This is a genomic window from Acinetobacter sp. KAM396 (genome assembly GCF_021602765.1).
Lineage (GTDB): Bacteria > Pseudomonadota > Gammaproteobacteria > Pseudomonadales > Moraxellaceae > Acinetobacter > Acinetobacter towneri_A.
On sequence record NZ_BPPH01000002.1, the window covers coordinates 1 to 55,635 of the forward strand.

The following is a 55,635-nucleotide window of genomic DNA, read 5'->3' on the forward strand; positions in this document are numbered from 1 at the left end:
GGCAGTGTGTGGAGTGCGGTACGCTCCATGATCGGGATGTAAATTCCGCACTGAATATTCTTGCGCTCGGACATGAGCGTCTAGCAGTAGGAATCTCCGTCCTTTAGGTCGAGGAGGATGTCAAAGAGCATGTGCAGATCTGATTATGGATTTTATGACCCTAAGCTTAGCTGAAATTACAGGTTTTTGGTCATGCCAGAATAAGCGAATGAATGCATTTTGTTACCAATTTCAACTATTGTATTCATAATCTGTGATTAAGATAAATATAGATAGATGAATTTGTTAGGTAGATTTTAAGATGAACACACATATTTCGCTAAAACTCACGGCATTGTTACTGACTCTGGCTTTGCCATTTTCTGTCTATGCCTCAGTCAAGCGTAATATTGCCAAAGGTCTGCCTCCTGTATTGAAAAGTCAGTCGATTGAAGTGTTGCAACCCTTTAAAGGTGATTTTCGGATTTTGGGTTCAAAAATCTATCAAGATGATGCCCAAGCCAAATTTTCTCCGATTGATTATGCGGTGAGTTGGGGCTTGTTTGCTGAGCCTGAAATTGCCCGTCATATCACAGTCAATCAATATGACCGCTATTTAAACTGGAAAATAGACCGTTTACCTGTGCCTGCTGAACAAGCCATGCAAATGGTATCTAATATGCACATCATTCCTGCTAACCCAAAAATTGCCAAAGACATTCAAAAAGTAAAACGTGGTGATTTGGTGCGTTTAAAAGGTGAGTTGGTCGAAGTGAAAGATCACGACTTGGTTTGGACGTCCTCTCTTACACCAATCGATACGGGGGATGGTGCTTGTGAAGTATTTCGCGTTAGTTCAATTCAGTGGATTGAAAAAGCAAAAAGCTGAGTGTGATGTTTAGTTTAGAGTTTGAATTGTAGATACATGCCGAAACCGCATCTTAAACACGGTAAATAGCTTCAGTATTGCTCCTCGTGAAACGTACACATCCCTAATAAAAAACCGCATGATTAGGTTTAACTTTCATGCGGTTTTTGCTTGGTTAAAATTGTTTTTATTTGGCGCTAAGGGCTAGCGTTTCAAACTGAATACCATCCCAACCGTGCTGCATAAACTGGCGGATATTTTGATGATCAGTCCCTTCAGGTGTTGCAAGTACCGAAGCATAATGTTCTGCAAATAGGCTGAGGGTCTGCGCCTGATTTAAGCCATTGAGTTTCGCAAATGAAAAGATTTTGGCACTGCCTTGATTTTCATTGGCAGCGTTGAGCTGTTGCCCATTTTTAAAAGCAGTTGGCGTGTGGTTGTAACGTGCTTCAATAAATGTAAGCACATCGGTAAAGTTTGCAGTGCCTGCTTCAAGTTGCGCCAATAATTCCTGAGCCATCCTGTTCTCCATTGTGCCTAAAAATATTATGCAGACTAGCGCAATTTTTATAGCAAAGTCTATGTGTTTTTTGAGTGTAAAATGGCATTTAAAATCATGATTCTTGTATAGTGTGACTAAACTTTAATTGTGCGGTGATGGTTCATTCATCCCACTTTTTTTCATTAGGATTCAAAACACAATGAATTGGCTTTTGGTGGCAATGGGCGGTGCAATTGGCGCAAGTTTACGCTATTCTGCCAGCCTGTATTTATTTAAATCTACCCAGCATTTTCCGTGGGCCACGTGGACAGTGAATTTACTCGGTTGTTTTTTAGCGGGTGTATTTTTTGCATATAGTCAAAAATATCCCGCTTTACAGCAGGAAGCGCGTTTATTACTGATGGTGGGTGTTTTAGGTGGCTTTACTACTTTTTCTAGTTTTGGTTTGGAAACTTGGCAACTATTCAGACATGGACAGCAGGGGATGGCGTTTAGTTATGCGCTTTCTAGTGTGGTTTTAGGCGTGATGTTTTTAGGGTTGGGTTTTTATGTAATTCAACAGTTTTTAAAACATTAAATTAGGGTCTGTACCCGATTAATCGTTATGTAGAAGAAAATTACAAATAAAAAAGAAGCCCAAGCTGGAGGAGAGTGCTTGGGCTTTGAAGATAGAGGATATCGCATCGTTTCGATGAGCAATCTTGCTATGTTTAAAATATAAAACAAAAAGCTTAACTGAATATGAAGTGTTTGTGAGATTTTGCAATAAAACTCAAGCTTTGCGTTTGAAACGTGCAAAGCGTTTGTTGAAGCTCGCAACACGTCCTTCATTGCTGGTTTGACGTTGCTCGCCTGTGTAGAACGGATGCGATGCGCTTGAAATATCTAAAGTTACATAAGGATATACTTTGCCTTCATATTCTTTAGTTTGGCTGCTTTGTAAGGTGCTGCCAATCACAAAATAGGCATTGGCGTTGGTGTCGTGAAATAAAACTTCTCGATATTCAGGGTGGATATTTGGACGCATGAGATTTCTCCAAACTAAGTGTGTGATTATAAATATGTTATAACATAACAATTAATTTGGCAAATAAAACCCAAACAGATTGGGTTTTATTTTCAGCATCCTTTGCTTCGTCCAAAGCTGGGTCTAAGCTCGTGGTGGAACCAGTTCTTCAAAAATATCATTTAAATTATCATGTACTTTTAAATGAGTTAAATTCCAATAATGTCCTGAAACGGTACGATTCACCATTAAGGTATCGGGAGAAGGCTTAAACACATCCCAATATTTCAGGGAACTTTTGACCAACTCAACGCCATCATGATGCGCAGAATTTTCAGCAAAATCATAATGTGTGGTGAGTGGACGCATCAGCACTTCTAACCATTGCAAATATAAATCTTCAGGGAATTTGCCCAATGCAGAAATGGCCTGTAGTGTGTGTAAATGCTGTTCAATTTCGGCAATATCTTGCGCACGTGCAGCATGAATCAGTTGCCTAAAATGATGCACGACATCATTCGACAAAGTTTTGACGCCCCCGTAATCATAAATCACCACAGAACCATCTTGGCGAAACGCAAAGTTGCCCGGATGCGGATCGCAATGAAAGCGTTTTAAATAAAAGATTTCTTGGCCCATGGCACGCAATAAATGTCGTCCCAAAGTATTACGGGTACCCTGTGGCCATGTGCTTGCCGTTTCAATACTTTCACCTTGTTCTAGGCTCAATGTGAGAATATGCCGTGAAGAATAATCTTTAAACACTTTTGGGATAATAATTTTATCATCCAAAGCCGCGTGAAACGTACGCGCTACTTCTAGGTTTTGTGCTTCAATTTGGTAGTTCAGCTCATTATCTAAACTTTCCTGAATTTCCTGAAATAGACGGTCTTGTAATTTGCGGTCTATTTTAAGTACGCCCATTAAACGTAGCGCCAAACGGACTTGTTTCAGGTCACTTTCGCAGGCTTCATCGACCCCAGGATATTGCACTTTGACCACCACTTGCTCGCCATTGGGTAAAATGGCTTTATGCACTTGCCCAATAGATGCGGCTGCAAACGGAGTTTCATCAAAGTGTTTAAAAATTTTGTCGAGCGGTTTACCGAGTTCTTTTTCAACTTGTGCCTTAATTTCAGCAAAAGGCATGGCAGGTGCTTGGCGCTGTAATTTACTGATGGCTTTGGCAACTTCAGGCGGAAAAATATCTTTATATTGCGAGGCAATTTGCCCGACTTTCATCACCGCACCTTTCATTTCGCCTAAGGTATCAGCAATTTGGATACCAATATCCTGAAACAATTGGCTGCGTGCCGCATTTTTTTGTTCTTCATCTGCGGTGAGGTTTTTAATCGAGTTCGATACCGTTTTGGTTGCAATACTTGCTGTCATGCTCGCAAGTTTCATAAAGCGACGACCAGGTGTACGCGCCGTTTTTGCCATGCGATGTTCCTCAAGATCATCTTTACTATCTTTTGATCATAAGTGTTCGTGAGCAAAATGCCTACTTTTAATTGTTAAAGTATTTTTTGATCACAAGACCCACGTGCCAAAACGTATTTTGGCATGTAGGTGAGTAGGCTGAGGTTTATGCTGTAAATTGGCGTTCTAGTCGTCGATTATTGAAATATAAGCGGGTCAGAAGTAACACGCAGGCAATGCTTAAACCGACAATCAGTCCGACCCAAACCCCTGCAGCGCCCATACTGCTGTAACGGGTTAAATACACGCCAATGGGGAAGGCCACAACCCAATAAGCGAGCATGGTAATCCACATTGGGCCTTGCGTGTCTTGCATGCCCCGCAAACAACCTGCCGCGCTAATTTGCCATGCATCCATGAGTTGATAGGCAATCGCAAATAATAATAAAGACATCGTCACTTGCGCCACTTGCGGGTCGCGGGTGTAAATTGAAATGATTTCAGGACGGAAAAACCACATCAGTACCATGGTGGAAAAGGCAAATACAGTTGCAGTTGCAAAGCCCAAGCCTTGTACTTTACGCATGGCGTGAATATTTTGTTCGCCATAATATGTGCCAATACGAATGGTCAGGGCAATTGCTAAAGACATGGGAATCATAAATAACTGAGATGTGACCGACATGGCAATTTGATGTGCTGCCAGTTTGGTTTCTCCCAAAGGGCTAATCACAATAGCGGCAGTACTAAAAATACTCACTTCAAAGAAAATGGCTAAACCAATGGGCAGTCCTAACAGCAAAATACGTTTAATCCAGACCGCATCAATCGCTTCCCATTGGCTAAATACCTGCGTGCTTTGATAGGCGCGACTTTTAAAAATATAAAATGCCAAAGTTATAAACATTAACCATTGCAAAATCGCGGTGGCAAAACCACAACCCGCACTGCCCAGTTCAGGCAGAGGCCCCCAACCATACATAAACATAAAGTTCAGTGGAACCAATAAAGCCAATGCCAACAGACTAATTACGGTCACAGGGCGTGGATAACCCAGTGCTTCTGAATAACCGCGCAAAGCGGCATACATGGTCACGGCAGGCATCCCAAAACCGATGGCATGTAAAAATAAGCCTGCTTTGGGTTGTAAATTTTCAGGCACACCAAATAACGGCAATAGTGCCGGCATGAACTGTAAAATCAGCCCCGCAATCACGCCTAAAATAAATGCAATCCATAAAGATTGACGGGCGATGGTGACAATTTTTTCTGGAGTACGTGCGCCTTTGGCTTCGGCGACTAAGGGTGTGGTGGCAATCATAATGCCACTGAACAGCAGCATAATGGGCATCCATAAACCAACCCCAACAGCAATGGCCGCTAAGTCGGTGGCAGACATGTGACCTGCCATAATGGTATCAATTAGACCTAAACCAGCTTGCGCAAATTGTGTGACCAAAATTGGAATCATCAGTTTAAAAAGCTGTTTTAATTCAAAACGGGTCGTGGTCACAGAATGTATATTTGACACAAAAAATCTCAATGGCTGAGGTGCTTAGCGTTTGGGTATTAGCGTTGTAAAGTGAGAAGCACACCAATAAAAATCACTACGCTACCTAGAAGACGTTGCCAGTTGATAGCAACTTTTTCAGTGCCCAGGAACCCAAAATGATCAATCAGCATTGAGGTGACCATTTGTCCAAAAATAATCACCCCAGACAAAGTAAGCAAACTTAGTTTGGGAGCACTATAAATACTCATGCTGATGGCATAAACCCCTAAACATCCGCCAATCCATAAATACCAAGGAATGTTGAGCAAGGTGCTGAGGTTGGGTTTTTCGACTTGCTGAAAAAATACCAGTACGGCTAAAACTATTGTACCAACCAAAAAAGAGAAAAGGGCAGCTTGTAGCGGAGAATATAAATATTCACGCAATTGGCTGTTGATTGCAGTTTGAAATGCCATTGCAATCCCGATGCCCATCGCCAGTGGCAAAATTAAGAGTAATTGGCTGGATATCTTCATCATTTGCACATTTTTTCTTATTTCATAGACTCTAGTCTAAAGCAAATTCTAGGCAATACATCGGTGTCTTGCTGTAGTCATGTTAAAATCTGTATCACTGTTTTGATTTTGCATTGAGCCTGTCTTTGAACCCACTTCATCCCATTGATATTCCTTTATCTTTATATATTCACATGCCGTGGTGCGTTCGTAAGTGTCCGTATTGTGATTTTAATTCTCATGCTGTGCCTGACGGTAAATTGAGTTTAGATTTAGAGCAAGAATATCTACAGGCTTTGCTGGAAGATTTTAAAACCCAGACCCAGTTTGCGCAGGGTCGAAAAATCCACAGTGTCTTTATTGGCGGTGGTACACCTTCGCTGATTTCAGCACAGGGTTATCAATGGTTATTTACACAGCTGAAAGCCGTGCTTGCTTTTGAGGATGACTGCGAAATTACGTTGGAAGCCAATCCAGGTACAGTGGAGCATGACCCTTTTGCCGATTATTTGGCTGCAGGCATTAACCGGTTGTCGATTGGCGTGCAAAGTTTTAATACTGAGCATTTAACAAAATTAGGGCGTATTCATTCTAATGATGATGCGATTGCCGCAATTGGCTTGGCGCGTGAAGCGGGCTTTCAGCGAATTAATGTCGATTTAATGCATGGCTTGCCTGAACAGACTTTGCAGCAAGCACTGCAGGATTTAAAACTGGCAGTGGAACATGGTGCAACGCATATTTCATGGTATCAATTGACCATTGAGCCTAATACCGTATTTTTCCGCACTCAGCCAATTTTACCTGTAGATGATGTCTTGGAAGAAATTCAAGCGCAGGGTGAAGCCTATTTAACTGCGCAAGGTTTTGTGAATTATGAAGTGTCTGCATGGCGTAAAGAGTTGCCGTCTGCACATAATTTAAATTATTGGCAGTTTGGCGATTATTTGGCGATAGGTGCGGGGGCACATGGCAAAGTGACTTTGCCTGATGGTGTGTATCGCTTCCAAAAAACCCGTTTGCCGAAAGATTACTTAGCCAAAGTACCTGCGGAAAACTTGCAGTTTAAAGCAATTGCAGCCGATGAGTTGCCATTTGAATTTATGATGAATGCACTGCGCCTGAATGATGGGGTTGAAGAAAACTTGTATGCTGCCCGTACAGGTTTAAATTTGGAAGATTTGCAGGATATTTTAAATACATTGCGTCAGCGGCAATTGTTACAGGATGATCCAAAGCGATTGGCATGTACCGCGCAAGGGCATGTGTTTTTAAATTCAGTGTTGGAAGCATTTTTGTGATGCTTTGGGATTAGTCGAAATGGCAGCTGTGAATGATGATTCCAAAAAGATTTTGTAGATGGAAGTTTACAATTCAAAACCAAAAGAGCGCATTACGCGCTCTTTTGGTTTACATCTAATTAGAATATTTTAGTAATCAAAACTAAAATGTTCTGGTGCTAATGCAGTCATGGTTTTAGATGGGTTGATCATAGCTTCTGCATGACCTTGGGTGCGTGGCAATAAACGCTCAAAGTAGAAATCTGCAACTTTGATTTTGGCTTTATAGAACTCAGGCGTTTCTTGACCATTGCCTTCTGCCAATTTGGTCGAAGCTACAGCCGCTTGTTGCGCCCAGAAATAAGCCATCATGACATAACCAGAGAACATTAAGAAATCTACAGAAGCACTGGATACGATGTCACGGTCTTTACGAGCTGCCAACATAATGCGCACGGTTAATGCATTCCATTGAGCACATAGCTTGGTTAAGTCCCATGCAAAACGACGCATGTATTTGTTACGTGCGTGTTGACCACAGAATTTCAAAATTTCAGCGGTGTAGTCACGAATCACTTTACCCTTAGAGCTTAACAACACTTTACGACCAATCAAGTCGAGTGCCTGAACGCCAGTTGTACCTTCATATAGTGTAGAAATACGTGAATCACGTACAATTTGCTCCATGCCCCATTCTTTAATATAGCCATGACCGCCGTACACTTGCATGCCGTGGTTGGCAGCTTCATAACCCAACTCAGTCAAGAAGCCTTTTAAGATTGGGGTATAGAAACCTAAATGGTCATCATGTGCTTCAAAAGCAGCGGTATCACCACGCATTAAAGCGTCGTTCATTTTGTCTGCCAGTTGTGCAGCATGATAAATCATGGCACGACCACCTTCTGCTACGGCTTTTTGTGTTAATAGCATACGACGCACATCGGCATGGTGAATGATTGCATCAGCTACTTTTTCAGGGTCTTTTTTACCTGAAAGTGCACGCATTGACATACGTTCTTTGGCATACGGCAATGCACCTTGGAATGCCAATTCTGCATGGCAAATCCCCTGAATTGCTGTACCAATACGCGCAGTATTCATAAAGGTAAACATGGCATGTAAGCCTTTGTGTGGTTCACCAATCAAATAACCCACGGCATTGTCAAAGTTTAGGACTGCAGTTGCAGACGCGCGAATCCCCATTTTGTGTTCAATTGAGCCACAAGTGACAGGATTGCGTTCGCCCACCGTACCTTCTGCTGTTGGCAAGAATTTCGGTACGATAAATAATGAAATACCTTTCGTGCCTGCAGGTGCATCTGGGAGGCGCGCTAACACAATATGAATGATGTTTTCAGTCAGGTCATGTTCGCCTGCAGAAATAAAGATTTTGGTGCCTGAAATTGCATAGGTGCCATCGGCTTGCGGTTCTGCTTTGGTTTTTACCTGACCTAAGTCGGTGCCGCACTGTGGTTCAGTCAAACACATGGTGCCTGACCAAGTACCTGCAACCAAGTGTGGTAAATAGGTATCTTTTTGCGCGTCTGTACCAAATTGCATAATGGTATTGATACAACCTATGCTTAAACCCGGATACATTTGGAAAGACCAGTTTGCAGTACCCATCATTTCAGATTTAATAAGGTTCAGCGACATTGGCAAGTTTTGACCGCCGTATTGCTCAGGATAAGACAGACCTTGCCAACCACCTTGCACAAATTGATCATAAGCTTCTTTAAAGCCTTTAGGTGTGGTCACATTGCCATTTTCAAAATGACAGCCTTCTTCATCGCCTGATTGATTAAGGGGAGAAAGTACATTTTCACAGAAATCTGCTGCACCTTCCAAAATCATATCGACTGTATCTGCGTCCGCAAGTTCACCGTTAGAAAGATTTTTGTAGTGGGTTGGGTAATCAAGCACTTCGTTCATTAAGAAACGAATATCGTGTAATGGGGCTTTATACGCTGGCATAGTCTTAATCCTAATTTAGAAATAGTTTTGGATTATCTGTATCGATATGTTGATTATTCACACTCATGATTAAAAAACATTGATAAGAATAGCGAATAAAAATGTCAGAAATGCGAATAAATTTTTTAGACAAGGATTAGTTTAGTTTTATCGTGAATCGTGAAGAATAACAAGGTGTATATCTTTGATTTATTTGTATCATGTTGATTAATAATGCAAATATCAATATTAATACTTTGGTATATTGTGTTTTATAAGCTGCAATTTATATGGTTTTAAGGCGATATACGGGTGTCAATTAACCCAATTTTATGCGAAAAGATCATTTAATTTGCACAGGAAGTTTCAAATACTTTGAGCTAAGGAGCAGAAATAATGCCCCTTTGATCGAAAGTCATGGATGCTGCATAAAATTTTAGATGAAATCTTTTAGTTCAGGTTTCACGCCATTCCAGATATAAAAAGATTCTATCGCCTGTCCGACCAGCATGCCAAAACCTTCTGAGGTCGGTACGCCACGCGCTTTGGCTTGCTGTAAAAAGCTTGAAGGTTTGCCATAAGCCATTTCATAAGCAAAATTAAATTGCAAACATTCAGGCAAGGTAAGTGCATCTCCCGATAAACTAGCAGACGTCGCATTAATGGCTAAATCAAAATGACCTGTTAAATCGGTGAGCGCCATGGCTCGTAATTCTGCTTGCGGTACAGCGGCTTGCAAGTCGGCAACTAGTTGTTCAGCACGGGCAAGGGTGCGGTTGGCAATCACAATTTTTTTTGCACCTGCTTGTACCAACGGGTAAATTACGCCACGGGTTGCACCGCCAGCGCCAATAATCAAAATATCGCTATGATCTAAATTCCAGCCCAAAGTACGAATCGCATCAACCAAACCCTGACCATCGGTATTGTCGCCATGCAAAACACCATCTTGCATCCACAAGGTATTGACTGCCTTGGCAATTTGGGCTCGTTCGGTCAAGACGCCACATTCAGCAAATGCTTGTTCTTTAAAAGGTACGGTCACATTCATGCCTACGCCGCCATGGCTAAAAAAGTCTGCAACACTGTCTCTAAAACCATCAAGAGGGGCAAGGCGTTTGCTGTATTGCAGGTCAATGCCTGTTTTTTCTGCAAAGGCATGATGCAGTTCAGGAGAACGTGATTGTTCAATTGGGTTGCCAATCACGGCAAATTGTTTGCGCATTTGCCAAAATCCATGTGCTGAAATGTGCATCAATATACGTCAAATTCAGCGCGGACTAAAGCCTATGGCGGTATAAAACGGTGGGAGTCTTTGGACTTAAGGATTACAAATCTCTAAAACGGTTTCTAATACCAAAATAGTGGCAATCACGAACATGGCAATGCCAGCTAAAATGCTGCTACTAATGGCTAAGCCATCTGAAAGATGACTTTCAAAAATAAAGGTCATGCAAATTGAGCCAAGTAACATGGCAAAGGTTGCCCAAAATAAAAAGATTTTGTGTTTGAACAGCGGGCTAAACATGCGGATCTCCTGACAGATGTGGCGCAGTGTGACATAAGGCTTTGACAGTTTGATGAATTCGCCTTTGACTCATGGTTTGATGTATGGGTAGTTAAATCCTATTTGTGCATGGTCGAATAGGGTGCGCGGTCACATCATCTATTAAAATCCATCCGCACTATCATGACAGTTAATTCATGCTGTGCATATTTATTGATTTGAAAATAAGCAATAAAGTTTGTAAGTAAAAAAGCGATTCGTGGAAGAATCGCTTTTTTGAACCTTGAATGTGATCTTTTTTACACTGCGATGTACGCAAGGTTTCACCAGTCGCGAGCTTTAACTCGTCTTGAGATTTAACCAATCGCGTGGTTTTAAGTAATAGTCGGTGAGTTTTTTCTCTGCGGAATCTTCTGCCCATTCAGGACGGTACGACCATCCCGCCAAGTTCGGTAAGCTGACTAAAATGGACTCAATCCGTCCACCTGTCTGCAAGCCAAATAAAGTGCCGCGGTCGTAAACTAGATTGTATTCCACATAGCGTCCACGACGGTAAAGCTGGAACTCACGTTGTGCTTCGGTATAGGCTTTGTCACGATTACGCTCAAAAATAGGCAGAATTGCAGCCAAATAACCGTTACCCACCGCCTGAATATAGTTGAAACAGGTGTCAAAGTCCCATTGATTCAGATCATCAAAAAATAAACCACCCACGCCACGCTGTTCATCACGGTGCTTTAAATAAAAATAGTCATCACACCATTGTTTATGTTCTGCATAGACTTGATCGCCAAAAGGCGCACATAAGTCATGTGCTGTTTGGTGCCATGCCAACACATCTTCATCATTTGGATAAAATGGTGTCAGGTCAAAACCACCACCAAACCACCAAATTGGCGGTTGTCCTTCAGGTTCAGCGACAAATAAACGCACATTGGCGTGCGAGGTGGGTACATGCGGGTTTTTCGGGTGAATTACCAATGATACACCCATCGCTTGCGCAGGTGCGCCTGCAATATTGGGATGACGCTCAGTTGCAGAAGCAGGCAGTTTGGAAATATTGATATGCGAAAACATCACCCCGCCTTTTTCAATGACTGTACCGTTTTGTAAGACACGGGAACGACCACCGCCACCTTCAGGACGTTGCCAGTCATCAATTTCAAACTGTGCGCTTCCGCCACCTGCCTGTTCTTGTTGTTCTAAAGCCGCACAAATTCGCGCCTGCAAATCGAGAAGAAATTCACGTACACGTTGAATATCCGCGTGAGTAGGATGCGACATGGCCACCTCAGGATAAAAATAAAATGGCTTACATCAAAACATAAAACTGTCTAAAAATTAAGGGGTTTATCCAGTTTGCTGCAAATCGCTCAGGCAATTGCGCAAGGTGCTTTGTATTTCAGCATGTATTCCGAGCAAAAGACTAGGTTGATTTCCATGCCTAAGCTCAGCACAATAGTTTTTACAATCTAAATTTTAGTCAGCAGCAATTAACTGAATGGGGCAGAGTGGATGACACAGCAGGCAAATTCTTTAATTCAAAAATACAATGTGCCTGGACCACGTTATACCAGTTATCCAACCGTACCTTATTGGGATGATGCTACTTTTTCAGCCGAGGCATGGCAGCAGACGCTGAAGCGTTCTTTTGATGAGTCTAATGCCAGCGAAGGCATTAGTCTGTATATTCATTTGCCATTTTGCGAAAGTCTATGCACTTTTTGTGGCTGTCATAAACGTGTCACCAAACGCCATGAAGTTGAACAGCCATACATTCAGGCGTTATTAAAAGAGTGGGACTTATATTGCCAATTGCTCGAAAGCACTCCCATCATTAAAGAAATTCATTTGGGCGGTGGCACACCAACTTTCTTTTCTGTCGAACATTTGACGCAGCTCATTCAAGGCATTCTGGCAAAAGCCAAAGTGGCAGAACAGCACGAATTTAGTTTTGAAGGTCATCCCAATAACACCACCCGCGAACATTTACAGGCCTTATATGACTTGGGTTTTCGTCGGGTCAGTTATGGCGTGCAGGATTATAATGAAAAAGTGCAGCGCGCCATTCATCGGATGCAGCCTTTTGAGCATGTGCAACGTGTGACCGAGTGGGCGCGTGAAATTGGCTATGATTCTATTTCACATGATTTGGTTTTTGGTTTGCCCTTTCAAAATCTAGACGATGTACTGAATACCATTGAGCAGACCCAACGTTTAATGCCAGACCGTTTGGCATTTTACAGTTATGCGCATGTGCCATGGATTAAAGGCAATGGGCAGCGTGGTTTTAAAGATGAAGATGTACCTAAAGATGAATTAAAACGTCAGTGCTATGAAGAAGGCAAACAGCGTCTTTTGGCCTATGGTTATCATGAAATTGGGATGGATCACTTTGCCTTAGAAAGTGATGGTATGTATCAGTCGTTTAAAAATGGTACCTTGCATCGTAATTTTATGGGCTATACCGCATCTAAAACGCAGCTAATGATTGGCTTGGGTGTTTCATCTATTAGCGACAGTTGGTATAGCTTTGCGCAAAATGAAAAAAGCATTGAAGATTATTATGCACGTTTAGCCTGCAATGAAATTCCTGTGTTTAAAGGGCATGTGCTGGATCGGGAAGATTTGGTGATTCGTCAGCATATTTTGAATTTAATGTGCAGCTTTGAAACCTCTTGGGCTAATCCCGAACTGAACTTTGCAGAAATTGAGCAGGTATTACAGCAATTGCAAGAAATGCAAGAAGATGAATTGCTGTCGATTCAAGATCAGCGCATTCAAATTCTGGAAAAAGGCAAACCCTTTGTGCGCAATATTTGTATGGCCTTTGATTTGCGCTTAAAACGCCGTATGCCAAATAACCGTATTTTTTCGATGACGATTTAAGTAAATCAGGTCTAAATTGCGGCATCCCTAATTAAAAAAGGTGACTTAGAAGTCACCTTTATCATACATGTGCGCCATACGCTCATGCTTGGTTTGCAAATACTCCTCATTGAATGGATTCAAACCCACAGTGAGTGGTACGCGGTCTACCACCGTAATCCCTTGTTCTTGCAATGCTTGAATTTTCAACGGGTTATTGGTAATTAGGCGTACAGCCTTGACCTGCAAATGATCTAGCATAATGCTGCACATGTCATAGCGACGTGCATCGGCAGGTAAATTCAGCATCAAATTGGCCTCGACGGTGTCATGTCCTTGATCTTGCAGGGCATAAGCACGAATTTTATTGGTCAAGCCAATGCCGCGGCCTTCTTGGCGTAAATATAAAATCACCCCTTGTCCTGCATCATTAATCAGGCGCTGAGTAGCTTGTAACTGCGGGCCACAATCGCACTTCAAAGACGCGAAAGCATCGCCAGTTAAACATTCTGAGTGGATGCGTACTAAAACAGGTTCGCTAGGTGCGGAGTCTAAACCTTTGGATAATGCCACATGTTCTTCGCCAGTTTCAGGATCTTGAAATACCGTAATCTTGAACTCACCAAATGCGGTCGGTAATCGTGAGGTTGCGACAAACTTAATCGGCACTGTTTAACTCGTGAAATAGTCGATAAATTGTTTAAAGTATAGCGTAATGCCCAGACATTAGTAGAATAGCGAACACGAATTTATACAGAAGATTTTCTTTTTTGTATAAAGCGCACGATAATGGTTGATAAATAGTGAGATTATTCAGGATAATCTACCCACCCAACGTGTGCCCAACTGAAATCACTGCTCAAAACTACATCGCTAGAAATGTGGCTGATTGAAGGTAATACCATTCGGTTATATGATCGAGTAATTCCCATTGACCTCGCTTAGGATTTGCCAGGCTTTAGAAGGCTTTGCCACATATGCTGTATACAGAAATTCCAACTCAACGCCCTGTAACACCATTGCTCGATACGATTGACCATCCGCAGCAATTACGTTTACTCGCGCAAAGCCAGCTTCCACAGGTGGCAGATGAGTTACGTCAATTCATTTTGTATGCCGCAGGTCAAAGTGGAGGACACTTTGGCGCAAACTTAGGCGTGATCGAACTGACTGTTGCGCTGCATTATTGCTTTAATACTCCACAAGACCGCTTAATTTGGGATGTCGGTCATCAGGCTTATCCGCATAAAGCCCTGACAGGACGCCGCGAGCAACTCACCACCATTCGTGCCAAAGATGGCTTGGCTGCATTTCCTGCGCGTGAAGAATCTATTTTTGATACCTTTGGTGTTGGTCACTCCTCAACAGCTATTTCTGCAGGTTTGGGGATGGCATTGGCACGTCGTTATCAGCAAAACCCATGTGAAGTGGTAGCAATTATTGGTGATGGCGCTATGACGGCAGGGATGGCCTTTGAAGCCATGAATGATGCAGTTGCGCATCAGGCCGATATGATGGTGGTGCTGAATGACAACGATATGTCAATTTCATGCAGCACAGGCGGCTTTGCCAAACATCTTGCAGCGATTTGGGAGCGTGGTGAGTCGGTTCATGTCAGTGAAACTGGCGAGGCTTACGTGCAGCCACATCCGAAGTGGACGTATAACTCGCGTTTGCACTGTGCCGCCACTGAAGCTGCAGACAATTTATTTAAAGCCATCGGGTTTGATTATTTCGGCCCTTTCGATGGGCATGATGTTGAACAACTCACACATGTGTTTAATGCGCTGAAAAAACGTAAAGGTCCACGTTTAATTCACGTTTACACCAAAAAAGGCAAAGGTTTTGCGCCTGCAGAAGCCGATCAAATAAAATATCACGCCATTGGTAAAATTCATGCCAAAGCTGGGCCCGTTAGCGCGCCTAAATATTCTGATGTATTTGGGCAGTGGTTATGTGATCAGGCAGAACAAGATTCACGTTTATTGGCCATAACGCCAGCCATGTGCGAAGGTTCAGGCATGGTGCAATTTGCCAAAAAATTTCCAGAACGCTATTTTGATGTCGCGATTGCCGAACAGCATGCCGTGACTTTGGCTGCGGGTATGGCCTGCGAAGGTTTAAAGCCTGTGGTGGCGATTTATTCTACCTTCTTGCAGCGCGGTTATGATCAACTGATTCATGATGTCGCTTTGCAAAATCTGGATGTCACTTTTGGTATCGACCGTGCAGGTTTGGTGGGTGAAGACGGCCCAACCCATGCAGGTGCTTACGACTACGCCTATATGCGTACCGTACCGAATATCGTGATTATGGCGCCAAAAGACGAAAATGAATGTCGTCAAATGCTGCATACGGCTTATTTATATAATGGCCCTGCAGCAGTGCGTTATCCACGCGGGCATGGTTTAGGGGTCGAAATTCAGCAGCAAATGACAGCAATTCCATTAGGACAAGCTGAAATTGTGGCGCAGTTCAATCCACAATATGATGACTATATTTCAGTGCTGGCTTTTGGTAGCCGTGTGCAAGCGGCAGTTGAGGCGGCAGAAGCATTTGCTCAGCAGCATGATGTCGCAGTACGTGTGGTGAATATGCGTTTTGTGAAGCCATTGGATGAAAAACTGTTAGCTGAGATTGCAGACAGCACTGCATTATTCGTCACTGTAGAAGAGCATGCGATTATGGGTGGTGCAGGCAGTGCCGTGAGTGAATACTTGGCGAAGGCCCAGATTGTCAAACCGATTATTCATTTAGGTTTAGAAGATAGCTTTATGCAACAAGCGACACATGGTCAAATGCTGCAACAGGCAGGTTTAGATGCACAAGGCATTGAAAAATCAATGCAAAATGCTTGGCAAATACTGCATCAATCTATATTGAATTAATTTTTAGCAACACTTCTTCCCCAAAAGCCTCAATATTTGCTAAAATATTGGGGCTTTCATGCATTATTCTTTATCAATCTCTTCAAATTTGTAGTGGGTGTTCAATGGAACCTATGGTGGTGATGGCTGCGCGTGCGGCTCAAACAGTTGGTCAAGAGCTTTTAAAAGCGCATCAGAATCGTCATAAACTCGATCTACAAGTCGAAGAAAAAGGCATTGATGGTCCTGTAACGCGCGTAGATCGTTACCTCGAGCAATTGACCATTGATACTTTACGTAAAAGTTATAAAAATCACAGCTTCTTGGGCGAAGAATTTGGTATGCAGGAAGGTAAAGGTCACGATGCCGACTGGTGTTGGGTGATTGATCCTCTAGACGGCACTTTAAACTTTGTTCACGGTTTCCCTCATTTTTGTATTTCCATTGCAGTGCAACACAAAGGTGTGACACAGCACGGTGTTATTTACGATCCTGTAAAAGATGAATTGTTCTCTGCGAGCCGTGGCCGTGGTGCGATGATGAATCAACGTCGTATTCGTGTAAATGTAAAAGACAGTTTAGATAACACTTTCTTGGCAGTGGGTCATGCTTATCGTGCCAAGCGTGATGGCGAAATTGTTTCTTATGCCAAAAACCATTTTGAAAGTTTATTGAATGTGACAGAAGCAGGCGCTCAATACCGCCGTGCAGGTTCTGCTGCATTGGACTTGGCTTATGTGGCTGCAGGTCGTTTAGATGGCTATTTTGAACTTGGCTTAAAACCGTGGGATATTGCTGCGGGTGAGTTAATTGTGAAAGAAGCGGGCGGTACTGTGGTCGATGCACGTGGTGGCAGCGACTCTATGGAAAATGGTCAAGTTTTAGCATGTTCAATGAAAATGTTAAAACCACTCATGCAAGCGGTTGTTCCAGCTTGGGGCGAAGCAGCGAAATAATCAGCTGATCGTATTTATAGTACCTAAATAGGACATTTAGCAAAGCTCTCATCCTGAGGGCTTTTCTTTTAGCTAATGGTCTAAAACTGCCGGTTTTAAATCTGTTGTTGTCGTCTGCATACTGGTCATAAAAGCACAATCTATCACTGTTTACACAAAAAACAGCCAAAGTCGATTAAATGAGGTGACTTTTAAAATAATCCTGCTATAATTCGCGCACGCACTTAATTTCTGTTCATTACCTGAACATTTCTCTTCTAATCATTGTGTATGCGCGTGCGGTCCAAAGAGAGGACGATATCTCGCGCCCCAATCGCTAAAGCGATTCCTTCAGGTTAAGCCGTAATCATGCGTGCGTTATATCACATCGTCGTTACTCGGATCGCCGCTGAATCTTAAATTGTCAGCGATAATTGCTGTACCGCTTTTTGCCGATGTCCATCTGACTTTATTTAATGGAGCACCCATTTTCAGGGTGAAAATCTCTATGAGCAAAACTTTTGCTGATTTTTCTTTACATGAATCTTTACAACAAGCTTTAGAAGGCTTGAACTTTACTACGCCGACTCCTGTTCAAGAACAATCGATCCCAGCGGCACTTGAAGGTAAAGACTTATTGGTATCTAGCCAAACAGGTTCTGGTAAAACTGCTGCATTTTTACTCCCAACTTTAAACGTATTGGCGAGCCAAGACACTTTCGTACCATTTAAAGAGCGTATGAAAGCTATTACTCAGCCTTCAATTTTAGTGCTTTGCCCAACACGTGAATTGGCTCAACAAGTTAGCCAAGATGCGATTGCATTTGTACGTCACATGAAAGGTGTACGTATTGCAGCAATTATGGGTGGTATGCCTTTTGGTAAGCAAATCCAACAATTAAAAGGTGCGCAAGTGGTTGTAGCGACTCCAGGTCGTTTACTTGACTTGGTGAACCGTCGTCAAATCAAACTTGATAAAGTTGATGCCTTAATTGTAGACGAAGCTGACCGTATGCTCGATTTAGGCTTCTCTGAAGACCTAGAAGCGATTAGCGATTTAGCTGCTAACCGTAAGCAAACCTTAATGTTCTCTGCAACTTTTGCAAGCCGTATTATCACACTTGCAGAACGCATGATGAATGAGCCTGTACGTATTGCGATTGAAACAGGTCACTCAACCAACATGGACATCACCCAGACTTTACACTGGACTGATGGTTTCGAGCACAAGAAAAAATTATTGTCACATTGGTTATCTGATGAAGGTGTAGATCAAGCGGTTGTATTTGCATCTACTCAAGAAGATACCGATATGTTGGCTGAAGAATTGGCTGAAGCGGGTCACTCGGTTGTTGCACTACACGGTGCAATGCCACAAACCGTTCGCAACCGTCGTTTACGCAGCATTCGTGAAGGTCGTGCAAAAATCTTGGTTGCAACAGACGTTGCAGCACGTGGTTTAGACGTACCAACTATTTCTCACGTGATTAACTTCGGTTTACCAATGAAAAATGAAGACTATGTACACCGTATTGGTCGTACAGGTCGTGCGGGTCGTACTGGTAACGCGATTACTTTGGCAACTTACCGTGAGCGCGGCAAAATCCGTGCGTTAGAAGATTTCTTAGATGCACGTTTAAGCGTTTCAGAAATTGAAGGTTTAGAGCCATCTCCACCTCCAGCACGTTCTGGTCGTGACGGTGGTCGTGGTCGTCGTGATGGCGGTCGCGGTGGTCGTGGCGGTTTTGGTGGCGGTCGTCGTTTTGAAGGCGAAAGCAACTTTAAACGTCGTGAAGGCGGTGAAGATCGTCCACGTCGCAGCTTTGATGACAAACCACGTGGCGAACGTCCTGCATTTGGTGAGGATCGTCCGCGTCGCGAGTTCAACTCAGATCGTCCACGCCGTGAAGGTGGTTTCGGTGATCGCCCACAACGTTCATTTGAAGATCGTCCGCGTCGTGAGTTCAATTCAGATCGTCCACGCCGTGAAGGTGGTTTCGGTGATCGTCCACAGCGTTCATTTGAAGATCGTCCACGTCGTGAATTTAATTCAGACCGTCCGCGTCGCGAAGGTGGCTTCAACGATAAGCCGCGTTTTGATGCGAATGATGACAACCGCGGCAACCGCGTAGACTACAAACCACGTCGTGAAGGTAGCTTCGGTGATCGTCCAAAACGTGATTTTGGTGATCGTCCTGCACGTCGTGAAGGTGGTTTTGGTGACCGTCAACCACGTTCGTTTGATGATCGTCCTAAGCGTTCTTTTGGTGGCGAAGATCGTCCACGTCGCGAGTTCAATTCAGATCGTCCACGCCGTGAAGGTGGTTTTGATCGTCCACGTCGTAAATTTAACGACTAAGACCGCGATAGCAATTTGTATAAAGAAAAACCAGTGCTCAGCGCTGGTTTTTTATGATAAAAATTTTTGCTTTAGATAAATAAAATGTATAATAGGTCACGTTTTTAACTCTATTTGCTAATTATGAACATCAGTAGCTTACGATTGCTTATGCAGACGAGAGAGGGAATGATGCCGTTTATTGGTTTAGCACTCATTTTATGCAATTTAGTGTATTATATTATTTCTTCTTACTTTTAAATTGTTGCTGTCCTAAAAGTGATTTAAATAACAATAATAAGACTGCTTGAACAATATGCGCACATTTTTTAAAAATTTGCTAGATAACATTTTGCGCTTCAATCCTTTATAGTATGCGTGCTGAAAAAATGCAGGAAAACCCTCAGCTATGAATAATCCAATGCCTCAACATGAGCCGTCATTGATTGAAGTCAATGAACTGAGCTTTAAACGAGGAAAACGTGTCATTTATGAAAATGTCAGTTTAAAGATTCGCCGTGGTCAAATTACTGCCATTATGGGACCTTCAGGTACAGGTAAGACTACATTATTACGGTTGATTGGCGGTCAGTTGACTCCCGATCATGGTGATATTCTTCTAGATGGAAAAAATCTTGCGCAAATGTCGCGCCAGGAGTTGTTTGCTGCGCGCGCACGTATGGGCATGTTATTCCAAAGTGGTGCGCTATTTACTGATATGAGCGTATATGAAAACGTTGCATTTCCATTGCGTGCACATACCCAGTTACCTGAACATTTAATTGCGGAGCTGGTGGCTTTAAAACTCGAAGCAGTCGGTTTGCGTGGTACAGAACAACTCCTGCCTGCAGAACTCTCAGGCGGGATGAACCGTCGTGTGGCACTGGCACGTGCAATTGCGTTAGACCCTGAATTGATCATGTACGATGAACCGTTCGCCGGGCAAGACCCGATTGTAAAAGGCGTGTTGACCCGATTAATCCGTTCGTTGCGTGAAGCGTTAGATTTAACCACCATCATTGTCTCGCATGATGTTGCTGAAACTTTATCCATTGCTGATTATATTTATATTGTTGCGGAAGGCGTGATTCAGGGTGAAGGTACACCTGCAGAATTAAAACAGCATGAATCAGCATTTGTGCGTCAGTTCTTAACAGGCGCTGCCGAAGGGCCAGTCGATTATCAATTTAGCCATCGGGCTTATTTAAGTGATGAGGTGCGTTCATGAATGCTATTGCCGCACTAGGTCAACGCGTCATTGAGCGTGTTCGTGGCATTGGTGTCGCCACCCAAATGTTGTTGCAAATTCTGTTTTCAATGCCAACCCTGCTTGGGGTGAAGTTATTCCTGTACCAAATGTACCGTGTTGGCGTGATGTCATTATTGATTATTGCGGTTTCAGGATTATTTATTGGTCTGGTATTGGGCTTACAAGGCTACTCTATTTTGGTCAATATCGGTTCAGAAGCCATGTTAGGCACCATGGTGTCTTTGACTTTGTTACGTGAGCTTGCGCCTGTAGTGGCTGCACTTCTATTTGCAGGACGTGCAGGTTCTGCATTAACTGCAGAAATTGGTCTGATGAAAGCTACAGAGCAATTGGACAGTATGGAAATGATTGGGGTAGACCCACTCAAACGTATCGTGTCACCACGTTTATGGGCGGGAATTATCAGCCTGCCGATGCTGTCCATTATTTTTGCTGCGGTTGGCATTATGGGCGGTAAAATGGTTGGGGTCGATTTTCTAGGTGTCGATGAAGGTTCTTTCTGGAGTGGTATGCAAAGCAACGTCCAGTTTTATAAAGATATTTTCAACGGTACCATTATTAAAAGTTTTGTTTTTGCATTTATTTGTACTTGGATTGCAGTATATCAAGGATATGCCTGTGTCCCTACATCGGAAGGCATTGCGACATCGACCACACGAACCGTGGTGTATTCTTCATTATGTGTTTTAGGTTTTGATTTTGTGTTGACTGCGGTCATGTTCGGAGGTGTTTAATGAAATCACGTACAAGTGAGCTGGCCGTAGGTGTATTTGTCATTTTGACAGGCATTGCATTATTTTTCTTGGCCATGAAAGTCAGTGGATTGGTGGGTACCAATTTGCGCGACAGTTATAATATGACTGCAACATTCGACAACGTGAATGGTTTAAAACCACGCGCTAAAGTCACCATGAGCGGTGTCACGATTGGGCGTGTTCATGATATTAGCTTAGATCCTGTATCACGTTTGGCGACAGTTGAATTTGAACTCGATGGCAAGTTGACCAGTTTTAATCCTGAACAACTGAAAACAGTGCAAAATTATGCACTTGAAGAGTTGCGCTACAGTGCAGAATACCAAGACGCAAGTCCTCAGCAACAAAAAGAAATGGAACAACAACTGTTAGGCAACATGAAATCCATCACCAGTATTGATGAAGATGCTTATATAATGGTAGCAACAAATGGTCTATTGGGTGAGAAATATCTCAAAGTGGTTCCAGGTGGTGGTTTGAACTTTGTGAAGCGTGGTGAAAGAATTGCCAACACGCAAGGCACCATGGATCTAGAAGATTTAATCAGTAAGTTTATTACTGGCGGTGCAGCGAAAACATCCGGCGCAGCGTCAGACGCAGATAAAGATACAGCGACAGCTGAAACAACAGATGCAGAAGTGTCATTTGTTGAGTAATGAAGGAGATTGTCCGTGAAAACACTTTTAAAGCAAACTCTGGCGGTAAGTGTACTTTCGACCATGTTGGCAGGAACTGCATTTGCTGCACCTGCAGAGGCGCCACCAGCTTTTGTGAAAAAAGTTGCCGATAGCTTGATTGCACGTTTAAAAGCAGATCATGCTAAATTGCAGAACAATCCAGCATTGGTCAAAACGATTGTGCGTCAAAACCTTGATCCGTATGTAGATGCGCAAGCATTTACCCGTATTGTGATGGGTACTTATGCAACCAACCAATACAGTTCAGCAGCACAGCGCGCGCAGTTTGAGAAAAACTTCCGTGAAACTTTAATTGAGAATTATGGCACAGCGTTTGCGAAATTTAGCAACCAAAGCTACACCATGCGTCCTTATAAGGCGACCAACAGTAAGAACCCAGTGGTGACTATTGATTTCTTGCATAATGGTGAAAAAATTCCTGTGTCATTCCAGTTGGCAGATAAAGGTAGCCAATGGAAAATCCGAAACATTAACGTTTCGGGTATTGATTTAGGTTTGCAATTCCGTAACCAGTTCGCGGCAAACGTGAAGCGTAATGGTGGCAATATTGATAAAGCCATTGCAACCTTTAAACCAGATGCAGAAGCTGCGGTTGAAAAGAAAAAATAGGTTAGGTGTGGCGTGATTGAATTATCAAATCAGGAATTATGCGTTTCTGGAAAAATAGATTTCAGTAATGCAGAGCAATATTACCAAAAAGGTCTGCAGTTGATTCGTCAGCAGCAGTTACCTTTAGTGGTCAATTTGGCGCAGCTGCAACAGGGGAGCACTTTAGCTTTGGCTGTTTTGGTACAATGGTTGCGTCAGACACCTGAAGCCAAAGGCTTACAGTTTAAAGCGGTTCCTGAAAAAATGATGAAGATCATTCAAGCCTGTCATTTGCAAGATGATTTACAGCTGCTCGCCTAAACTGAAAAACCACCAAAAAGCACCTTCTTGTAAGGTGCTTTTTTATTGCGTTGAGTTTCTTGCTGTATTCAACAAGTAGGTGGGATTGCAAATCTCTTCTAAAGGAGTGAGCAAGGAATCAAATCCATTTTTTCCATCTAAAATAAATTAATGGGCCAATAAAGAAGCCTAATAAAATAATACTGACTACAATAAAACTGGTGGCCCCTTTGGCAAAAGGCAACACGTCGGTGTTCATGCCATAAACACTAGCAACCAGCATCGGTGGCGCTAACATACTGGGTAAAATCGAGAATCGACGAATGGTGTCGTTCTGTTCAGTGTTAATGAAGCCCGAAGTTGTGTCGAGTAAGAAACGTACTTTCTGGAATAAGAAGGCATCGTGTTCGACCAGTGAGCGTACATCTTCACTGAGTTCTCGAATGTCGGCATCATAAATATGACTGCCCAACGCGCGCGGACGTGCCAAAAAGGTCAGGACGCGACGTAAATCAATCAAACACAGTTGAGCTTTTCCAAGCATGTCTTCTAATTGTGCCAGTCGGGTAATCATGTCATCGAGGTCTAAAATTTGCTCACGATGACGGTTATTCAGAACTTCTGTGGAATATTTTTCTAAGTCCTTGTGGATATCTTCTAAGATATCCGCAAGTTCGTCTAGTTTGGCTTCAAGCAAGCCTAAAAGTACCCAAGTCGGGTCTTTATAATCAATTTCGTAGTCGTTACGTCGTGCACGCGCCCGAAATGCCCGAAATGCCACTAATTTTTCACCACGTAGGGTAAATAGGCGTTCTTTATGTAAAATAAAGGCAACGGTTTGTACGGTAGCTAAAATACTGGAATGATCTTCAGTTTCGCCATCGACTTGATAGTTTTTATTTTTCGTTAAAAAATAGGTGCTTATGTGTAAAATACCGTCATCATCACGGTAGAATCGCGCCGAAGATGAAATGTCTTCTAGAGACTTTAAAGTGGGTAAATTTTGTGAGTATGCGTCTAGTACCCATTGCTGTTCTTCTTGTGAAGGGGCAATGAGGTCAATCCAGACCAGATCTGGATGCAAATCAAAACCACCGTTAATGGTGGCATCTTCCAGACTACCGCGCTCTGTGGCATAAAAGGCTTCAAGCATTCGTCTTTTCTCCTTGCGCAGTATGGATTGTGTGGATGGGTGTATTTTAGACAAGGATCTTACTAAATACACTGCTCAGAATGCTATTTTATTTAAAAATCTCCCTGAAGTTTAATTTTATGGCATGACAGCCAGATAACATGGTGAAAAAATGATGTCGTCAATTGCTATTTTCTGTGGTTCTGCCTCAGGAAAAGATACTGTTTTTGTTGAAAATGCACGAAAAGTGGGGGAAACCCTGGCTGCACAAGACAAAACTTTAATTTATGGCGGTGGGCGCTCAGGCTTAATGGGGGTGGTGGCAGATAGTACTTTGGCAGCAGGCGGCCGTGCAATTGGCGTTATGCCTGAAAGTTTGGCAGAGTATGAATTGGCGCATCCGCATTTGACTGAATTATATATTGTTGAAAACATGCACGCCCGTAAAATAAAAATGTCAGAATTGGCCGAGGGCTTTATTGCTTTGCCAGGTGGTTCGGGAACGTTAGAAGAAATTTTTGAGCAATGGACGTGGGCACAATTAGGCATTCACTCGAAACCTTGTGCTTTTTTAAATGTTGATGGCTTTTATGATGATTTGCTGAAGTTTTTAAGACAGACCTCTGAAAAAGGTTTTACTCAGCCACGTTTTTGTGAGGCATTGATTGTATCGAACTGTATTGACAATATTTTACAGCGATTTGAACAATATCGTGCCCCTGAAATGAAATGGGGAGTGCCTGAGCTAGAGTGGGTGCAGCAGGAATTGGTGAAATAAAATGACTGAGATCAACAGCAACATTATTACCGTTGCTGCCGCAATAATTTTGAATGCAAAACATCAGTTATTGGTGGTACGTAAACAGCACACCGCATGTTTTATGCAAGTCGGTGGCAAGTTAGAACCTAATGAAGCACCTGAAATGACCATGTTGCGAGAAATTGCAGAAGAAATTGGCTGTCAGGCGAAAATTCAACAATTTATTGGTCGCTATGAAACAGCAACGGCCAATGAACCTGATTGCCGTTTAGTGAGTTATGTGTATTGGGTGCAGCTTGATCAGACCCCAAAAATTGCTGCTGAAATTGCTGAAATGAAGTGGGTGGATTTGGATGATCGAGATACTTTGTTGGCACCACTGACCCGTGAAGTGGTAATGCCGTGGTTAAGACAATATTTACAACTTGATTAGGCGTTATTGACCATTCGCGTATATTTTAAGTGCAACTTTCTTATAAATTGAGCATGCCTAACCGAATAGTTTTATATTTTATTCGGCACTGGCGAGACAAACCGCCTCGACTTTTTGACAGCCAAGCTTGAGTAATTGTTGTTTGAGTGCATGAATTGAACTGCCCGTTGTGACCACATCATCCACAATTAAAACCCGACGATAACGGATTTTAGGCGCAGCCTGAATTTGAAATTGCTGTTGGATGTCTTCTAATCGTTCTAAGCGACTTAAGCCTTTTTGCGCGTGCTTTTGCAAGCGGGTCACAGGCTGCCAAATAGGAACATCTAAATACCGCGCCAGTCCTTTTGCCAACAATAAAGATTGATTGTAACCGCGTTCAGTCAGGCGGGTAGAGGAAATTGGCATCGGTACAATGGCTTGAATTTTAGGATAAGACAATTGTTTCAGCGCACCTACCAAAAGCAGTTGGTATTGTAACTGCTGTTCATATTTAAATTGTTGAATGATGCGATTAATTGGATAGTGATAATCAAAGGCGACTTGAATCTGCATTTCTTGACGTTGTACTGCTTGGCTACGCCACGGTAATTCTTGCCAACAGGTTTGACAGACCGAATGTTGCCATTGCGTGTCGCTATGGCAGAGCTGACACGGTTGCAGTTGGCGCAGCCATTGTATGCCGCGTTGTGCTAGGTTGATTGGCTGAATCATCTTACGACTGCAATCCGTTTAAACATAGGCATAACGTGGTGCCTCAGGCAGCCAGCGTTTTAGCAAAGCTTCAGCATGCGCAGGATAATCTTTTAAAATTTGCTGTGCTACATGATGCGCCTGCGCCAGTAAATGATCATCCCGTTCCAGTTTGGCCACTCGAAAACCCATATCTCCTGTTTGTTTAGTTCCCAAGAGTTCTCCAGGGCCACGCAGTTCTAAATCTTTTTCTGCAATGATAAAACCGTCATTGGTTTCGCGCATAATCCGCAAGCGTTCTTGTCCATTTTGCGAAAGTGGATTTTTATACAATAAGGCACAAAAACTAGCTTTGGCACCACGTCCAACCCGTCCACGTAACTGATGTAGCTGTGAAAGCCCTAAACGCTCGGCATTTTCGATCACCATAATTGAAGCATTGGGTACATCGACCCCAACCTCAATGACTGTGGTGGCAATCAGTAACTGAAGTTGATTGTCTTTAAATTGCTGCATGACAGCTTGTTTTTCATCGGCTTTCATTTTGCCGTGTACCAGCCCAATATTCAGTTCAGGAAAACGTTCTTTAATTTCAGCAAAAGTCGCTTCGGCAGCTTGTGCATCTAAGGTTTCCGATTGTTCCACCAAGGTACAAACCCAATAAGCTTGTTTGCCTTCGGTACAATTGCTAGCAATCCGTTGCAGGACTTCTTCACGCCGATCTAGCGGAATGGTCACCGTTTGAATAGGCGTACGTCCTGGTGGTAGCTCATCAATCACCGAAGTATCCAAATCGCCATAGGCGGACATGGCTAAGGTTCGCGGAATAGGCGTTGCAGTCATCACCAATTGATGCGGTGTGGTGTGATTGGCGCCTTTATTACGCAAGGCTAGACGTTGATCAACCCCAAAACGGTGTTGTTCATCAATAATCACCAAACCCAGTTTGGCAAATTGTACATTGTCTTGAAACAGCGCATGTGTACCAACCACCAAATTGGCGCTACCATCTTGAATGCTCAGTTCAGCCGCTGCGCGTGCTTTGCCTTTTTGTTTGCCAGACAACCATGCCACTGTTAAGCCCAATGGTTCAAACCATTTTTGAAAGTTCAGATAATGTTGTTCTGCCAAAATTTCAGTCGGTGCCATCAGCGCAACTTGCCAACCTTCTTCTAGGGCATGACACGCCGCGACTGCAGCAACCAGCGTTTTACCTGCACCTACATCACCTTGAACCAAGCGCAGCATGGGTTTATTAGACTGCAAATCCTGCATGATTTCTTGCGAAACGCGTTGCTGTGCGCCTGTCATTTGAAATGGCATGTTACCGAGTAACGCAGGTGCTAGTTTTTGGCTTGGGGAAAATGCAGGTGAGGCAATTTGCTGAATATAAGCCCGTCGGGTCAGTAAACTGACTTGATGCGCCACTAATTCTTCAAAAATCAGGCGTTGCTGCGCAGGGTGAGAACCTTGTGCCAATTGCAGCATATTGGCATTCAAAGGTGGGTGATGAATATAATCTAGCGCCTGTTTGAGTGCATAACCATTGGTCATTTTTTTAGGCAAGAGTTCAGGCAAATCATCACTATGCTGTGCCAAGGCTTGTTTGACGTATTCGCGCAATTTGGCTTGGGTCAACCCATCGGTGCTTGGGTAAATGGCAGTCAGTTGGGTTTTAGGTAGTGGGGTATGTTCAGTGATCAGTTCTAATTCGGGGTGATACATTTCCAGACCACGCGCTCCAACCCGTACTTCGCCAAATACTCTTAAACGATTGCCGAGTTTGGCACGATCTGTAATGCCTTTATAAATATGATAAAAACGTAAGGTGATTTTGCCAAATTCATCTTCTAAATTGATTGCCATTGACTTGCGTTTACCGGGTGGAAAATCCACCCCTTTGACCACGCCTTCGAGTAAATAGCTGCGCCCCACATTTAATTGGTTCATGGGGATGATCGTGCTACGATCTTCATAGTCACGCGGTAGATGAAACAACAAATCATCTGTAGTGAAAATATTTAATTTTTCGAGTAATGCAGCAGAGGCAGAGCCTACCCCTTGCAACTGATGGACTGCAGCCATGTCCCCTCAACTTTAAATGCTATGATTAGGTGCTGAATGCATATTCTATTTATTGGTTATGGTAAAACATCGCAGCGTGTTGCAAAACAACTATTTACGCTCGGTCATCAAATTACCACAATTAGCCGCAGTCCGAAAACAGATCATGATATGACGCATCTGCTTCAGGATATTCAACAGCTCGATTTATCACAGATTCAACCTGTAGATGCCGTTTATGTATTGCTTGCACCGTCTCGGAATACTGCTTTAAGTTCTATAGAAACGTATCAACAGACTTATGTAAATTCTGTGCCGTCGATCGTCGCTGCATTAAAAGATCATCCTGTAAAACGAATTATTGTGGTGTCATCTACACGGGTGTATGGTGAAAACGCAGGTGAACGTATTGATGATGAGACTGTGCCTAAGCCCAAGGATGTGCAAGGGCAGTTGTTGTTGCAGATGGAACATTTGTGGCAACAGGCTTATCCTGAACAATGTGTGATTGTGCGTCCTTCGGGTATTTATGGCGCATCGGTTGCACGCATGCTCAAACTTGCAGAAAGCACGATAAGTTACCCAAATATACATTGGTCAAATCGAATTCATATTGATGATTTGGCAAGTTTTTTGGCATATTTGCTTCACGTGGAACATCCTGAACCAGTTTATATTTGCAGCAACAACCAAGCTCAGCCTTTGCACGAAATGATTTTAAAGATTCAGCGTGAATTCAATTTACCTGAGTTGGTGTTGGAAAGTATGCGTGAAACAGGGAAGCGGATTTTTGCTACTCGCATGGAGAAAATAGGATTTCAGCGCAAACATGAGGATTATTGTGATCATCTAAGAATTACTCAAAGTGATTCACCTGAAATCAAAGAATAAAAATTCTCTTGCTAGGAAAGGGCTAGCGAGAGGTGATTTTTAAAATCTCAAATATTGAGCTTTAATTCAGCCTCATCCCCAACTGTCTGCCTGAGCCATTTATGGCGTAAGAGAAGAACCTTAAAATTACTTCTTCTTACGTTTCAAACGTTTCTTCGCCTGTTGTGCAGCAAGTGCTTCTAACGCCTCACGCAATTCTTCATCGCTAAAGGTGGTGATGTGTTGTAGCATCTGCAAAGTCACATCGTCCAACACTAAATTGGCATATTGTGCGACGTTTTTAAAGTTGTCATCAAACACGATCGCATTGTCACTGTTGGTGCTGATATAACCTTGCTGGGTCAAGACTTTAATAAAGCTCTGGAACAAGGCTTTGTCAAAGAATTCAGGTGAGTTGAATTCATACAGCACTGATAAACGCTGACCGACCAAATGGCTCAATTCTTCGACCTGACGTGCCGAAATATTGCCTGAGCCGCGTTGTGTAATCAGCGCCAGCGTCATGTAATAGCGCTCTAAACTTTGCATTACAGGTGCAGCCAAGACCACCAATTGGTTGTGATCTTCACTGTTTGGAGCAGGAGAAATCAAATTGCCTTCTGTATCTTCAGAAATCAATTTGGCCTGAATTAAAGCTTCTACATAAGCACAAATCCGTTCTTTGAGTTCCTGATCTTGCCATTTTAAGAATAGCTCAGCTTTCAGGAACGGATACAAGGTGCGAATGACATTGATGAGATCGCCACGACGAATAGAACCATTGTGTTTCACTAACGCAGCAATTAATGATGGCAAGACAAAGGCATGCAAAATATTGTTGCGGAAGTAGGTGAGTAACACTGCCTGATTGTCTTCAATCGCGATAATATCGCCCAGAACATGTTGCACGCGTTTAATCAGTTTGAGTTTTAAGCCGTAGGCAATAATTTCTTTGCCTGACAATGGCGTGACTTGAGTGCGCTCATCATAAGGCAGGGCAGTGAGCAGATTACGGTAAGTGTCTAACTGCTTCACACAAATTTCTTCATCCAAGGTATGTTTTGGTGTTGCCAGTAAAATCAGTGATAACAAGGATACTGGGTTAATCACTGCAGCACGGTTAATGTTTTCCAAAATCGCATGTGCAGATGTGTTTACTGCATCTGACACTTGTGGCGGAATTGGATCATCATTTTTTTCAATGCTGATATGTTCTGCATCGTGTTGTTTCAGTACTTCATCTAAAAATACAGGTTCGCCAAAGTTGACATGCACCTTGCCAAAAATCCGTTCAATCTTGCGCATGGTTTTTAAAATGCCGATGAGCGATTCAGATTCTTTTGGCTTGCCTTGCATTTCACCCACATAGGTTGAGCCTTCCATCAGGCGCTCATAGCCAATATATGTTGGTACAAAAGCAATCGGTTTAGCACGACCACGTAAGTGACTGTGAATGGTCATGGCCAACATGCCCGTTTTAGGGGGTAGCAAACGGCCTGTACGTGAACGTCCACCTTCAATAAAGTATTCAAGCGGTGTGTTACGCGACAAAATACTGAATAAATACTCTTTAAAGACGGTGGTGTATAAGCCATTGCCACGGAAAGTACGACGGATAAAAAACGCACCACCACCACGGAGCAATTGACCTACAAATGGCATGTTGAGGTTATCGCCCGCAGCAATGTACGGCACCATCATGCCGCGTTTGTAAATCACATAAGACAGCAACAAATAGTCGATATGACTGCGGTGACATGGGGTGTAGATAATTTCATAGTCTTTGGCCAGTTCGCGCACGGTACTGAAATTATGTACTTCCACGCCATCGTATAATTGTGTCCATAAGCGGGTCAGTGCCATATCGGCAAAGCGTACCGCTGCATGAGAATAGTCCGACACAATTTCATTTAAATAGCCAATCGCACGACGCTCGGCTTCAATCACGCTAATTTTACTGCGCAAACTTTCACGACGAATGGCATCTTGCACATCGGGAGATTTGATTAGACTGAGCATCACATTGCGGCGGTCAGACAAGTCTGGGCCAAGTACGACTTCACGCTGTCCATCTAAGTAATTATTTAGCGTGTTGACAATAAAGGTCGCAGGCGACAGGTTTGGATGCTCAGTTTTGGCATGTTCAATTAAAGCACGTAATGATTGCGGTTCGTGAAATTCCAAATAAGACTGACGACCATGCACCCCAATATTCATTAACTGCTTGACTGTACCAGGCGTTGCCCAAGTATCGGTAAACAGCAGTTTAAACCACGAATCTTCTTTGTCTGGAGAACGTCCCCACAATACGGTCACAGGGATCAGTTCAATATCAATTTCTGGGTGTTGTTCTAATTGTTCAATTAAACGTAACAAGCGTGGCGGAAAAGCATAAGGTGGTGGATTGAGTAGGTTGTTCTCATCGTGATGTTGTAAAAACAGAATCGAGGCTTTTTCCTTATGTGAGCCGATCACTAAAGGGTCAAGCGCAGGCGTGAGTTTTAAGCGACGTGTTTCGCCATCGACCACCAAAGCATTGCTGCGTGAGTGATTTTGCAAGACATAGCAGGTTATCTTGGTGCGAGTAGCGTCTGAGTCTGCATTTTGCGCATCCTTGACAGGGACTTCACCCAAAACATGCGGTGTCACCACAAGGTCAAGCAGCTTACCAGAAAGCTGACGATACATTTGACCAAAACCACGCTTGGACATACTCACTCCTATTTCATCACCTAAGTCCCTAGCCAGTAGGGAATTTATTTTGCGTCATTGTATCTAATAATGGCGCTGCATTTTTAGATAATTTGCATAAATATTGTTAGATTTTATCGTTAAAAATCGTATTTTTAGCAAAATTAATCGGCTAAGTTGTGACACAGTGGTCAGTCTTGGATGGATAAAAGACGCAGAATGTATGGCAAAATAGCAGGCTTGAAAGCGTCATCTTATTTTGACGATTTATTTTTTCATCGACGTCGATCCTGCATCCCAAATTTCCGCCATACATAGGTTAGTTATGAACGCACTCACACAAGAGCTTGTTGAACTTCTTTGTTTAGAAAAGTTAGAAGAAAATATCTACCGAGGTATCAGTCGTAACTTGGTGGGTAAACGTGTTTTTGGTGGACAGGTTTTGGGACAGGCTTTACGTGCTGCATCCTATACCACTGACCGTCCTGCGCACTCATTGCATGCCTATTTCTTGTTTGGTGGCGATGTCAACGCACCTATTATTTATGAAGTTGACCGTTTGCGTGATGGTAAAAGTTTTTCTAGCCGTCAAGTGCGTGCGATTCAGCATGGACGTACCATTTTTACTGGGATGGTGTCCTTTGCACCGCTAGAAGAAGGCTTGAATTATCAAATTTCAGAGCCTAACTATCCTGCGGCAGAATCCTTAAAAAACGAAGCGGAACTCAAACAGCATATTGTCGAGTTTGTGCCTGAAAACGTGCGTGCCAGTTTTATGCGTGATCGCTTGGTGGAGATTCGTCCGATTAATCCGACTAATCCGTTTATCCCACAGCCTGAAGCCCCTGCTTACGCACACTACATCCGCACTCATGACACAATTTCGCCAGAGGTTGATGAAGTGTCTTTGCATCAGGCGATTGCTGCATTCTATTCAGACTTCACGTTAATGACCACAGCGCTGCGCCCGCATGGTTTGAGCTATTTATCGCCAAGTTTACAATGTGCCAGTATTGATCATAGCATGTATTTCCATAAACCGTTCCGTGTGGATGACTGGATGCTGTACGACATGGAAGCCACCATTAGCTCCAGTTCGCGAGGTTTGAACTTTGGTCGAATGTGGCAAAATGGTGAATTGGTGTGTAGCACCAGTCAGGAAGGACTGATTCGTTTACGTGAAATCGAAACGCAATAAATATAGCCTTTTATAATCTAGAATCATCAGCCGACATTCGAGTCGGCTTTTTTATTCTTGAGGCGTGATCTCAATCTTGTCAAAGTAGAAAAAAATACTCGATTCAATTTAGGCCACATGGCATAGTCCATACATCACATTAAAAAATTCAATTGCGTATGAGCCTCAATACACAAATTCTAATTGCCGCAATTTTGGGCGTGGTGTTTGGTTTTGTTCTGAATCTATTTCCAGATAGCACTTTTTTTAGCGCCAGTTTGTATGGCGTTGGTTTGATGAGCAGTATTTTTATTGGTTTATTAAAAATGTTACTCATACCGCTGATTTTCAGCTCAATTGTGGTCGGCGTGTCGAACTTACAGGCTGTGGGACAATTGAGTCGGGTCTGGAAAATTACGTTGGCATGCTGTGTCACCACCACGACGTTGGCTTTAATTTTAGGTTTGGCATGTGCCCATTTATTTGCAGTCGGTAAAGGCGTAGATATTTTGATGTTTCAAGATGCTATGGCACAACATCAAACCCCAGACACCCTAACCCCGTCATCGTTTTTTACCAATTTTATTCAAAACACCTTAATTAATCCGTTTAAAGCTTTTGCCGAGGGTAATGTTTTGGCGGTGGTGATTTTTGCTTTATTGGTGGGTGTGGCATTGGTCAAAGGCGGGGAGCACTTTAAAACGGTGCGTAAACTCAGTCAGCAATTTTTTGAAATCATGATGTTGATGATTGGCTGGGTAATGAAACTGGCGCCTTTGGGGATTTTTGCCTTATTGGCGAAGTTGGTTGCAACCGAAGATATTTCAGTCCTGAGTCGTTTGGCAGAATTTGCTGCGGTGGTCACAGGCACCACAATTTTTCATGGTGCGGTAGTCTTACCTTTGCTACTGTGGATATTTGGCAAAATGGATCCGATCACTTTTTTTAAAGGTACACGTGCTGCCTTAATTACGGCTTTTGCCACCAGTTCTAGTTCTGCGACTATGCCACTTTCGATGAAATGTGCACAGGAAAATTTAGGTGTGCGTCCGCAAACCGCAGGCTTTGTGATTCCGCTGGGTACGCAACTGAATATGGATGGTACGGCACTGTATGAAGCCGCAGCGGCGTTGTTTGTTGCCAATTTAATGGGGTTGGATTTAAGTTTAGGGCAGCAGTTAATTGTCTGTGCCACAGCCATGATCGCTTCTTTGGGTGCACCTGGTATTCCAAGCGCAGGTATGGTGACGATGATTATGGTATTGCAATCTGTGGGCTTGCCTGCAGAAGCGATTGCGATTTTATTGCCAATCGACCGTTTGTTGGATACCGTGCGTACTGTGGTCAATGTACAGGGCGATATGATGATTAGTGTGGTGGTCGATCGGCATACTCGTGATGACCCTGCGCTTCATTCCTGATATTGGGTTTAAAATCGAATCAAGTTTTCGGCATCATGCGATTTTATTGCAGTGGATAAAAGTATGATCCAAAGCAGATTAATCCCAACAAGGGTTGTAGACCACTTCCCAAACATGACCATCTAAGTCCTGAAAATAACCTGCATAACCACCGTAAAAGGTGCTCTGTGCAGGTTTTAAAATTTTTGCACCTGCATTTTGTGCTTGTTTCAATACCTGATCGACCTCAAGGGGACTATGCACATTATGTCCTAATGTGATCTGTGCGGCATTGCTGGCTGTACCTGTCAAGCCTGTATCTTGTTGCAGACTCTGTTTCGACCATAAAGCCAGTTTTAAGCCAGCTTGCAGTTCAAAAAAGACCACCGCACCTTGTTCAAATTCTTGCCCAATAATGCCTTCAGTCGCAAGTCCTAAGCCGTCGCAGTAAAAATCGAGTGCACGTTGTAAATCTTCTACCGCTAAGGTAATCACTGAAATGTGTGCCTGCATGTTTGATCTCCTTATCTCATGTCATTATTGAAGTGGCTAATTGTTATGATCTTGACAGTAGGGCATTTCTTGAGGGGTTGTAAAGTGCAACTTTAGTGGTGAGGCAAATTGTGATTACGCTGTAAAATGTAGGTGTAAATGTAAATAAAAAGTCCTATTCGAGATTGAACGAATAGGACTTTATTTGATAGACCAATAGTCAGTAATTTAATGGATTATTTGGTTTCAGTATCAGATGTGGTTGGATCTTCAGTTTCTAAAAATTCAGGCTGATCAACATCAACATCAACATCAACATCAACATCAACATCAACATCAACATCAACATCAACATCAACATCATGGCCAGTTGCTTCTGGAATGTTGTCTAAATCAAATTGATGCGCTTGTTCTAAGGTAAAGTTCAAACGTCCACCCATCACACTTGCCAGCTCTTCCAAGCCTTGCTTGTTGAGTGATGAAAATAATTGAATCGAGAAATCCAGTTTCATCTTTTTCAACTGCTGTTTGACTTCAAGCAATACTTTATTGGCAGGACCGCGGTTGAGTTTGTCCGATTTGGTGAGCAATACATGCACGAATAATTTACGCGAATACGCCCATTCCAGCATCATCACATCAAAATGTTGTAGGGGATGGCGAATATCCATTAGTAACACCAAGCCTTGTAAGCTTTTACGATGAATCAAGTAATTTTCGAGTTCTTTTTGCCACACAATTTTCATGGCTTCAGGTACGGCTGCATAACCATAACCAGGTAAATCGACCAAACGCTGTTCAGGGTTGCCCAAACTAAAGAAGTTGATCATTTGGGTGCGACCTGGTTTTTTAGAAGCCCGCGCCAATTGTTTTTGATTGGTTAGCGCATTAATTGCACTGGACTTTCCTGCATTAGAACGTCCTGCAAAAGCCACTTCGTAGCCAGTATCTTCTACACATAAATTCAGTTTAGGCGCACTCATCAAAAACTCGGCTTTACGCAGCCAGTTTAAGGCGCGAACAGAGTATTCAGTAATGGCAGGGTCTACTTTTTTCTCGTAGCTAATTTTCTGCCGTGGCTGTGCTGCCGCCTTACTGTTTTTCGATTTTCCTCTGCTGTGGTGCATAACTTAACTTCAATTCATGGTCTACAAACAGGCATTATAAAGCAAGTCATACAGGCAAGCGACCTTTGCGCCCTGCAAGCCCGAAAAAAGCAACATCTAGGATGATATTGCTTTAGCGGTTTAAACTGCTTTTAAAGATGGATCAGCGGAATTGGAGATTGTGAGCTGAACTCTAAATTGGGGACAGGCTGTAATACTTCACTTAAACTGTATTGATCTAAGCTTTGATAAAACTGTTCCATTGCCTGATTGAGAATGCCTTTTAGTCCACATTGCGCACGTAGCACGCAGGGCGGGGAATTACATTCTACAATTTGATTTTCACCTTGCAGGATTCTCACTACTTGACCTAAACGTAAAGGCAGTGTTTCAGGATGCAAACGAATCCCGCCACCTTTGCCACGTGTGGTAATGAGCCATCCTTGCTTACCCATAAAGTGCACAATTTTAACCAGATGGTTCTGGGAAACATGCAAATCCTGTGCAATTTCCGCAATGGTATAGGGTACATCTCGTGGACGCGAGATATACATTAAAATACGCAGCGCATAGTCGGTGAATTTATTTAATTGCATGATCGCACAGATATTTTTTTAAAATACAAATAAATTAAGGCTAGTCTAGCATAACTAGATTAGCCTTACCTATTGGCTTTTAACGCTTTGGATTAGTGGCGAACACCACCTGTACCAAACGCTTCGCTATGGATTTGTTCATCTTTGATGCCACGCGCAAGTAAAGCTTTGCGCTGTTCTGCCATGAATGGCATAGGACCACATAAGTAGTAATCTGCATCGGCTGGTAATAATGCTGCATCTACAGTGCTGAGGTCTAAACGGCCTGCAACATCGTAATCTTGACCCAGTACATCACCTTCGTTCGGGAACTCATACGCAGTCAACGTATGAATACGTGGACATTTCGCAGTTAAGTCTTGTAGATGCTGTTTCATGGCATGTACTTGTTTGCTACGACATGCGTGAATGAACGTCACAGGTTGTGGTACATCTAAAGTCACCAATTGGTTCAACATCGCAATCATTGGGGTTAAGCCAACGCCGCCACTAATGAAGACATTACGTTTGTTACTGTCGATGAGGAAGAAGTTACCTGTTGGTGCAGACACTTCAACTTCAGAACCTTCTGGTAATTGGTGCAATACGTTTGATACCCAACCTGCCACTTTATCTGCACCATTGCCTGGCTCACGTTTTACAGAAATACGTAAGTAATCTTGTTGTGGGCTAGTCGATAGTGTGTATTGACGTGGTTGCTTCAAGCCAAGTTCAGGAACAAATACGCGTACTGAAATATATTGACCTGCTTCATATTTTGGTAAATCGCCACCATCTACTGGCTCGAAGTAAATAGAGGTGATTTCGTCACTTTCTACCACTTTCTTGGCAATTTTAAAGTTGCGCCAGCCTAACCAGCTACCTTTAGTTTGTTGATGCTGTTCGTAGATTGCACGTTCCGCATTAATAAATACCTCAGCCAATTGACCGTAGGCTGCTGCCCAAGCATCAATCAGTGGATCTTCCATCGAAATATTCAACACTTCACTAATAGAATGCAGCAGGTTTTCGCCCACAATATTATAGTCAGGTGCTTGAATGTTTAAGCTCACGTGTTTGTGGGCAATCAGCTCAATGACAGGTGCAAGTACAGATGGATCTTCAATATTTTCAGCATAAGCCAATACAGCACCTGCAAGCGCTTGAGCCTGCGCACCACTACGTTGGTGACCCATGTTAAAGGTTTCTTTTAGATCAGGATTATTCCCCAACATGCGATTATAGAAATAACCTGTGAGTGCGACACCATTTTCACGCAGTACAGGAACAGTTGCTTTTACAAGGTCAATTTGCTGTGGAGTCATGTTCGATCTCTCATGGCTGTTATTTATAAGATGTATTTAAAATATATCTTATAAATAAGGATTGCAACCAATTTTTGGAAAAACCTTAAAAAAATTATGTATTATAAGAATATCCCATAATTTTTAAAGTTTTTATGGAGTTTGTAGATGTGACAGCGAGAGGTTTTTAAGTGTTCATTCAGGTTTTGGGTGGTGCATCCATGAATGAAATTTATACAAACCTCATCGTTTATAACATGCTATTTCTTACCAAATAATGACCCTAACAAACCTCGTACAATTTTCTGCCCAGTAGAACCGCCTAAGCTACGTGCTGCACTTTTGGCAAAGGTTCCCACAATATCCTGAGTCAGTTTTTCACGCTGTTTGGCAGCGCGTTCTACTTCTTTTTGCTGTTCACGGGCTAGACGCTCTTGCTCGCGCGCTTGTTGTTTGGCGAGTGCTTCGGCTTCTTTAGTCTCTTGCTTGGCGCGAGCTTCAGCTTCCTTGGCTTCAATTTTTGCTTGTTCTGCTGCTGCCGCTTGTTGCTGACGTTGCTCAACTTTTTGTTGCAGCATTTCATAAGCACTTTCACGATCTAGCTGCTGCTCATACACGCCTGCAATGACACTTTGGCTGATACAGGCTTGTCGTTCTTCTGTGCTGATTGGGCTAAACGATGAGTAGGGCGGCATTACCCAAGCACGTTCTACAATTTGCGGTGTGCCTTGTTCATCTAAGCAGCTAATTAAGGCTTCACCTACCGCAAGTTCGGTAATGGCTTGTTCAACTTTAAAATCTGGGTTAGCGCGGAATGTATCTGCGGCAGTTTTTACTGCTTTTTGGTCTTTGGGTGTAAAAGCACGTAAGGCATGCTGAACGCGGTTACCCAATTGTCCCAATACGCTTTCAGGCAAGTCCAGCGGGTTTTGGGTCACAAAATAAATCCCCACGCCTTTAGAGCGAATCAGGCGTACCACTTGCTCAATTTTTTCTTGCAGGGCTTTGCTGGCATTGTCAAATAACAAGTGTGCTTCATCAAAAAAGAACACCAGCTTTGGCTTGTCCATATCGCCCACTTCAGGCAATTGTTCAAACAGTTCCGATAACATCCATAATAAAAAGGTGGCGTACAGTTTTGGTGTGTTCATGAGTTTGTCTGCAGCCAAGACATTAATATTGCCGCGTCCCTGACTATCGGTCTGAATAAAATCCAAAATATCCAAACTCGGCTCACCAAAGAATTTGTCACCGCCCTGATCGGCTAAAGCCAGTAAATTACGCTGAATTGCACCTAAACTGGCTGGAGAAAGATTGCCATACTCGGCTTTAAATTCACTGGCATGTTCACTGACATAGGTCAGCATGGCTTTTAAATCTTTAAAATCGATCAGCAATAAACCCTGATCATCGGCAATACGGAATACCGCAGACAACACACCCTCTTGGGTGTCATTCAAGTTCAGCATTTGCGCCAATAATAATGGGCCAATTTCAGAAATGGTGGTGCGAATCGGGTGGCCTTGTTCGGCAAATAAGTCCCAAAACACTACAGGTGATGCAGCAAATGGAATACTTTCAATGCCTAAGCTTTGAATACGTGCTTTAAACTTAGGACTGCTGCTACCTGCTTTGGCAAGACTAGATACATCACCTTTAGCATCGGCCAAAAATACAGGCACGCCAATGCGGGAAAAGTTTTCTGCTAAGACTTTAAGCGTGACAGTTTTACCTGTACCTGTTGCCCCTGCAATTAACCCATGGCGGTTGGCAAATTGAGAATGTAAAACCACATCTTGTTGAACATCGGCAGTTTTTTTAGCAATGACGATGGCTGTACTCATATTTTATCCTTAATCTGTCACTATTATTAAAATTGAAAGTATTGACGTCAGACCTAATTTTTAGGGATTGGGCAAATGCTGCAAGGCTTGCTGAATATCTTGAATTAAATCTGCAGGATGTTCTAGCCCAATACAAAAACGCACTAATAATCCCTCAGCCAAGTGAGAGTGCGCTAGGGTACGCATGGAATTGAGACCGTAAAGCATCACCAAGCTTACAGGGCCGCCCCAGCTAAAGCCGAGCTTAAATAAAGATAAAGCATCGCAGAATTGACGTACAGCGGCTAAATCATATTCAGGCTTAAAAATTACGCTAACCAAACCTGCACTGTGCCCATCGCGACAAATTTCTTTCCAATACACATGCCCTGCAGATGTGGCATCGGCAGGATGCAACACCTGAGCAAATTGCGGTTGTACTTTTAGCCAGTTGAGTAAATCAATCGTACTTTTTGCTTGGTGCTCATAACGTAGTTGCATAGATGCCAGACTGCGCTGAACTTGTGCAACATCATCGCCCGACACACAAATGCCTTGAATTGCATGCATACGGAATAATTGATGATGCAAATGCTGATCGCGTGTCACCACCGACCCCATTAAAATATCGCCACCACCACTTGGGTATTTGGTCAAGGCATGCACGCTGATATCGATACTTAAATGTTCATCACCAAAGTCGAAAGCATTAAATGCTAAGCCCGCACCCCAGGTATTATCTAAAGCGGTGAGGATATTCTGTGCCTTGGCTTTTTTGACTAAAGCGGTGAGGTCAGGAAACTCCAGTGTGACGGAGCCTGCTGCTTCCAGCCAAATGAGTTTGGCTTTTTCAGAGGGTTGAAAGCTTGTGGCATCAATCGGGTTATACACCTGAACTGTAATGCCGTAACGCTGCTCTAAATTACGCAAATGCTCCATGTTAGGGCCGTAAATATTGTCGGCCACCCAAACTTCATCGCCATAACTTAAAAAACAGGAATTGACCAAATTGATTGCAGACAAGCCGCTAGGCGCCAGTAAGCAATATTGCCCGCCTTCTATTTGTGCAATCTGATCACCAAGCGTAAAGGTGGTGGGTGTGCCATGCGTACCATAACTATAGTCATAAGCGTCGGTCCAATGGCGGTTAAATAAGGCATCGGTGTTTTCAAAAATAATGGTCGATGCACGAAATAGGGGAGGTTGTACACTCGAAATATATTGTGGGGCACGTCTTGGTGCATGAATTAAAGCAGTTTGAGCATTTTTTTTCACAGGTTCACTCAGGTAAATCAGTCTGTATTGGCTTTAGCTTAAGAGAAACACAGACTTTAGGCTATAAAAAAGCGGAACTGTTTAAAAATACAACATGACTGTTGAAGTTGGCGCTATTTTTGCAGAAGCTCAGGGGTAGACATGAGAAAGGGTGAGTAAAATGCAAGCGCCATTAAGAGTGCATTATTTTCAGCACATTGCTGGAGAAGGGTTCGGAAGTTGCTATTCCTATTTAAAGCAGATGCAGGCACAAATCAGTGCAACAGAATTTTTTGCCTTGCCGCCAGAACAAAATATCGAAATTGAAGCCTTGCCACGGGTAGAAGATGTCGATTTGTTGATTGTGATGGGCGGCGCCATGAGTGTAAACGATGAGGCAAATTTCCCATGGTTGAAAATAGAAAAACGCTGGATTCGTCGCTATTTGTCTCTGGGTAAGCCTGCAATTGGTTTGTGTCTGGGTGGGCAATTAATTGCTAATGCACTTGGCGCAGCAGTCAGTCGTAATCCTGAACAAGAACGTGGTTGGCATGATGTGTATAAGGTCAGTGATGTACCTGCTTCCTGTTTTGAGCTGCCTGATCAAATTAAGGTGATGCAATGGCACGGTGAAACCTTTGAACTGCCTAAAGGTGCTATACGCTTAGCAACTAACCCCGTTTGTACCAATCAGCTCTATCAAATAGGCAACCATGTCCTCGGTTTTCAGTTCCATCCTGAAATCACCCCACAGGTCCTGCAACTGTTTTTAGATAATGATGCGGAGAAAAATATCTTTTCTGGCGCGTATGTACAAGCGGCCGATGAATTGAAACGCAGCACAGGTCGTCAGTTTCAGCCGGGTAATCAATTACTAAATCGAGCAATTGATTATTTACTCGCACAAACAAACACTTGAGAGCTAATGGCTGGAATTGATCTATCATTAAATTGGTAGAACATGAAAAATAAAGCAATAAAGGCTAAAAGGGATTTGCTTATGCATTAAACAATCGTTATAATGGGCGACCCTTTATGCAAGGGGGTTAACTGCGAAGAAAGTAGTTAACATCGTGACAGTCGTGGCATCGATCATGACCTTAGTGATAATTCACTGCCTTTGACACTTGCCTTAAATTAGTGGGGTGAGATGCGTCAAGGGTGATTCTTTATATATTTGGCTTGGAGTTAACTGGTATGTCTAACCAGAGAATTCGTATCCGTTTGAAGTCTTTTGATCACCGTCTGATTGATCAATCTGCTCAAGAAATCGTAGAAACCGCTAAGCGTACTGGCGCACAAGTGTGTGGTCCAATCCCGATGCCAACTCGCATCGAACGCTTCAACGTTTTAACATCACCACACGTAAATAAAGATGCGCGTGACCAGTACGAAATTCGTACTTATAAGCGTTTGATCGACATCGTTCAACCTACAGATAAAACTGTTGATGCGTTGATGAAATTAGATCTAGCAGCTGGTGTTGATGTTCAGATTGCATTGGGTTAAGGCTTTCGGTTAATTAACACTCTAAGTTAATTAGGCCGCTTTTTTAGAGGTTTATGCACATGGCTATTGGTTTAGTCGGTCGCAAGTGCGGTATGACCCGTATCTTTACAGATGCTGGTGTTTCTGTACCTGTTACAGTGATTGAGGTTGATCCTAACCGCATCACTCAAATCAAAACGCTTGAAACAGATGGTTATCAAGCAATTCAGGTTACTACTGGTGAACGTCGCGAATCTCGCGTAACTAACGCTCAGAAAGGTCACTTCGCTAAAGCGGGTGTTGCTGCTGGTCGTTTAGTTCAAGAATTTCGTGCTACAGAAGCTGACCTTGAAGGTCGTGAAGTTGGCGGAACTATCGGTGTAGATTTGTTCACAGTAGGTCAGATCGTTGACGTTACTGGTCAGTCTAAAGGTAAGGGTTTCCAAGGTGGTGTTAAGCGTTGGAACTTCCGTACTCAAGACGCTACTCACGGTAACTCTGTTTCTCACCGTGTTCTAGGTTCTACAGGTCAAAACCAGACTCCTGGTCGCGTATTCAAAGGCAAAAAAATGGCTGGCCATTTAGGTGCTGAACGCGTAACTGTACAGGGTCTTGAAATTGTATCTATCGACACAGAGCGTTCAGTTCTTGTTGTTAAAGGTGCGATTCCTGGTGCGACTGGTGGTGACGTAACTGTACGTCCTACGATCAAGGCTTGAGGGGAAATAACGTGAATTTAAATACTGTTTCCGGCTCTGCTGTTGAGTTATCTGAAGTTGCGTTCGGTCGTGAATTCAATGAAGCACTTGTACACCAAGTTGTTACAGCTTACTTAGCTGGTGGTCGTCAAGGCTCTAAAGCTCAGAAATCACGTGCAGACGTTTCTGGCGGTGGTAAAAAACCATTCCGTCAAAAAGGTACTGGCCGCGCTCGTGCTGGTTCTATTCGTAGCCCAATCTGGGTTGGTGGTGGTAAAACTTTTGCTGCTCGTCCACAAGATTGGTCTCAAAAAGTTAACCGCAAAATGTACCGCGGTGCAATGCAATGTATCTTAGCTGAACTTGTTCGCCAAGATCGTCTTGTATTGGTTGAAGAGTTTGCTGTTGAAGCTCCTAAAACTAAAGCATTGCTTGCAAAACTTAACGACTTGAATGCAACTCGCGCATTGATCGTAACTGAAGCTGTAGATGAGAATCTATATCTTGCAGCGCGTAACCTTCCACACGTTGATGTGGTTGATGCTACTGCAATCGATCCTGTTAGCTTGATCGCGTTCGACAAAGTTGTAATGTCTGTTGCTGCTGCTAAGAAAATTGAGGTAGAACTCGGATGAACAACGAACGTTTATATCAAGTCCTACAAGGACCTGTATTTTCAGAAAAAGCACAAGTTTTAGGCGAAACTGCTGGTGTTCAAGTATTCAAAGTTGCATTAAATGCAAACAAACTTGAAATCAAAAAAGCAGTTGAGCAATTATTTGGTGTGGAAGTTGTTAAAGTTAACACGACTATCACTAAAGGTAAGACTAAGCGCTTTGGTCGTACATTGGGACGCCGTTCTGATGTTAAAAAAGCATACGTCACCCTGAAAGCTGGCCAAGATGTTGAAATGGCTGACTTGGGCGATACCGCTGAAAGCGCAGCGGAATAAGGACGAAATTTATGCCGATTCAAAAATGTAAGCCAACGTCTCCAGGACGTCGCTTTGTAGAGAAAGTCGTTCACGACCATCTTCACAAAGGTGCGCCTTATGCGCCGTTGGTAGAAGCTAAAAAACGTACTGGTGGTCGTAACAACAACGGTCACATTACTACACGTCACGTTGGTGGTGGTCATAAGCAACACTACCGTATCGTAGACTTCAAACGTAATAAAGATGGCATTCCTGCTGTTGTAGAGCGTATTGAATACGATCCAAACCGTACTGCACACATCGCATTGTTGAAGTATGCTGACGGTGAACGTCGTTATATTATTGCGCCTAAAGGTTTACGTGCTGGTGATCAAGTTCAATCTGGTAACGATGCTCCAATTCGTCCAGGTAACTGCTTACCACTTCGTAATATGCCAATCGGTGCTACTCTTCACAACATCGAACTTAAAATCGGTAAAGGTGCTCAATTAGCGCGTTCTGCTGGTACTTCGGTTCAATTGTTGGGTCGTGACGGTTCATACGCTATCGTTCGTCTACGTTCAGGCGAAATGCGTAAAGTGCACGTTGAGTGTCGCGCTGTGTTAGGTGAAGTATCTAACTCAGAAAGCAACCTTCGTTCACTTGGTAAAGCAGGTGCTTCGCGCTGGCGTGGTGTTCGTCCTACCGTTCGTGGTATGGCAATGAACCCGGTTGATCACCCGCACGGTGGTGGTGAAGGGCGTACTAAAGGTATCCAACCTGTAAGCCCATGGGGTCAAAAAGCTAAAGGGTACAAGACACGTACCAACAAGCGTACGACTAAGATGATTATTCGCGACCGTCGCGTTAAGTAACAAGTAAAGGAATCTGACAATGCCTCGTTCTCTGAAAAAAGGCCCATTCGTCGATGCGCACTTGTTCGCTAAGGTTGAAGCGGCAATCGCGGCTAATAACCGTAAGCCGATCAAAACTTGGTCGCGTCGTTCGATGATCCTCCCAGATTTTGTTGGTTTAACAATTTCTGTTCACAATGGTCGTAACCATGTTCCAGTGATTATCTCTGAACATATGGTTGGTCATAAACTCGGTGAATTCGCGCCAACTCGTACCTATCGTGGTCACGGTGTTGACAAGAAGTCTAAACGTTAATAGGTGCTATGATGGAAGTAACTGCTAAATTACGCGGTGCCGCTATCTCGGCACAAAAAGCACGTTTGGTTGCAGATCTTATCCGCGGCAAATCTGTTGCGCATGCACTTAACATTTTAAACTTCAGCAACAAAAAAGCTGCTGTTTTAGTTAAGAAAGCATTGGAATCTGCAATTGCAAATGCTGAACACAATAACAGTTTAGATGTAGACGACCTTAAAGTATCTACGATTTACGTTGATGAAGGCATGAGCCTTAAACGTATTATGCCACGTGCGAAAGGCCGTGCAGATCGTATTACTAAGCGTACTTGTCACATCACCGTTAAGGTAGGGGTTTGATATGGGTCAGAAGGTTCATCCAATCGGTATCCGCCTAGGTGTTGTGAAACGTCATAACGCTAACTGGTATGCGAATCCGAAACAATACGCTGAATACTTGCTTAAAGACCTTCAAGTTCGTGAGTTTTTAACTAAAAAACTTAAGAACGCAATGGTAAGCAATATTCTTATCGAACGTCCAACGGGTGCTGCTAAAGTAACAATTAGCACTGCGCGTCCTGGTATCGTAATCGGTAAAAAAGGCGAAGACATTGAGAAATTACAACGCGAATTAACATCTATTATGGGTGTTCCTGCGCAAGTAAGCATCAACGAAATTGACCGTCCAGACTTAGATGCTCGTTTAGTTGCTGAAGCAATCGCTTCTCAATTAGAAAAGCGTGTAATGTTCCGTCGTGCTATGAAGCGTGCGGTACAGAACTCTATGCGTGCTGGTGCTAAAGGTATCAAAGTTGAAGTTTCTGGTCGTTTAGGTGGTGCAGAGATTGCACGTACTGAATGGTATCGTGAAGGTCGTGTACCTTTGCATACACTTCGTGCGGACATTGACTATGCAACTATGCGTGCTGAAACAACTTACGGTACGATTGGTGTTAAAGTTTGGGTATTCCGTGGTGAAATCTTGGGTGGCATGAAGCAAGTCATGAACCCAGCACCTGCTGAAGAACGTCCAGCTAAACGCGGTCGCGGTCGTGGTGAAGGTCAAGAGCGTCGTGGTCGTCGCAATGATCGTTCTGCTGAAAAAGGAGAATAATCCATGTTGCAACCTAAACGTACTAAATTCCGTAAGGTGCAAAAAGGCCGTAACACTGGCTTAGCGCACCGTGGTAGCTCAGTATCTTTCGGTACTATCGCTCTTAAATCAGTTGAACGTGGTCAAATGACTGCGCGTCAAATTGAAGCGGCACGTCGTACAATCAGCCGTCGTATTAAGCGTGGTGGTAAGATCTTTATCCGTGTATTCCCAGACAAACCAATTACTTCTAAGCCTCTTGAAGTGCGTATGGGTAAAGGTAAAGGTTCTGTGGAATATTGGGTTTGTCAAATCAAACCAGGTAAAGTCTTGTACGAAATTGATGGTGTGAACGAAGAATTGGCACGTGAAGCATTTACGCTTGCTGCTGCTAAACTTCCGTTTAAAACCACTATCGTGACTCGGACGGTAATGTAATGAAAACTAAAGATCTACGTGAAAAGTCGGTAGAAGAGTTGACAGCTTTGCTTGATGAGCAACAGCTTAACCAATTCCGTCTTCGTATGGCGAAAGCAACTGGTCAATTGGGTAAATCGCATGAAGTTGCGCTTACTCGTAAAACTATTGCACGCATCAAGACCCTCCTTACCGAAAAACAGGGGAACGGGCAATGAGTCAAAATACAGTCCGCACGTTAACTGGCAAAGTAGTAAGCGACAAAATGGAAAAATCTATTGTTGTCCTTATTGAACGCCAAGTTCAACACCCGTTGTATGGCAAATTGATTCGCCGTTCAACTAAATTACACGCTCATGATGAGAACAATACTGCCAAGATTGGTGATGTTGTAACCATCAAAGAAAGCCGCCCAATTTCTAAAACTAAGTCATGGACTTTAGTTGAAGTTGTTGAAGCTGCTGCTGAGTAATTAACGTTCTTGTTGCATCATCGGTCAATTTCGAGTACTCTTTGAGCCTTTCGAAATTGTGACCGGTGATGCTCGGTTTTGGAGTAGGGCAATGATTCAAACCGAAACGATGCTTGACGTAGCTGACAACAGTGGTGCTCGCCGCGTACAATGTATTAAAGTACTAGGTGGCTCACATCGTCGTTATGCTTCTGTTGGCGACATTATTAAAGTTACTGTAAAAGAAGCTATTCCACGCGCACGTGTTAAAAAAGGTGACGTGATGAATGCTGTTGTTGTACGTACAAAGTTCGGTATTCGTCGTCCAGACGGTTCTGTGATCCGTTTTGATGATAACGCTGCTGTTATTTTGAATAACAACAAAGCACCGATTGCAACTCGTATTTTCGGACCAGTGACTCGTGAACTTCGTACTGAACAGTTCATGAAAATCATTTCATTGGCTCCTGAAGTTCTATAAGAGGCAATCATGGCTAAGATTAAAAAAGGCGATCAAGTAATTGTGATCGCAGGTAAAGAAAAAGGCAAACAGGGTACTGTTCTGTCAGTTTCTAATGACCGTGTTAAGGTCGAAGGTCTTAACTTGGTTAAGAAGCACCAGAAGCCAAACCGTGCTACGGGCGCTGAAGGCGGTATCGTAACGCAGGAAGCTTCGCTTCATATCTCAAACGTGGCAATTTTTAATGCTACAACCCAAAAGGCTGACCGTGTTGGTTACCAAACGATTGATGGCGTGAAAACTCGCGTTTATAAATCGAATGGTGAATCAGTGGCGGTGGCGAAGTAATAGGTTGAAATAGGCAATGGCCAGACTTAAAACACGTTACAACGACGAACTTAAGGCTCAATTACAAGAACAATTGGGCGTTAAGAATGTGATGGAGATCCCTCGCATCACTAAAATTACCATCAACATGGGTGTTGGTGCTGCAGCTGCTGACAAGAAATTGTTAGATGGCGCTCTTTCTGATATGCAAGCTATTGCTGGTCAAAAACCAGTTTTAACATTAGCTCGTAAATCAATCGCTGGTTTTAAAATCCGTGATGGTTGGCCGATTGGTTGTAAAGTTACTTTACGCGGCGAACGTATGTACGAATTCTTAGACCGTTTGATCTCTATCGCGATCCCTCGTATCCGTGACTTCCGTGGTTTCTCTTCAAAATCATTCGATGGTCGTGGTAACTATTCTATGGGTCTCAAGGAACAAATCATGTTCCCTGAAATCGATTTCGATAAGATTGATCAAATTCGTGGTATGGACATCACCATTACTACGACTGCTCGCACCGATGACGAAGGCCGTGCGCTTATGCGTGCATTCGGCTTCCCGTTCAAATAAGAGGTCGATATGGCTAAGAAAGGTATGATTAATCGCGAATTGAAACGCGAAGCTACTGTTGCTAAATACGCTGCAAAACGTGCTGAATTAAAAGCTACGATTGCAAACGTAAATGCAAGCGACGAAGAGCGTTTCGAAGCGATGATGAAGTTACAAGCATTACCACGTAATGCGTCTCCAGTACGTCTTCGTAACCGTTGTGGTTTAACTGGTCGTCCTCATGGTTACTTCCGTAAGTTCGGTTTAAGCCGTAACAAATTACGTGACACAGTAATGCAAGGTGATGTACCGGGCGTTGTTAAGGCAAGCTGGTAAGGAGCACTATAAATGAGTATGCAAGATACCGTTGCCGACATGCTAACGCGTGTTCGTAACGCTCAAATGGCAAAGAAACAAACTGTTTCTATGCCTAATTCTAAGTTGAAGGTTGCTATTGCAAACGTACTTCAACAAGAAGGTTATATCGCAAATGTAGAAGTGGCTGACAACGAAGGCAAACCTACATTAACGATTACTTTAAAATACTATGAAGGCAAACCAGTGATTGAAACTGTGAAACGCGTAAGCCGTCCAGGTCTACGTCAGTATCGCGGTAAAGATGCACTTCCAAGCGTTAAGCAAGGTTTAGGTATTGCAATTGTTTCTACAAGCAAAGGCATCATGACTGATCGCGCTGCACGTGCTGCAGGTATCGGTGGTGAAGTTATTGCTTTTGTTTCTTAATAATAGGTGATTCCTCATGTCTCGTGTGGCTAAAGCCCCAGTAACTGTACCTAACGGTGTTACAGTTACTCAGAACGGCCGGCAGGTCGAAGTGAAAGGCAGCAAAGGTACATTGTCTTTCAACCTGCATGCGCTGGTCGAGCTAAAACAGGAAGACGGTATTTTAGCTATTGCTCCTAAAGCTGAGTCGAAAGACGCTTGGATGCAAGCTGGTACTGCTCGCGCTGTGCTTAACAACCTTGTAAAAGGTGTGAGCGAAGGCTTCGAACGTAAGTTGCAATTGATTGGTGTAGGTTATAAAGCTGCGGTAAAAGGTAATGTTGTTAACCTTAACCTTGGTTTTTCACACCCAATCGATTACACCCTTCCTGAAGGTGTAACTGCAGAAACTCCAACTGCAACTGAAATTATCCTTAAATCTGCTGATAAAGCAGCTTTAGGTCAAGTTGCTGCGGATATCCGTGGATACCGTCCACCAGAGCCATATAAAGGTAAAGGTGTTCGTTATTCGGATGAAGTTGTTCTTCGTAAAGAAGCTAAGAAGAAATAAGGCGCGAGGTTCTTATGAACGAAAAGAAACAATCCCGTTTGCGTCGTGCGAAAAGCACACGCTTGCACATCCGTGCATTGGGTGCGACTCGTTTGTGTGTAAACCGCACGCCGCGTCACATCTATGCTCAAGTTATTTCAGCAGATGGTGGTAAAGTTTTAGCGCAAGCTTCAACTTTAGATGCTACTTTACGTGCTGGTACAACTGGTAACGTTGAAGCAGCTCAAAAAGTAGGTGCTTTAATCGCAGAACGCGCGAAAGCAGCTGGCGTAACTAAAGTTGCGTTTGACCGTTCTGGTTTTAAATATCATGGTCGTATCAAAGCCTTGGCTGATGCTGCTCGTGAAAACGGCTTGGAGTTCTAATCATGGCTAAAGTTGAACAAAACGAAGGTCTTGTTGAAAAGCTGGTTGCCGTTGATCGCGTAGCCAAAGTTGTTAAAGGTGGTCGTATCTTCTCTTTCACAGCATTAACTGTTGTGGGTGATGGTAATGGTCGCGTAGGTTTTGGTCGTGGTAAAGCACGTGAAGTTCCAGCTGCTATTTCTAAAGCACTTGAAGCTGCACGTCGTAACATGATCACTATCGAATTGGCAGATGGTACTTTACAACACCCGATTCATGCACGTCATGGCGCAAGCCGTGTTTACATGCAACCAGCATCTGAAGGTACTGGTGTAATTGCGGGTGGTTCTATGCGTGCAGTTTTAGAAGCTGCAGGTGTACGTAACGTATTGACTAAATGCCGTGGTTCTACTAACGCTGCAAACGTAGTCAACGCAACTTTCAATGGTTTGCGTGACATGACAACTCCTGAAAAGGTTGCTGCGAAACGTGGTCTTTCAGTAGAACAAATTCAAGGGTAATCAATCATGAAAACGATTAAAGTTACCCAGACTAAATCTGCATCGCACCGCTTGAAAAATCACAAGCTTAGCCTTAAAGGTTTAGGTCTGCGTCGTATTGGTCATACTGTAGAAGTGCAAGATACGCCTTCTAACCGTGGTATGATCAACCAAGTCTACTATATGGTTAGTGTAGAGGAATAAGCCATGACTCTGCGTTTAAATGAACTTGCACCTGCAGAAGGTGCTAAGCGTGAAGCCCGTCGTCTAGGCCGTGGTATCGGTTCTGGCGTTGGTAAGACTGGTGGTCGTGGTATCAAAGGTCAAAACTCACGTAAGAGCGGTGGTACACGTCCAGGATTCGAAGGTGGTCAAACTGCGTTATATCGTCGTTTACCTAAATTCGGTTTCACTAGCCAAATCGCTTTGAAAACTGCTGAAGTACGTTTATCTGAGCTTGCTAAAGTGGAAGGCGACATTGTTAGCCTTGAAACTTTAAAAGCAGCGAACGTTGTACGTAAAGATATGGCTCGTGCTCGTATCGTACTTTCTGGTGAAATTACTCGCGCATTCACTATTCAAGGTGTTGCTGTGACTAAAGGCGCTAAAGCTGCTGTTGAAGCGGCTGGCGGTAAAGTCGAGGAGTAATCCCCAGTGTCTATGTCTCCTAGTTCTTCAGGTCATGTTCACATGATGAAAGGCCAACCATTTCACGTGAAATACCGTGAAATTATACGCCGAATGATGTTTCTCATTGGTGCGTTGTTGGTATTTCGACTAGGAGCGCATATTCCAGTACCAGGCATTAATAATGCTGCACTTGAACAATTGTTTAATGCAAACCAAGGTACAATCCTTGGTTTGTTTAACATGTTTTCGGGTGGTGCATTAGAGCGGATGTCGATTCTTGCTTTAGGGATCATGCCATACATTTCTGCTTCGATTATCGTACAGTTGATGTCTACCGTGGTTCCTTCGCTTGAAGCCTTGAAAAAAGAAGGCGAGCAAGGCAAACGCAAAATTAATCAATATACGCGCCAAGGTACGTTGTTCCTTGCACTTGTGCAAGCGATCGGGATGTGTGCAGGTTTGATTGGTCAAGGTATTACCTTAACTTCAGGCCTAGCTTTTTACGTTCCAGCTGTTACCTCTTTGGTTGCAGGCACAATGTTCCTAATGTGGTTGGGTGAACAAATTACCGAACGCGGAGTGGGTAATGGTATTTCCATGATCATTTTCGCAGGTATTGTTGCGGGCTTGCCTAATTTAATTATGCAATCCTTCACATCTATTGACAGTGGTCAGTCAAGCCTGATTGGTTTGGTAATTTTTGGTTTATTGTCTTTAGGTGTACTTGCAGCAATTGTGTTTATTGAGAAGGCGCAGCGTCGTATTCCAGTAAACTATGCACAAAAACAACAAGGTCGTCGTGTATTTACTGCTCAGCAAACGCATTTGCCATTAAAAATTAATATGGCAGGTGTGATCCCAGCAATTTTTGCCAGTTCATTGCTTCTGTTCCCAGCGAGCTTAGGTCAATGGGTCGGCAGTGCTGATCCAAATGCTGGGTTAATCAAGCGTAGTCTACAAGACTTGGCATTGGTATTGTCGCCTGGACAACCGTTGTATTTGGTGCTCTTTGGTGCGTTAATTATCTTTTTCTGTTACTTCTACACTGCGCTAGTTTTTAGCCCCAAAGAAGTTTCGGAAAACTTGAAACGCAGCGGAGCTTATGTGCCTGGTATTCGCCCAGGTGAGCAAACTGCTCGTTACTTAGATCATATTCTCAGTCGTTTGACCTTTATTGGCGCGATTTACATCACTGTAGTCTGCTTAATGCCGATGATTCTACAAAGCTCATTTGGAATTCCATTTAGCTTAGGTGGTACATCATTATTAATCGTTGTAGTGGTTGTGATGGACTTTATGGCTCAGCTTCAAGCACATCTCACCTCGCACCAGTACGATAATCAAACGTTAATGAGAAAAACGACTGCTCATCCTAAGGGATAAGCGCACTTAGAGGTTTCATCATGAAAGTACAAGCTTCTGTAAAGAAAATTTGTGGTAGCTGCAAAGTTATCCGTCGTAATGGGGTTATTCGCGTAATTTGCAGCGCAGAACCTCGTCATAAGCAGCGTCAAGGTTAATTTGATTAAGACCTGTTGATTTCAGTAGGCTAATTAGGTTATTATCCGCCCCTCAAGATTTTTGTGGGGCGGTTGATTATCTTAACTGCCTTTTTGGAGAAAATTGAATGGCTCGTATTGCCGGTGTAAACATTCCGGATAACAAGCACGCTGTTATCTCTCTCACTTATATCTTTGGTATTGGTCGTCACACTGCTAAGACTATCTTAGCTGCTGCTGGTATCGCGCCAACAACAAAGATCCGTGAATTAGATGACGCTCAGCTTGATGCGATTCGTGCAGAAGTTGCTAAGGTTCCGACCGAAGGTGACTTACGTCGCGAAATTTCCATGAACATTAAACGTTTAATGGATTTAGGCTGCTACCGCGGTCTTCGTCATCGTCGCAGCTTGCCTGTCCGTGGTCAACGCACCAAAACTAACGCACGTACCCGTAAAGGTCCGCGCAAACCGATTAAGAAATAAGATTTCTGGAAGCTAAAAGATGGCTAAAGATACTCGCACACGCAAGAAGGTCACTCGTACCGTCTCTGAAGGTGTTGCACACATTCACGCTTCTTTTAATAACACCATTGTGACCATTACCGATCGTCAAGGTAATGCACTGGCTTGGGCTACCTCAGGTGGACAAGGCTTCCGTGGATCACGTAAATCAACTCCGTTCGCTGCTCAGGTAGCTGCTGAAGTTGCTGGTAAAGCTGCTTTAGATTACGGTTTGAAAAACTTGGACGTCCTTGTGAAAGGTCCTGGTCCAGGTCGTGAGTCTGCGGTTCGTGCATTAGGTGCAGTGGGTTATAAAATTAACAGCATTACCGATGTGACTCCAATCCCTCACAACGGTTGCCGTCCACCTAAAAAACGTCGCGTGTAAGGAGAAACATTCATGGCTCGTTATATTGGTCCAAAATGCAAACTCTCTCGCCGCGAAGGGACAGACCTGCAACTAAAATCTGGCGTTAAACCATTTGACGTCAAAACTAAAAAACACGCTAAAGCTCCTGGCCAACATGGCGGGGCTCGTGGTGGTAAGCAATCTGAGTACTCACTACAATTACGTGAAAAACAAAAAGTACGTCGTATGTACGGTGTTTTAGAGCGTCAATTTAGTAACTACTATAAAGAAGCTGCTCGTGTGAAAGGTGCAACAGGTGAAAACTTGTTGAAATTGCTCGAAAGCCGTCTTGATAACGTTGTTTATCGCATGGGTTTTGGTTCTACACGTGCAGAAGCTCGTCAGCTTGTATCTCACCGTAGCATTACTTTAAATGGTCGTCGTGTTAACATTGCGTCTATTCAAGTTAAAGCTGGTGATGTAATTGCAGTTCACGAAGGTGCAAAACAACAATTACGTATTAAAAACGCAATTGAATTGGCTGCTCAACGTGGTATCCCTTCATGGATGGAAGTTGACCATTCTAAGCTTGAAGGTACGTTCAAAGCTGCACCAGATCGTTCTGATTTACCTGCTGAAATCAACGAAAGCTTGATTGTAGAATTGTATTCTAAATAATCCTTGAGGTAGCAATAATGACGCGTACTGCAAATGAGTTTCTAACTCCGCAAGCGATCAAGGTCGAAGCGGCAAGCGGGACCTCGGCAAAAGTTATTCTAGAACCATTAGAGCGTGGCTTTGGTCATACTCTTGGTAATGCTTTACGTCGCATCCTTCTTTCTTCTTTACCTGGCGCAGCTGTGGTAGAAGTTGAAATTGAAGGTGTCGAGCACGAGTACAGTACTTTGGAAGGCTTGCAGCAGGACATCGTCGAGCTCTTGCTGAACCTGAAAGGATTGTCTATTAAGCTGTTCGATCAAAATGAAGCTTATTTGACATTGGAAAAACAAGGTCCAGGCGATGTTACTGCTGCAGACCTTCGTTTACCTCATAATGTTGAAGTGGTTAACCCTGAACACTTGATCGGCACTTTAAGTGCTACAGGCAATTTAAAAATGCGCCTGAAAGTTGCTCAAGGTCGTGGTTATGAAACATCTGACTCACGTTTCCCAGAAGGCGAAACTCGCCCTGTAGGTCGTTTGCAGTTAGATGCTTCTTATAGCCCAATCAAACGTGTGTCTTACATCGTAGAAAATGCGCGTGTAGAACAACGTACTGACCTTGACAAGTTGATCATTGATCTTGAAACCAATGGTACAGTTGATCCAGAAGAAGCGATCCGCAAAGCGGCAACAATCTTGCAACAACAAATTGCAATTTTTGTTGATCTTCAGAAAGATCAAACTCCTGTTGCTCAAGAGCCTCGTGAAGAAGTTGACCCTATCTTGCTTCGTCCAGTAGATGATCTAGAGCTTACTGTTCGTTCTGCTAACTGTTTGAAAGCAGAAAATATTTACTACATTGGTGATCTTGTACAGCGTACTGAAGTTGAGCTACTTAAAACGCCTAACTTGGGTAAAAAATCGCTTACAGAGATCAAAGATGTTCTGGCTTCTAAAGGCTTACAGCTCGGCATGCGTTTAGAGAACTGGCCACCGGCTAGTCTCCGTATGGACGATCGTTTCGCCTATCGTAGCCGTTAATTAAGTAGGACTATCACCATGCGTCATCGTAATAGTGGTGTGAAATTAGGCCGTACAAGCAGCCATCGCAAAGCGATGTTCCAAAACTTGGCTAATTCTTTGTTCGAACACGAGTTAATCAAAACAACTGTTCCTAAAGCAAAAGAATTACGTCGTGTTGCTGAGCCTTTAATCACTTTAGCTAAAAACGATACAGTAGCAAACCGTCGTTTAGCGTTTGCTCGTACTCGTTCAGCAGCAACTGTTGGTAAATTATTTACCGTTCTTGGCCCTCGTTACAAAGAGCGTAACGGCGGTTATCTACGTGTTCTTAAAGCGGGCTTCCGTGCGGGTGATGCTGCACCG

At 43.2% G+C, this 55,635-nt stretch carries 66 protein-coding genes and 1 pseudogene (1 of these 67 only partly in view); 47 read left to right on the forward strand and 20 right to left on the reverse strand.

The window, feature by feature from the left end; translation table 11 throughout:
• Both L6C30_RS14955 and L6C30_RS01435 read left to right on the forward strand, forming a co-directional pair.
• Positions 1-107 (forward strand): annotated as a pseudogene (locus L6C30_RS14955) (RNA-guided endonuclease TnpB family protein); the annotation flags it as partial.
• A gap of 194 nt (positions 108-301) precedes the next feature.
• The gene (locus tag L6C30_RS01435) at positions 302-868 is read left to right on the forward strand and encodes a hypothetical protein (RefSeq protein WP_236162849.1); all 567 of its coding nucleotides are present in this window, start codon (positions 302-304) and stop codon (positions 866-868) included.
• 166 nt (positions 869-1,034) lie between these two features.
• Here L6C30_RS01435 and L6C30_RS01440 read toward each other — a convergent pair whose 3' ends face one another.
• Positions 1,035-1,367 (reverse strand): HopJ type III effector protein, encoded by a 333-nt coding sequence (locus L6C30_RS01440; protein ID WP_230245435.1) that lies wholly within the window; start codon positions 1,365-1,367, stop codon positions 1,035-1,037.
• Between the two features lie 181 nt (positions 1,368-1,548).
• Between L6C30_RS01440 and crcB the strand changes: the two genes are divergently transcribed.
• Positions 1,549-1,926 carry a fluoride efflux transporter CrcB gene (crcB, locus tag L6C30_RS01445; protein ID WP_019836897.1) on the forward strand — a complete coding sequence of 126 codons (378 nt, stop codon included), beginning with the start codon at positions 1,549-1,551 and terminating at the stop codon, positions 1,924-1,926.
• 195 nt (positions 1,927-2,121) lie between these two features.
• Here the strand turns inward: crcB and L6C30_RS01450 are convergent, their stop codons facing one another.
• The 4 genes from L6C30_RS01450 to L6C30_RS01465 all read right to left on the reverse strand — a co-directional run bounded on the left by L6C30_RS01450 (position 2,122) and on the right by L6C30_RS01465 (position 5,808).
• Positions 2,122-2,376 (reverse strand): type B 50S ribosomal protein L31, encoded by a 255-nt coding sequence (locus L6C30_RS01450; RefSeq protein ID WP_019836896.1) that lies wholly within the window; start codon positions 2,374-2,376, stop codon positions 2,122-2,124.
• A 123-nt stretch (positions 2,377-2,499) separates the two neighbouring features.
• A complete protein-coding gene (locus L6C30_RS01455) occupies positions 2,500-3,798 on the reverse strand; it encodes an AarF/ABC1/UbiB kinase family protein (protein WP_236162850.1) in 1,299 nt (432 codons plus the stop codon).
• Between the two features lie 145 nt (positions 3,799-3,943).
• Positions 3,944-5,308, reverse strand: coding sequence for an MATE family efflux transporter (locus L6C30_RS01460; RefSeq protein WP_308444294.1), 1,365 nt, complete (start codon positions 5,306-5,308; stop codon positions 3,944-3,946).
• 38 nt (positions 5,309-5,346) lie between these two features.
• Positions 5,347-5,808, reverse strand: a complete 462-nt coding sequence (locus tag L6C30_RS01465; RefSeq protein WP_230245433.1) for a DMT family transporter — start codon at positions 5,806-5,808, stop codon at positions 5,347-5,349.
• A 122-nt stretch (positions 5,809-5,930) separates the two neighbouring features.
• On the opposite strand from L6C30_RS01465, the gene hemW reads away from it, so the two are divergent.
• Positions 5,931-7,085 carry a radical SAM family heme chaperone HemW gene (hemW, locus tag L6C30_RS01470; RefSeq protein WP_236162851.1) on the forward strand — a complete coding sequence of 385 codons (1,155 nt, stop codon included), beginning with the start codon at positions 5,931-5,933 and terminating at the stop codon, positions 7,083-7,085.
• 129 nt (positions 7,086-7,214) lie between these two features.
• Here hemW and L6C30_RS01475 read toward each other — a convergent pair whose 3' ends face one another.
• From L6C30_RS01475 to hemF, 4 genes are all read right to left on the reverse strand, one after another.
• A complete protein-coding gene (locus L6C30_RS01475; RefSeq protein WP_236162852.1) occupies positions 7,215-9,038 on the reverse strand; it encodes an acyl-CoA dehydrogenase C-terminal domain-containing protein in 1,824 nt (607 codons plus the stop codon).
• Between the two features lie 415 nt (positions 9,039-9,453).
• Complete coding sequence (gene aroE / locus L6C30_RS01480) at positions 9,454-10,242, reverse strand: shikimate dehydrogenase (protein ID WP_236162853.1); 789 nt, start codon at positions 10,240-10,242, stop codon at positions 9,454-9,456.
• A 96-nt stretch (positions 10,243-10,338) separates the two neighbouring features.
• Positions 10,339-10,545 (reverse strand): hypothetical protein, encoded by a 207-nt coding sequence (locus L6C30_RS01485; RefSeq protein ID WP_004974627.1) that lies wholly within the window; start codon positions 10,543-10,545, stop codon positions 10,339-10,341.
• 318 nt (positions 10,546-10,863) lie between these two features.
• Positions 10,864-11,808, reverse strand: coding sequence for an oxygen-dependent coproporphyrinogen oxidase (hemF, locus tag L6C30_RS01490; RefSeq protein WP_131260599.1), 945 nt, complete (start codon positions 11,806-11,808; stop codon positions 10,864-10,866).
• Positions 11,809-12,039: 231 nt separating this feature from the next.
• On the opposite strand from hemF, the gene hemN reads away from it, so the two are divergent.
• Positions 12,040-13,413, forward strand: a complete 1,374-nt coding sequence (gene hemN / locus L6C30_RS01495) for an oxygen-independent coproporphyrinogen III oxidase (RefSeq protein WP_236162854.1) — start codon at positions 12,040-12,042, stop codon at positions 13,411-13,413.
• A gap of 45 nt (positions 13,414-13,458) precedes the next feature.
• Here hemN and ribA read toward each other — a convergent pair whose 3' ends face one another.
• Positions 13,459-14,061, reverse strand: a complete 603-nt coding sequence (gene ribA, locus L6C30_RS01500; RefSeq protein WP_236162855.1) for a GTP cyclohydrolase II — start codon at positions 14,059-14,061, stop codon at positions 13,459-13,461.
• Positions 14,062-14,369: 308 nt separating this feature from the next.
• On the opposite strand from ribA, the gene dxs reads away from it, so the two are divergent.
• The 8 genes from dxs (at position 14,370) to L6C30_RS01540 (ending at position 23,164) form a co-directional block, all read left to right on the forward strand.
• The gene (gene dxs, locus L6C30_RS01505) at positions 14,370-16,280 is read left to right on the forward strand and encodes a 1-deoxy-D-xylulose-5-phosphate synthase (RefSeq protein WP_236162856.1); all 1,911 of its coding nucleotides are present in this window, start codon (positions 14,370-14,372) and stop codon (positions 16,278-16,280) included.
• A gap of 104 nt (positions 16,281-16,384) precedes the next feature.
• Positions 16,385-17,215: an inositol monophosphatase family protein gene (locus L6C30_RS01510; RefSeq protein WP_230245427.1), complete on the forward strand. Its 831-nt coding sequence runs from the start codon at positions 16,385-16,387 to the stop codon at positions 17,213-17,215.
• 487 nt (positions 17,216-17,702) lie between these two features.
• Positions 17,703-19,553, forward strand: coding sequence for a DEAD/DEAH box helicase (locus L6C30_RS01515; protein WP_019836884.1), 1,851 nt, complete (start codon positions 17,703-17,705; stop codon positions 19,551-19,553).
• A 388-nt stretch (positions 19,554-19,941) separates the two neighbouring features.
• Positions 19,942-20,760 (forward strand): ABC transporter ATP-binding protein, encoded by an 819-nt coding sequence (locus tag L6C30_RS01520; protein WP_026438077.1) that lies wholly within the window; start codon positions 19,942-19,944, stop codon positions 20,758-20,760.
• A complete protein-coding gene (mlaE, locus tag L6C30_RS01525; protein ID WP_019836882.1) occupies positions 20,757-21,536 on the forward strand; it encodes a lipid asymmetry maintenance ABC transporter permease subunit MlaE in 780 nt (259 codons plus the stop codon). The genes L6C30_RS01520 and mlaE overlap by 4 nt, the downstream gene beginning before the upstream one ends.
• A complete protein-coding gene (locus L6C30_RS01530) occupies positions 21,536-22,213 on the forward strand; it encodes an outer membrane lipid asymmetry maintenance protein MlaD (RefSeq protein WP_019836881.1) in 678 nt (225 codons plus the stop codon). Before mlaE ends, L6C30_RS01530 begins: the two co-directional genes overlap by 1 nt.
• A gap of 15 nt (positions 22,214-22,228) precedes the next feature.
• Positions 22,229-22,864 (forward strand): phospholipid-binding protein MlaC, encoded by a 636-nt coding sequence (locus L6C30_RS01535; protein ID WP_004974651.1) that lies wholly within the window; start codon positions 22,229-22,231, stop codon positions 22,862-22,864.
• Positions 22,865-22,876: 12 nt separating this feature from the next.
• Entirely contained in the window at positions 22,877-23,164 is a 288-nt protein-coding gene (locus L6C30_RS01540) for a lipid asymmetry maintenance protein MlaB (protein ID WP_019836879.1), read from the forward strand.
• Between the two features lie 118 nt (positions 23,165-23,282).
• Here L6C30_RS01540 and L6C30_RS01545 read toward each other — a convergent pair whose 3' ends face one another.
• Positions 23,283-24,296 (reverse strand): CorA family divalent cation transporter, encoded by a 1,014-nt coding sequence (locus tag L6C30_RS01545; RefSeq protein ID WP_230245424.1) that lies wholly within the window; start codon positions 24,294-24,296, stop codon positions 23,283-23,285.
• 154 nt (positions 24,297-24,450) lie between these two features.
• Between L6C30_RS01545 and L6C30_RS01550 the strand changes: the two genes are divergently transcribed.
• Both L6C30_RS01550 and L6C30_RS01555 read left to right on the forward strand, forming a co-directional pair.
• The gene (locus tag L6C30_RS01550; protein WP_019836877.1) at positions 24,451-25,053 is read left to right on the forward strand and encodes a TIGR00730 family Rossman fold protein; all 603 of its coding nucleotides are present in this window, start codon (positions 24,451-24,453) and stop codon (positions 25,051-25,053) included.
• 1 nt (position 25,054) lies between these two features.
• On the forward strand, positions 25,055-25,468 hold the full coding sequence (locus tag L6C30_RS01555; RefSeq protein ID WP_019836876.1) for an NUDIX domain-containing protein: 414 nt from the start codon (positions 25,055-25,057) through the stop codon (positions 25,466-25,468).
• A 78-nt stretch (positions 25,469-25,546) separates the two neighbouring features.
• Here the strand turns inward: L6C30_RS01555 and L6C30_RS01560 are convergent, their stop codons facing one another.
• Together L6C30_RS01560 and recG are read right to left on the reverse strand one after the other, a co-directional pair.
• A complete protein-coding gene (locus tag L6C30_RS01560; protein ID WP_236162857.1) occupies positions 25,547-26,182 on the reverse strand; it encodes a ComF family protein in 636 nt (211 codons plus the stop codon).
• An 18-nt stretch (positions 26,183-26,200) separates the two neighbouring features.
• Positions 26,201-28,246: an ATP-dependent DNA helicase RecG gene (gene recG / locus L6C30_RS01565; protein ID WP_236162858.1), complete on the reverse strand. Its 2,046-nt coding sequence runs from the start codon at positions 28,244-28,246 to the stop codon at positions 26,201-26,203.
• Positions 28,247-28,282: 36 nt separating this feature from the next.
• Here recG and L6C30_RS01570 point away from each other — a divergent pair, with 36 nt between their 5' ends.
• A complete protein-coding gene (locus tag L6C30_RS01570; protein WP_236162859.1) occupies positions 28,283-29,116 on the forward strand; it encodes an NAD-dependent epimerase/dehydratase family protein in 834 nt (277 codons plus the stop codon).
• A gap of 126 nt (positions 29,117-29,242) precedes the next feature.
• Here the strand turns inward: L6C30_RS01570 and plsB are convergent, their stop codons facing one another.
• Positions 29,243-31,807 (reverse strand): glycerol-3-phosphate 1-O-acyltransferase PlsB, encoded by a 2,565-nt coding sequence (gene plsB, locus L6C30_RS01575; protein ID WP_236162860.1) that lies wholly within the window; start codon positions 31,805-31,807, stop codon positions 29,243-29,245.
• Between the two features lie 304 nt (positions 31,808-32,111).
• On the opposite strand from plsB, the gene L6C30_RS01580 reads away from it, so the two are divergent.
• Both L6C30_RS01580 and L6C30_RS01585 read left to right on the forward strand, forming a co-directional pair.
• Positions 32,112-32,984 (forward strand): acyl-CoA thioesterase II, encoded by an 873-nt coding sequence (locus L6C30_RS01580; protein WP_070153350.1) that lies wholly within the window; start codon positions 32,112-32,114, stop codon positions 32,982-32,984.
• Between the two features lie 158 nt (positions 32,985-33,142).
• Positions 33,143-34,384, forward strand: a complete 1,242-nt coding sequence (locus L6C30_RS01585; RefSeq protein ID WP_019836870.1) for a dicarboxylate/amino acid:cation symporter — start codon at positions 33,143-33,145, stop codon at positions 34,382-34,384.
• Positions 34,385-34,462: 78 nt separating this feature from the next.
• On the opposite strand, the gene L6C30_RS01590 is transcribed toward L6C30_RS01585, so the two are convergent.
• The 6 genes from L6C30_RS01590 to L6C30_RS01615 all read right to left on the reverse strand — a co-directional run bounded on the left by L6C30_RS01590 (position 34,463) and on the right by L6C30_RS01615 (position 40,938).
• The gene (locus L6C30_RS01590) at positions 34,463-34,876 is read right to left on the reverse strand and encodes a VOC family protein (protein ID WP_070153344.1); all 414 of its coding nucleotides are present in this window, start codon (positions 34,874-34,876) and stop codon (positions 34,463-34,465) included.
• Positions 34,877-35,091: 215 nt separating this feature from the next.
• Entirely contained in the window at positions 35,092-35,982 is an 891-nt protein-coding gene (yihA, locus tag L6C30_RS01595; protein ID WP_236162861.1) for a ribosome biogenesis GTP-binding protein YihA/YsxC, read from the reverse strand.
• A 131-nt stretch (positions 35,983-36,113) separates the two neighbouring features.
• Complete coding sequence (locus L6C30_RS01600; protein WP_070153338.1) at positions 36,114-36,557, reverse strand: Rrf2 family transcriptional regulator; 444 nt, start codon at positions 36,555-36,557, stop codon at positions 36,114-36,116.
• 92 nt (positions 36,558-36,649) lie between these two features.
• Positions 36,650-37,861 carry an NO-inducible flavohemoprotein gene (gene hmpA, locus L6C30_RS01605; protein WP_070153335.1) on the reverse strand — a complete coding sequence of 404 codons (1,212 nt, stop codon included), beginning with the start codon at positions 37,859-37,861 and terminating at the stop codon, positions 36,650-36,652.
• 239 nt (positions 37,862-38,100) lie between these two features.
• Complete coding sequence (locus L6C30_RS01610; protein ID WP_236162862.1) at positions 38,101-39,684, reverse strand: helicase HerA-like domain-containing protein; 1,584 nt, start codon at positions 39,682-39,684, stop codon at positions 38,101-38,103.
• Positions 39,685-39,744: 60 nt separating this feature from the next.
• Positions 39,745-40,938, reverse strand: a complete 1,194-nt coding sequence (locus L6C30_RS01615) for a PLP-dependent transferase (RefSeq protein WP_104852585.1) — start codon at positions 40,936-40,938, stop codon at positions 39,745-39,747.
• 160 nt (positions 40,939-41,098) lie between these two features.
• Between L6C30_RS01615 and L6C30_RS01620 the strand changes: the two genes are divergently transcribed.
• The 29 genes from L6C30_RS01620 to rplQ form a co-directional block, all read left to right on the forward strand.
• Positions 41,099-41,836, forward strand: a complete 738-nt coding sequence (locus L6C30_RS01620) for a type 1 glutamine amidotransferase (RefSeq protein ID WP_236162870.1) — start codon at positions 41,099-41,101, stop codon at positions 41,834-41,836.
• 278 nt (positions 41,837-42,114) lie between these two features.
• The gene (gene rpsJ / locus L6C30_RS01625) at positions 42,115-42,426 is read left to right on the forward strand and encodes a 30S ribosomal protein S10 (protein ID WP_000070912.1); all 312 of its coding nucleotides are present in this window, start codon (positions 42,115-42,117) and stop codon (positions 42,424-42,426) included.
• A gap of 59 nt (positions 42,427-42,485) precedes the next feature.
• Positions 42,486-43,124, forward strand: coding sequence for a 50S ribosomal protein L3 (rplC, locus tag L6C30_RS01630; RefSeq protein ID WP_026438075.1), 639 nt, complete (start codon positions 42,486-42,488; stop codon positions 43,122-43,124).
• An 11-nt stretch (positions 43,125-43,135) separates the two neighbouring features.
• On the forward strand, positions 43,136-43,738 hold the full coding sequence (rplD, locus tag L6C30_RS01635; protein ID WP_236162863.1) for a 50S ribosomal protein L4: 603 nt from the start codon (positions 43,136-43,138) through the stop codon (positions 43,736-43,738).
• The gene (rplW, locus tag L6C30_RS01640) at positions 43,735-44,055 is read left to right on the forward strand and encodes a 50S ribosomal protein L23 (RefSeq protein ID WP_004974703.1); all 321 of its coding nucleotides are present in this window, start codon (positions 43,735-43,737) and stop codon (positions 44,053-44,055) included. Before rplD ends, rplW begins: the two co-directional genes overlap by 4 nt.
• Before the next feature lie 11 nt (positions 44,056-44,066).
• Entirely contained in the window at positions 44,067-44,891 is an 825-nt protein-coding gene (gene rplB, locus L6C30_RS01645) for a 50S ribosomal protein L2 (protein WP_004974706.1), read from the forward strand.
• Between the two features lie 19 nt (positions 44,892-44,910).
• Positions 44,911-45,186 (forward strand): 30S ribosomal protein S19, encoded by a 276-nt coding sequence (gene rpsS, locus L6C30_RS01650; protein WP_004673001.1) that lies wholly within the window; start codon positions 44,911-44,913, stop codon positions 45,184-45,186.
• 11 nt (positions 45,187-45,197) lie between these two features.
• Complete coding sequence (gene rplV / locus L6C30_RS01655; protein WP_001982638.1) at positions 45,198-45,527, forward strand: 50S ribosomal protein L22; 330 nt, start codon at positions 45,198-45,200, stop codon at positions 45,525-45,527.
• Position 45,528: 1 nt separating this feature from the next.
• On the forward strand, positions 45,529-46,281 hold the full coding sequence (rpsC, locus tag L6C30_RS01660; RefSeq protein ID WP_004974711.1) for a 30S ribosomal protein S3: 753 nt from the start codon (positions 45,529-45,531) through the stop codon (positions 46,279-46,281).
• A gap of 3 nt (positions 46,282-46,284) precedes the next feature.
• Positions 46,285-46,698, forward strand: coding sequence for a 50S ribosomal protein L16 (rplP, locus tag L6C30_RS01665; protein ID WP_004691317.1), 414 nt, complete (start codon positions 46,285-46,287; stop codon positions 46,696-46,698).
• On the forward strand, positions 46,698-46,895 hold the full coding sequence (gene rpmC / locus L6C30_RS01670) for a 50S ribosomal protein L29 (protein WP_004650482.1): 198 nt from the start codon (positions 46,698-46,700) through the stop codon (positions 46,893-46,895). The genes rplP and rpmC overlap by 1 nt, the downstream gene beginning before the upstream one ends.
• Positions 46,892-47,149: a 30S ribosomal protein S17 gene (gene rpsQ, locus L6C30_RS01675; protein WP_019836860.1), complete on the forward strand. Its 258-nt coding sequence runs from the start codon at positions 46,892-46,894 to the stop codon at positions 47,147-47,149. The genes rpmC and rpsQ overlap by 4 nt, the downstream gene beginning before the upstream one ends.
• A gap of 91 nt (positions 47,150-47,240) precedes the next feature.
• Positions 47,241-47,609, forward strand: coding sequence for a 50S ribosomal protein L14 (rplN, locus tag L6C30_RS01680; protein ID WP_001982634.1), 369 nt, complete (start codon positions 47,241-47,243; stop codon positions 47,607-47,609).
• A 9-nt stretch (positions 47,610-47,618) separates the two neighbouring features.
• Positions 47,619-47,936: a 50S ribosomal protein L24 gene (gene rplX, locus L6C30_RS01685; protein ID WP_004974717.1), complete on the forward strand. Its 318-nt coding sequence runs from the start codon at positions 47,619-47,621 to the stop codon at positions 47,934-47,936.
• A 16-nt stretch (positions 47,937-47,952) separates the two neighbouring features.
• Positions 47,953-48,489 carry a 50S ribosomal protein L5 gene (gene rplE, locus L6C30_RS01690; protein ID WP_004974719.1) on the forward strand — a complete coding sequence of 179 codons (537 nt, stop codon included), beginning with the start codon at positions 47,953-47,955 and terminating at the stop codon, positions 48,487-48,489.
• Positions 48,490-48,498: 9 nt separating this feature from the next.
• A complete protein-coding gene (gene rpsN, locus L6C30_RS01695) occupies positions 48,499-48,804 on the forward strand; it encodes a 30S ribosomal protein S14 (RefSeq protein WP_004825185.1) in 306 nt (101 codons plus the stop codon).
• 12 nt (positions 48,805-48,816) lie between these two features.
• Entirely contained in the window at positions 48,817-49,212 is a 396-nt protein-coding gene (rpsH, locus tag L6C30_RS01700; RefSeq protein ID WP_004974720.1) for a 30S ribosomal protein S8, read from the forward strand.
• A gap of 16 nt (positions 49,213-49,228) precedes the next feature.
• Positions 49,229-49,762 (forward strand): 50S ribosomal protein L6, encoded by a 534-nt coding sequence (gene rplF / locus L6C30_RS01705; RefSeq protein WP_004974722.1) that lies wholly within the window; start codon positions 49,229-49,231, stop codon positions 49,760-49,762.
• A gap of 14 nt (positions 49,763-49,776) precedes the next feature.
• Positions 49,777-50,127, forward strand: a complete 351-nt coding sequence (gene rplR / locus L6C30_RS01710) for a 50S ribosomal protein L18 (RefSeq protein ID WP_004281497.1) — start codon at positions 49,777-49,779, stop codon at positions 50,125-50,127.
• Between the two features lie 2 nt (positions 50,128-50,129).
• Positions 50,130-50,627, forward strand: coding sequence for a 30S ribosomal protein S5 (rpsE, locus tag L6C30_RS01715; protein ID WP_004974725.1), 498 nt, complete (start codon positions 50,130-50,132; stop codon positions 50,625-50,627).
• Positions 50,628-50,633: 6 nt separating this feature from the next.
• Positions 50,634-50,810 carry a 50S ribosomal protein L30 gene (gene rpmD / locus L6C30_RS01720; protein WP_004786899.1) on the forward strand — a complete coding sequence of 59 codons (177 nt, stop codon included), beginning with the start codon at positions 50,634-50,636 and terminating at the stop codon, positions 50,808-50,810.
• A 3-nt stretch (positions 50,811-50,813) separates the two neighbouring features.
• Complete coding sequence (gene rplO / locus L6C30_RS01725) at positions 50,814-51,254, forward strand: 50S ribosomal protein L15 (protein WP_004974728.1); 441 nt, start codon at positions 50,814-50,816, stop codon at positions 51,252-51,254.
• A 45-nt stretch (positions 51,255-51,299) separates the two neighbouring features.
• Positions 51,300-52,619 (forward strand): preprotein translocase subunit SecY, encoded by a 1,320-nt coding sequence (gene secY / locus L6C30_RS01730; RefSeq protein WP_230245658.1) that lies wholly within the window; start codon positions 51,300-51,302, stop codon positions 52,617-52,619.
• A 20-nt stretch (positions 52,620-52,639) separates the two neighbouring features.
• Complete coding sequence (gene rpmJ / locus L6C30_RS01735) at positions 52,640-52,756, forward strand: 50S ribosomal protein L36 (protein WP_000867907.1); 117 nt, start codon at positions 52,640-52,642, stop codon at positions 52,754-52,756.
• 107 nt (positions 52,757-52,863) lie between these two features.
• Positions 52,864-53,220 (forward strand): 30S ribosomal protein S13, encoded by a 357-nt coding sequence (gene rpsM / locus L6C30_RS01740; RefSeq protein ID WP_004974734.1) that lies wholly within the window; start codon positions 52,864-52,866, stop codon positions 53,218-53,220.
• Between the two features lie 19 nt (positions 53,221-53,239).
• Positions 53,240-53,626, forward strand: coding sequence for a 30S ribosomal protein S11 (gene rpsK / locus L6C30_RS01745; RefSeq protein ID WP_001040166.1), 387 nt, complete (start codon positions 53,240-53,242; stop codon positions 53,624-53,626).
• A 12-nt stretch (positions 53,627-53,638) separates the two neighbouring features.
• A complete protein-coding gene (gene rpsD, locus L6C30_RS01750) occupies positions 53,639-54,265 on the forward strand; it encodes a 30S ribosomal protein S4 (RefSeq protein WP_004786890.1) in 627 nt (208 codons plus the stop codon).
• Between the two features lie 17 nt (positions 54,266-54,282).
• Complete coding sequence (locus tag L6C30_RS01755) at positions 54,283-55,290, forward strand: DNA-directed RNA polymerase subunit alpha (RefSeq protein ID WP_230245409.1); 1,008 nt, start codon at positions 54,283-54,285, stop codon at positions 55,288-55,290.
• Between the two features lie 18 nt (positions 55,291-55,308).
• Positions 55,309-55,635: the 5' portion of a 50S ribosomal protein L17 gene (gene rplQ / locus L6C30_RS01760; protein ID WP_004974746.1), read on the forward strand. 39 nt of this gene lie beyond the right edge of the window; only the first 327 of its 366 coding nucleotides appear in the window; the start codon lies at positions 55,309-55,311; its stop codon lies beyond the right edge, outside the window.

Excerpts from the sequence above, each read along its gene's own strand:
- rpmC (WP_004650482.1), top strand. The coding sequence starts at position 46,698 with ATGAAAACTAAAGATCTACGTGAAAAGTCGGTAGAAGAGTTGACAGCT.
- L6C30_RS01465 (WP_230245433.1), bottom strand. The coding sequence starts at position 5,808 with ATGATGAAGATATCCAGCCAATTACTCTTAATTTTGCCACTGGCGATG.
- rplX (WP_004974717.1), top strand. The coding sequence starts at position 47,619 with ATGGCTAAGATTAAAAAAGGCGATCAAGTAATTGTGATCGCAGGTAAA.
- rpsN (WP_004825185.1), top strand. The coding sequence starts at position 48,499 with ATGGCTAAGAAAGGTATGATTAATCGCGAATTGAAACGCGAAGCTACT.
- L6C30_RS01580 (WP_070153350.1), top strand. The coding sequence starts at position 32,112 with ATGAACGCACTCACACAAGAGCTTGTTGAACTTCTTTGTTTAGAAAAG.
- secY (WP_230245658.1), top strand. The coding sequence starts at position 51,300 with ATGAAAGGCCAACCATTTCACGTGAAATACCGTGAAATTATACGCCGA.
- rplF (WP_004974722.1), top strand. The coding sequence starts at position 49,229 with ATGTCTCGTGTGGCTAAAGCCCCAGTAACTGTACCTAACGGTGTTACA.
- rplN (WP_001982634.1), top strand. The coding sequence starts at position 47,241 with ATGATTCAAACCGAAACGATGCTTGACGTAGCTGACAACAGTGGTGCT.
- rplE (WP_004974719.1), top strand. The coding sequence starts at position 47,953 with ATGGCCAGACTTAAAACACGTTACAACGACGAACTTAAGGCTCAATTA.
- L6C30_RS01545 (WP_230245424.1), bottom strand. The coding sequence starts at position 24,296 with ATGCTTGAAGCCTTTTATGCCACAGAGCGCGGTAGTCTGGAAGATGCC.
- rpsE (WP_004974725.1), top strand. The coding sequence starts at position 50,130 with ATGGCTAAAGTTGAACAAAACGAAGGTCTTGTTGAAAAGCTGGTTGCC.
- rplW (WP_004974703.1), top strand. The coding sequence starts at position 43,735 with ATGAACAACGAACGTTTATATCAAGTCCTACAAGGACCTGTATTTTCA.
- recG (WP_236162858.1), bottom strand. The coding sequence starts at position 28,246 with ATGGCTGCAGTCCATCAGTTGCAAGGGGTAGGCTCTGCCTCTGCTGCA.
- rpsK (WP_001040166.1), top strand. The coding sequence starts at position 53,240 with ATGGCTAAAGATACTCGCACACGCAAGAAGGTCACTCGTACCGTCTCT.
- hemN (WP_236162854.1), top strand. The coding sequence starts at position 12,040 with ATGACACAGCAGGCAAATTCTTTAATTCAAAAATACAATGTGCCTGGA.
- rpsJ (WP_000070912.1), top strand. The coding sequence starts at position 42,115 with ATGTCTAACCAGAGAATTCGTATCCGTTTGAAGTCTTTTGATCACCGT.
- rplV (WP_001982638.1), top strand. The coding sequence starts at position 45,198 with ATGGAAGTAACTGCTAAATTACGCGGTGCCGCTATCTCGGCACAAAAA.
- dxs (WP_236162856.1), top strand. The coding sequence starts at position 14,370 with ATGCTGTATACAGAAATTCCAACTCAACGCCCTGTAACACCATTGCTC.
- rpsH (WP_004974720.1), top strand. The coding sequence starts at position 48,817 with ATGAGTATGCAAGATACCGTTGCCGACATGCTAACGCGTGTTCGTAAC.
- rplB (WP_004974706.1), top strand. The coding sequence starts at position 44,067 with ATGCCGATTCAAAAATGTAAGCCAACGTCTCCAGGACGTCGCTTTGTA.
- L6C30_RS01560 (WP_236162857.1), bottom strand. The coding sequence starts at position 26,182 with ATGATTCAGCCAATCAACCTAGCACAACGCGGCATACAATGGCTGCGC.
- plsB (WP_236162860.1), bottom strand. The coding sequence starts at position 31,807 with ATGTCCAAGCGTGGTTTTGGTCAAATGTATCGTCAGCTTTCTGGTAAG.
- L6C30_RS01585 (WP_019836870.1), top strand. The coding sequence starts at position 33,143 with ATGAGCCTCAATACACAAATTCTAATTGCCGCAATTTTGGGCGTGGTG.
- L6C30_RS01555 (WP_019836876.1), top strand. The coding sequence starts at position 25,055 with ATGACTGAGATCAACAGCAACATTATTACCGTTGCTGCCGCAATAATT.
- L6C30_RS01570 (WP_236162859.1), top strand. The coding sequence starts at position 28,283 with ATGCATATTCTATTTATTGGTTATGGTAAAACATCGCAGCGTGTTGCA.
- hmpA (WP_070153335.1), bottom strand. The coding sequence starts at position 37,861 with ATGACTCCACAGCAAATTGACCTTGTAAAAGCAACTGTTCCTGTACTG.
- rplO (WP_004974728.1), top strand. The coding sequence starts at position 50,814 with ATGACTCTGCGTTTAAATGAACTTGCACCTGCAGAAGGTGCTAAGCGT.
- mlaE (WP_019836882.1), top strand. The coding sequence starts at position 20,757 with ATGAATGCTATTGCCGCACTAGGTCAACGCGTCATTGAGCGTGTTCGT.
- L6C30_RS01435 (WP_236162849.1), top strand. The coding sequence starts at position 302 with ATGAACACACATATTTCGCTAAAACTCACGGCATTGTTACTGACTCTG.
- L6C30_RS01440 (WP_230245435.1), bottom strand. The coding sequence starts at position 1,367 with ATGGCTCAGGAATTATTGGCGCAACTTGAAGCAGGCACTGCAAACTTT.
- L6C30_RS01590 (WP_070153344.1), bottom strand. The coding sequence starts at position 34,876 with ATGCAGGCACACATTTCAGTGATTACCTTAGCGGTAGAAGATTTACAA.
- L6C30_RS01550 (WP_019836877.1), top strand. The coding sequence starts at position 24,451 with ATGTCGTCAATTGCTATTTTCTGTGGTTCTGCCTCAGGAAAAGATACT.
- rplP (WP_004691317.1), top strand. The coding sequence starts at position 46,285 with ATGTTGCAACCTAAACGTACTAAATTCCGTAAGGTGCAAAAAGGCCGT.
- rplC (WP_026438075.1), top strand. The coding sequence starts at position 42,486 with ATGGCTATTGGTTTAGTCGGTCGCAAGTGCGGTATGACCCGTATCTTT.
- yihA (WP_236162861.1), bottom strand. The coding sequence starts at position 35,982 with ATGCACCACAGCAGAGGAAAATCGAAAAACAGTAAGGCGGCAGCACAG.
- L6C30_RS01515 (WP_019836884.1), top strand. The coding sequence starts at position 17,703 with ATGAGCAAAACTTTTGCTGATTTTTCTTTACATGAATCTTTACAACAA.
- rpsQ (WP_019836860.1), top strand. The coding sequence starts at position 46,892 with ATGAGTCAAAATACAGTCCGCACGTTAACTGGCAAAGTAGTAAGCGAC.
- L6C30_RS01510 (WP_230245427.1), top strand. The coding sequence starts at position 16,385 with ATGGAACCTATGGTGGTGATGGCTGCGCGTGCGGCTCAAACAGTTGGT.
- rpsS (WP_004673001.1), top strand. The coding sequence starts at position 44,911 with ATGCCTCGTTCTCTGAAAAAAGGCCCATTCGTCGATGCGCACTTGTTC.
- L6C30_RS01475 (WP_236162852.1), bottom strand. The coding sequence starts at position 9,038 with ATGCCAGCGTATAAAGCCCCATTACACGATATTCGTTTCTTAATGAAC.
- L6C30_RS01620 (WP_236162870.1), top strand. The coding sequence starts at position 41,099 with ATGCAAGCGCCATTAAGAGTGCATTATTTTCAGCACATTGCTGGAGAA.
- L6C30_RS01450 (WP_019836896.1), bottom strand. The coding sequence starts at position 2,376 with ATGCGTCCAAATATCCACCCTGAATATCGAGAAGTTTTATTTCACGAC.
- crcB (WP_019836897.1), top strand. The coding sequence starts at position 1,549 with ATGAATTGGCTTTTGGTGGCAATGGGCGGTGCAATTGGCGCAAGTTTA.
- rpsD (WP_004786890.1), top strand. The coding sequence starts at position 53,639 with ATGGCTCGTTATATTGGTCCAAAATGCAAACTCTCTCGCCGCGAAGGG.
- L6C30_RS01755 (WP_230245409.1), top strand. The coding sequence starts at position 54,283 with ATGACGCGTACTGCAAATGAGTTTCTAACTCCGCAAGCGATCAAGGTC.
- rpsM (WP_004974734.1), top strand. The coding sequence starts at position 52,864 with ATGGCTCGTATTGCCGGTGTAAACATTCCGGATAACAAGCACGCTGTT.
- rpsC (WP_004974711.1), top strand. The coding sequence starts at position 45,529 with ATGGGTCAGAAGGTTCATCCAATCGGTATCCGCCTAGGTGTTGTGAAA.
- L6C30_RS01530 (WP_019836881.1), top strand. The coding sequence starts at position 21,536 with ATGAAATCACGTACAAGTGAGCTGGCCGTAGGTGTATTTGTCATTTTG.
- rpmD (WP_004786899.1), top strand. The coding sequence starts at position 50,634 with ATGAAAACGATTAAAGTTACCCAGACTAAATCTGCATCGCACCGCTTG.
- L6C30_RS01610 (WP_236162862.1), bottom strand. The coding sequence starts at position 39,684 with ATGAGTACAGCCATCGTCATTGCTAAAAAAACTGCCGATGTTCAACAA.
- hemF (WP_131260599.1), bottom strand. The coding sequence starts at position 11,808 with ATGTCGCATCCTACTCACGCGGATATTCAACGTGTACGTGAATTTCTT.
- rplR (WP_004281497.1), top strand. The coding sequence starts at position 49,777 with ATGAACGAAAAGAAACAATCCCGTTTGCGTCGTGCGAAAAGCACACGC.
- L6C30_RS01600 (WP_070153338.1), bottom strand. The coding sequence starts at position 36,557 with ATGCAATTAAATAAATTCACCGACTATGCGCTGCGTATTTTAATGTAT.
- L6C30_RS01455 (WP_236162850.1), bottom strand. The coding sequence starts at position 3,798 with ATGGCAAAAACGGCGCGTACACCTGGTCGTCGCTTTATGAAACTTGCG.
- aroE (WP_236162853.1), bottom strand. The coding sequence starts at position 10,242 with ATGCGCAAACAATTTGCCGTGATTGGCAACCCAATTGAACAATCACGT.
- L6C30_RS01485 (WP_004974627.1), bottom strand. The coding sequence starts at position 10,545 with ATGTTTAGCCCGCTGTTCAAACACAAAATCTTTTTATTTTGGGCAACC.
- rpmJ (WP_000867907.1), top strand. The coding sequence starts at position 52,640 with ATGAAAGTACAAGCTTCTGTAAAGAAAATTTGTGGTAGCTGCAAAGTT.
- L6C30_RS01520 (WP_026438077.1), top strand. The coding sequence starts at position 19,942 with ATGAATAATCCAATGCCTCAACATGAGCCGTCATTGATTGAAGTCAAT.